This is a genomic window from Butyrivibrio sp. AE2015, from assembly GCF_000420825.1.
Taxonomy (GTDB): domain Bacteria; phylum Bacillota; class Clostridia; order Lachnospirales; family Lachnospiraceae; genus Butyrivibrio.
Genome location: NZ_ATVR01000015.1, coordinates 1 through 57,671 on the forward strand (window position 1 = coordinate 1; position 57,671 = coordinate 57,671).

The window sequence follows — 57,671 nt, forward strand, 5'->3', positions numbered from 1 at the left end:
GCATCAATGTTTTTTTCTGCCAGTATCCTTTCAAATATACGATCACCCAGCTGTTTTATTTTTGTAACAAGAAATCCACCATTTGTCTTCATAATCAAATACTCCTATATCGTAGTTTTATGCTACGATATAGGAGTATTTTTGTCAAGCACACATATCATAACTTCCAATTTTCCACTCTAAGTCCCTAGAAGGTGGAGCGTTATGCTGAAACATAATGCTTATATTTTATCATCTAATATAAATGTATTTACACTAATACTTTCATTTTCGAGTAGAGATAATAGTCTTGCGGAAGGGCCGTTTGGTACATTCATGCCACTTTCCCATGCTTGTACAGTCTTTTTTGAGACCCCCAGCCATTTAGCCAGGAATCCTTGCGAGGTTCCTGTTTTTTTACGGATATTTTTAATGTCTTCAGCAGTATATTCTTTTACCGGTTTTACCTGGCAATATGAATTATATTTATCTTTCATCACTTGTCTCTTTGCGCATAAATAAAGGACTTTTAGCCCTTATTATTAGTCTGGTTAATATTTATATTCCTTTTAATTATATTTTCTCAAGCGGCTTTTGTATACTTCAGAAATCTATACTATTTAATAGTATAGTTTTCGGTTAAAATGTGGCTATGGGGAATAATAAACTGCTCAAGATTGGGGGAATAATGTCAGAAATAATATCCAAGATGAAGTTTAATGATAGAGAAACTATTGAAATTGGTTTAGCGAGAAAACAGCCATTAGTCAAGATTGCTGCGTTATTAAATCGCCACGTGGCTTCCATTGCAAGAGAAATCAAGAAACATCGTCTATTTGTCAGAGGAAGCTATTATGCAGGAAATGACTGTAACGGAGCTAAGGGATGTACAAAAAGGCATGTGTGCGGTGACGAAGCATGTCCCATGTACTGTTACACCTGTCCGAAAGATTGCCATAAGTACTGTTCTGATTACTGCAGCACTAAGTGTACTGCTTTTAAGAAGCCGCCTTATGTATGCAATGGATGTGATAAGAGGCGTTACTGCAACGATGACAGATATTTCTATGATGCCAAAGTTGCTGATAAAAAGTCTGTTGAAGTCAGAAAGAAATCCAGAGAAGGGATTCATCTTACTGATGAAGAACTCGAAAGCGTTAATCGCATTCTTTCTGAAGGCATTAAGAAAGGCCAGCCTCTTGCACATATCTTTGCCGTTCATGAACAGGAAATACCGATTACAAGTCGTACTGCGTATATTTATATCAATGATGGCCTCCTAGATGTAAGAAATATAGATCTGCGCAGGCAGACCAGATACAGAAAAAGGCGTAAAAAGAAATCTGAATCAGGGATTCTAAATCAAAAGTTCAGACAGGGACGAACGTATCTTGAATTTTTGGCACTCATGGAAAACAGGTCCGAAATGGACGTCTTTGAGATGGACACAGTCAAGGGCAAGAGGAATCAGAAAAAGGTTCTGTTAACCATGATATTTAGAAGAAATAACGTCATGATCGTATTCCTTATGCCGGATTGTACGGCGGATTCAGTAATTGACAGACTTGACTATCTTGAGAAAGGACTAGGCAAAGAGTGTTTTGCAAGACTCTTTGGAATATGCCTTACCGATAATGGAAGCGAATTCAAGGCGGTTGATAAACTTGAGCATTCCATAGAGATTGAAGGTGCTCTCAGAACAAATGTCTATTATTGTGATCCTATGCAGTCTGGGCAAAAAGGTAAGCTTGAAAAGAATCATGAATATATCCGTTATGTGATTCCTAAAGGAACATCTCTTGTTCCCTATACACAAGAAGATATCACCCTTTTGGTTAATCATATCAACAGCACTAAACGTCCTGGGCTCAACAACCTCTCACCTTATGAAATGATTTCTGATGACGATGAAGATATGCATAAGCTGATGAAGTTTTTAGATCTTAAGCCGATACCGGCAAATGAAGTTAATCTTACGAAAGAACTTTTAAAAAAGTAATTTCTTCAAAAAAGAATTTTTGAGCAGAATATTTCCCGGCTAAGCGCATAATTCGTGATGCAAATGGGTTGCGATAACTTTTTCAAACTTATCGTGAGTCGTCTTCTTAGATTGCGAACTTAAACGGGATAAATTTTTAAGTTGCCCATTTTTCTGCACTTTTAAGCATAAAAAATGACCTGATTTTAACATTTTTCAGGTCATTTCGTAATATACAGGTTATTTGGTTGCGTTAACTTTTTCATTTAAGCCTTCTTTTTAGAATAAAAGCTTTCAAGCTCTGCTTTTGTTTCCTCAAGAGCCTTTTTAGTAGTATCATTATTAGTCGGGAAGTCAAACATTTGATACAGATATCCCTGTTCTTTGGCCAGTTCCCAGCTCTTTGGATATACAAGTTCAAAAGAAAGTGCTATGTGACCAATTAGGTGTTCCGCGGGTGAAACCATAATATCCCGAAAAATGGCATGATGTTCTCTGACCTGGTCCATGACTTTTTGTGAGACTCCCGATGAAAAAAGCACATCTCTTGTCACATTATAGATTTCTTCCATAGGTGTCTCTACATTTACTCTTAAAATATCAACCTTGTCAGCATCCCTTAGAATATTGCAAAAGACAAGTGTTTTCCCCGATACCAGGCTGTCAATCCTATATTTATTGTGCTGTCTGATCACTATCTCAAGATCCTTATCCCATGACCTGAAATCCATATAATCTTTGATCAGATTTTCCTCTCCAAAAAGTAGGTCTGCCCCAAATTCAGCATGGTCAACAGATTCAGAATCAATGAAAGTATTATATCTTTTGACCTGTTCAAATCTTCCTACATCATGTAGCATTCCTGAAAGCCATGCAAAATCAATATCCTCATCTTTAAGATCAAGGCTTTTTGCTATTTCTTCGCAGTTATCTGCTACTCTGTATGTATGAGCTATTTTGAGTGCTATTTTGGGATTTGATGGATCATAATTCCTTGTATATGCTGCAAACTGCTCTTTTACTCTTTGTCTGTCTATTTTCATTTTTCTTAATTATCCTCGATTACATTTATTGTACGTCCCAATGATACCATTTTCTAAGTCATTGCGTAAAAAAAGTTTATTTTTAATTTATAAAAATCTAACACCAAAATCATCGCTTAGTCGTATAAATAAATATATGATAGATATAGGATTACGCAAATAGGAGGGATTATCATGAAAATAGAAGAAGCTGAAAAGATCATCAACAGCTCCAGTAATATGGATGAAGCCTTGAAGAAACTTAATATCTCTAAAGTAAAATTAACTGATGATCAGTTAGAAATGATTGCCGGAGGTGTTGACTGGACTAAAGTTGTACTAAAAATATTCAAAGAGGTTGTTAAAAATGCTCCTACTAAATAAATGAAAAAAAGGGATTCTCAATTACGGGAATCCCTTTTTGTATACTAATTATCGGCTTGACTTACTGACAATTTTTTATAGGTGATTACTTTCTGGCTTCATCCATGAAATACATTCTTGTACCGGGGTCAAAATGATTTTTGGGCCTGTTATTTTCAAAAATAGCATAATTTTTTAGCATATTCTTTATACTATTTCTTGTTATAGCGCTTTCAGTCTGACTAAGTTCATTTGCAACATTTGAAAGCTCAGCAATCTCCTGCTGCATCATAAGCATGTTATTTGCCATATTTGTCATGATCTGAATAACATTACCCGGATTATCTCTCATGAAATCATTAAGCAGTTCCTCAGTTATTCTAAGCAGCTTAATCTTGGAAAAAGAAATGATCGTATATATTGCAGGCTTTTTTGTAAGAATTCCAAATTCACCAAAACAGCTGCCGGGGCAAAGTATTCCCAGGAGTACTTCATTTTCAGTACCATACCCTGTGTACATTTCAACATGACCACTTAAGATTTTATACATATCAAGATTTCTTTCGCCTTCCCGAAGTATAATTGTTCCCTCGGGAATCTCATATATCTGATTTCTCAGTGTCACGCTTTTTTCATCAAATACTTTGCCCATAAAAGACAGCCCTCTTTTTTCTCAAACATGGTTACTAATATCCCATAAAGGTCTGATACTTATTCCTGGTTTTCATTAGAATCTTCATCATTGTTATTATCCTGCTGATCATCACCTTCATCAGAGCCGCCGTCATGATCTTCAGCTGTGTCCTCATTTACTATTGCGTCTTCTGACTGCTTTATCGCATCTTCAGTATCTATCGATACATTTTTGTCAGAATCTTCAGTATTACTCTGAGCATCTGGATTTGAAGCTTCTACATTAGATGTTTCTTCAACGTTATTAGCGTCATCTGATGTTTCTTCAATTTCTGCACTATCTGCATCATCAGCTTCTTTTGCTTCTTCCAAATTTTCTGATTCTTCTGTTTCCTTTGTTGCCTCTAAAATCTCTGATTCTTCGGTGTTATCTGCTACTACACCTTCCTCAACTATATGATCATCAGCAGTTTCTTCAGCACTTTCCTCTTCTGCTGCAGCATCTTCTGTAACTTCTACGGCATCAGTTGTTTCTGATTTAGCCTCACTGATTATAGGTTCAGCCGGTTCATCGGTTCCAACAGCTCTTAAACTCTTGTCTGAATCTGTTTCATCAGCACTCTGATCATTTTCAGAATTTTGGGCCATGGCTTCAGCATCTTTTGCTGCCTGCTGACGTACTTCTTCAGCTAATTTCTGACTATTTTCAAATGATGTATCATAAACATGAACCTCAGTAACATAAGTTTCCAGGACATCTGAACCATATTCATCTTTGCTTAGCTCATACTGATTACCATAACTGTCACTTAATGTATATATAGGCATCAAATCAGTAATAGTCTGAAGTTTTAAGGAATTTTCCTTGTCAAAAAATACAGTGCCAATCGAATGGATCATGACATCTGTTGCGCCATCAACAATATATGAAGCTCCACTTAAAAGCTCAAGATAGCAACCCTCAAGAGATTCGATATCGTTGTAAGGTCCAACCTCTCCATTACTTATATCCTGATATGAATCAAATGAAAACTTATCATTTTCAGAGGATACATTCAAAAAGATAGTTCTTAACTTGCCATCACTAGCAGCTTCTTTAAAATACTTCTCTCTTTTCTCATAGCCATCAGGTGTAGCTACATCACCTACGTTATTCCATATGGTCAATGGAATATATCCGTAATAAGTATTTGTTTCACTGTCAAAATAAGTCATGTAAAAACTTGTTATCTGGTCGTTTAACGTATACCATTTCTGATCAAATGGAGTAACTTTAATACTTACACTACTATTTTCTGTAGATTTTTCTGATGCATATGTGAAAAGAGATGTTTGTCCTATATCCTGATATGTGTCATCAATTTTTAATGCAACCCCTACGTTTACAGTATTATCAATAACAACTGGATCAACATTGACAATTTCTATAGTAGCAGTTTGCTCTACGTCATCTTTGGTTATCGTAATATTATCTTTTTTCACGCGATTATCAACAAAGTAACTAATGATTTCTTTTAAATCTTCCGCCTCTTCAAAATCTATACCAGCTTTTTCAATAAGGACACTTGTTTTATAATCTTCGCCTTTATCTTCAAGGATCTTGATTATATCATCTACATTATAATTCTTAGTATCTTTCCAAAGGTCACCAACTACAAATGCTGAAACAGTGGTTAACGCCAATTGTGCATAAGCCTTCATATAGACATCATTGGCATTTATATTACCGTAAATTTCTTCCACATCTGATGCTTTGGCATTTATGTAGTTCAGATCGCCCTTTTCATCTTTGCCTGCATATACCCTTGTAAAAGGCTGTATTGGAAAATTGATACTAAGACCACAGTTTACATATTCTTTATCTTTTCCACATGCATATATGATTGCATTATTATTAATTGAATTTTTAAGATTTATGCTTGCATTTTGTAATGCAGAGCTTATTCCTTGTTCATTACTTAGCTTATTACAAAGCTTAACAATATCTAAGAGGCAATTATTGTCGTAACCATTTTTAGTGCCATAATCGCCTTCTTTTCCAATTGTTGTTATTACCAATTCATAGCCTGTAATATCTTTAATATCACCAAGTAGAGCAATTGCAAAGTCGGACAAAGCTTCATCTAAATCATCCATCTTTGAACAATCAAATAGTGCAAGTGTTATATTACCTGAATTGTCCTTATACTGATCCATATATGAATCTATAATATTAGTTGCAAGTTCAGTTGTTTCCATATCGGGATTTTCACTGTAAGCAGTCATAAATTCATAGTAATCCCAGCCTGCACCCGGTTCGTTTTCTTCAGAAAAAATAAGGTAGTCAGAATATCCATGTAGAGCGTCTGCAACTTCAATTGTAGCCATCTGGCAGGCATCAAAGCCTATGAAATCAAATTTCTTGCCATCTTGTATAAAATCTGAATTTTCAATTGAAGCCATCAGCTTGTCTAATGTAAAACCTACATCATTCCTTTTATCGGTCTTTTTTTCTTTTACATCATCATCATAGATTTCATCAAAACCATATCCTTTTATTCCATTGCCATGATCCCATAAAATAAGATCATAATACTCAGAACTGGTTGAAGAAGTAACGTAATCAATAAAAGCGGTAAGATATGTGTTGTCCAGGAAGTAAAGATCTGTATATGTCTCACGTAAAGAAAGATAATTTATATTATTATCGTCTTTAAGCACTTCATATATCTGCACATCCCGAGAAATATCCGTAGCATACAGATCATAAAGCTCATCAGCATATTTATTAACTTCTTTTTTCTCATTTTCATCCAGATCAGCTATCTGCTTGTCTGGATAAAGTAAATTACAGGCGTAATCTGCGTAGTAATCTCCATCATTCATGTGCCATTTATTTGTGCCGCCTGTAGTGATGTATATCTTTGTATTATCAGGTATATTAGCTCTTAAAAGATCCAGCATATTTTTGGTACCGAAACAAGAATTTGACTCAAGGTCTGTACCATTTAAAAAGATCATAATAGTTCTGGTATAAAGATCAATAATTTCCTGATCTTCAGAATCACTAGTATCTTCTCCCGGATCCTGTGTGTTTTTTCTTTCAAGCTCAGCCTGTTCTTTAACAGCTTCTGCTATGGCAGCGTCAAAAGCCTCAAACTCCCTTGTATCTGCAATTGCAGTTAATACGCTCATAGGAATCTCAGTTCCATTTTCAAGCGCATCTATAAGAGTTTTATTTCCGGTTTTTTGTAATAAAGATTTATATCCTTCTTTTGAAATACCCGTAAAAACAGCAGAAAAACTTAAGTTTTTACCTTTTTTTAATTCAAGCTTGTTAAGGCCAAAGAAGAATTTAAGTGAAGGCAAACTTGTCTTTGCAAGTTTTTCGTCTAAAACAGTTATATTCAGCGCTACTTTATTGGAACCGTCTTTTACCTCATATGTGTCTTTTCCATCATATGAGATCAGTAGTCCGGGAAAAGAGTCTGATTTAAGAACTGTCCCTGTAGAATACAGCTTTTGTAACTGATCATATACAGATACACTCGCTGCGTAAGAAGTAAATGAATTGACGCCAATAAGCAATGGCGATGTCAAAATCATCACTGAAGATAATAAAACTACAATTATACTTTTTAGTTTTTTACCCATATACACCTCCATGTAAAAACAACACACTTCTTAGATATATATATCGGGTAAAAAGCTTTCCGTGCTAATAATAAAACGATAAAAAAAGTATTAAATTCATGATCCTGCCGGCCCATTATACTTAAGGCAAAGCATAGTTATATCATCAAATTGATCTGCATCTTTAACAAAGCCTTCAATATGACTCTTTACATTGGTAAGAACCTGCTGTGGAGTAGCCTCTTTATCTGAATTAAGGGCTTCAACAAGCCTTTCCTCTCCAAAAAGTTCATTGTTTATATTTGTAGCTTCTGTAACACCGTCGGTATAAACAAAAAGCGTATCTCCTGGCTTTAGTTCAAATTCATGTTCCTTGTATCTTATGCCTTCTATTGTTGCAACTGCCGGGGAATGCCTGTATATCACAAGCTCGTAATCTCCGTCTTTCTTCTTAAATGCAGGGTGCTCGTGACCTGCATTAACCGCTGTTCCTTTTCCTGTTGTAAGGTCAAAAATAGCAAGCCATACTGTTACAAAAAGCTCAGCAGTATTACCCTCGCAAAGCTGTTCATTCACATTCATTAAAGCCTGTGAGGGGCTGTCCCCCGCAAGGACTCTGTTCTTTATCAGTGTCTTTGCAACCATCATAAACAGCGCTGCAGGTATTCCTTTTCCTGAAACATCAGCCATTACAAGGGCAATATGGTTATCGTCAACCATAAAAAAGTCATAGAAATCACCGCCAACCTCTTTTGCAGGATTCATTGATGCATAAAGGTCAAACTCTTCTCTGTCAGGCCTGAAAGGAAAAATCTTTGGAAGGACATTCTCCTGAATTGACGAGGCAAGAGCAAGATCTCTGTCAGCAACAGCTTTCGCGCGGCCCTGAGAAACATTTAATATGCAGTACATAAGTAGAATTGTCAGCATAACTGTAGCTGCTGTCGGAGAAAGCCCATATACTCCAAGAGTAAAAATACCCATGGAAACAGGGGCAAATACATATACAAAAAAAGTATAGATCTGATATTTTTCCAGCTGTTTTCTTTCAATAACAACTGCAGCAAGAGCTGAAAATGCTGTAAAAAAGGCATAAATCATCGATAATGGATAATATGGACTTCTATGATATATTCCCATCTCATCCACAGTGAAATAAACGCCGGTAAAGAGATTGACTATCCTCATGCCAACAGCAATATATAAGCCTACTTTGGCAATAATACCAAGGTTCTTTACGACACCCTTGTTGACCTTAAGATAGGTCATAGTATAGAGCCAGAAAAAGTAAGCCTCCACAGGAGCACAGAAATAATAGAAAGTATTATCAATAATATTCAAAACCCTCAAGCTTGGAACACCATCCAAAAGCCATGCGCAGGCATCTGTGAAAAGTCCCAGATATGCAACGTTTATAAGAGAAAGCAAGTGTTTTAGATTTGCACCTGTTTTTTGAACATCCACAAGACAGCAGATATATAATACATAACCGATCATCATACCCACAGCGTCAATACCTATATTGATCAGATATATATCTACAAGATCATTGATTCCTCTTAAATGAACGAGATAACCTACAACAATTACGAGTAAAATATATATTGCTGAAATAATAAATGCTTCCCTTTGCTTATGGTTAGATAATCCCTGCATGATTGCCCTCTGTTTAAAAGAAATATAGATAGTGTCTATACTTATAATACGTTATTTTATATACACAAAATTATTAAAAAATTATAAAAAATGGACATAGGAAAAGATCCTATGCCCTTTTGTACTTTACTAATTTTTCTTATCACTGATTTGTCTTATCAGTTACAAGTGATTTAATGACCTCATCTAAAGAATTATTGCTGTAAGAGTTTCCATTTATATCGGCAAAGAAATTTAATTTTCCATCTTTTCCAATACTGATACCAAAATTGGAAATCTCATCCTTTTCATCAGTATTCTCACTTATCTTCTGGCTCATATCACTGATCTTGGTCATTGCATCATCAATTTTTCCCAGAAGCTTATCTTTTGCCTCTTTATCTTTTTCATCGTCAGAAGCAAGAAGCTTCATCTCATCTTCGGAAAGAATAATGCTATATTCAAGATCTCCGCCTATCTGCGACAGATCATCATCAGGCCCGGCCACAAATACATCGGCGTTTTCGTATTTCTTTTGAAGCAGGTCAACAACCTTGCCATACATTTCAACTTCCGGAGAAAAAGAAACTGTGGCGCTGTTTCCAAGTCCTGTTCCAAATACTGAGGCTTTATTACTAACATCTTTGGATTTATCAGCAGATCTTGCGTTTGACTTTCCCGCTGCTTTTGCAGTTTTAGTGGCATTAGCAACATTGCGGTACATTTGGCTGACATTATTACTTATACTGGCTGCCATAATTTTTCCTCCTTGAAAAATCAGAGCATAGAATCCTTTCTATGCAAAAGAATGTGAAAATATAAAATCACATTCGTTGTTCTTTGGGTTCAGATTATCACCTACTTTATAGCTAACCAATTAAATTTGTATTAAATTTTGTACATTCTGCAATATTGTTTCAAGTAATATCAAAAAACATGAAAGTCTCATTCAATCCATTCAGCATAAGCTTTTTCATATTCTTCCAGATTCATAGATTTTTCGTGCTTCTTATAGTATTTATAGCGCTGTCTTGCCATTCCATAGGAAGAATACTCGCCTTCAAACTCATTTAGCTTTGACATGATATATCCATCACCATTCATAATAGAGAACGGAACCACAATAGCATTACTGATGATGATATTTTCAGCCTCTGCAAACTCAGTAAATCTCCTGTCATTATCGTCAGTAATAGAAGAAGCAAGATCAATCTGCTCCCGCCATTTTTTATGTATCTTTTTTATCTCTGAATTATCGGAAAGCTGCCAGAATGTGTAGTCTCCATCATCTTCAAAGGGCTCTGTCCAGGTTTGAGGGTCCTCATAATCCGCGCCCCAGCGGCATTTCATAAAGGCATATTTACCTGACATGCGAACTGAGAGTAAAAACCCCATATCGCTCCCGGCGGTTACTATAACATCGATAAAATCCTTACCCAAAGTCGATTCTATCTGTTCCTCCATCATATATGCTTCCTGCTTCCACCCTTCTGTTGAAGGATTATATGGCATAAGCATTTTTATTGGAAAAGTCACCCCCTTTGGAGTAAGTTCAAGCCTCGCAAGATCTCTGTAGATCCTTGCTTTTTTAGGGTCAAAAGAGTCATTTCCTGCGTGATACGCAAGTTTCCCATAAGATGTATAATCTTTTCCGTTAAAAGAATTAGAGCCTTTAGGAGTGATCGTGTTATTTATAAGAATTTCCGGATCGTATGGTTCATAGAGCTTTAAAATACTTACCCTGTCTATGGAAGACATGACAGCTTTTCTAAAGCTCAAGTTTTCTACAGCTTTTTTCCAGTTATCAGGTTCATATCTTTTATCAAATAATGGTTCATAATTAAAGGAATAAAAATATGAAAAAGAGCTATCCGGTCTTGACCTGTGAATATTCTCTGCATATTCAGGGTTACTCATATACTCATCAAGATGATCAGGACTTATGATTGCCTTATCAACAGAGCCATTCATATATTGCTCTGGCCCAATTAACAGAGCATCAGCATCATAATAATTTTCAATCCTGTCAAGATAGACGTTTTTCTTATCCCAATAGGTGGGATTTTTTACAAATATCTGCTTTTCAAGTGGTTTAAAATAATGCAGTATGTAAGCTCCGTTATATAACAGAAACTCATTGTCTGTAGCAAAAACACTTCCAATCTCATTAAGGTACTTTCGGCAGATCGGGAGATACGTTGTATAGGATAAAACGCTGGTAAAAAAGGGACATGGTTTTTCCAGGATGTATTTCAAAGTCTTATCATCTTCTGCCACAACGCCAATATCAGAAGGGATTATCTTTTCCGGTATTTCCTCAAAATCATCGGGTTTTAAAACATACGATGTAAATTCATAGTATTTCTGGGCATTTAAGACCACAGCCCCTGTCGAATACATGTACTGACAATCTGTATCATTGGCAGCATTATTAACATATTCTGCAGCACATACAAAGTCATCAGCTACTACATCTGCATAATAATTGCCGTTGTAGTCGACCCATTTTATTCCGTCCCTTAAATGAAAAGTCCACTCAGTAAAATCCTCATTTGACTCCCAGCTCTCAGCAAGTCCGGGGATAATATTGCCCTTTGTGTCATAGTCAACAAGAGCATCTATAACATTGGCACAAACTGCTGTATCAACAGCAGAACTTGTCACCAGGTAGTTTAGATCAATAACCTCCGAAGAATATACAGTCTTAAAAACAACTGCATCATTGTCGTAAGCATCTTCAAGCGTATGATTTTCAAGATCAGGAAGCTTACCATAGCAACCGGTCAAAAAAGTCATCACAAAACACAGGAATAGAAGTATGCACTTTTGAGAAAAACGGCTCATCCTCGCATCTCCTTTCCTATTGATTTGTAATAGAGTTCTTTATCGCGATACATCTCCTCCTCAGCAAGCTTGATTACTGTTAAAAGCTTCTTATCAGGTGTTGCCATGGCAAGGCCACTTGCAACATGGTAGTTTTCTTTTTCAATATGATCAAGAACCCTTCTAAGGTCCTTTCTTACGGCCTGTTCATCCCTTTCATATCTGAATGCTACAAATTCATCACCGCCGATCCTATAGGTGTTATTTTCGCCAAATTCGGCGCTTATAATTGATGCTATGGTTTTTAGCATATTATCACCGGCCACATGTCCCTGGGTATTATTGAGCTCATGAAGACCATTTACGTCAAAATAAATACATGCCATACCATCTGTCCCCTGCTGTAGATGCTGGCAAAAGTATTCATACCTGTTCCTGTTTTGAAGTCCTGTAAGAGCGTCCATATTAGCTCTTCTTTCCATACCTTTAAGGGAACCGGTTGTAATATGAATAATGTAAAAGAAATAAATAATAAGTGAAATTGCCTCTGCAGCAATAAGTAGGTATATGCCTATATGCATTGGCCTAACTGCTTCATATACATATTTTTCCGGAACACTAAGAACCATCTCCCAATTGGCTATTGTCATCGGCAGGTAACAGTAATACATTATTTCATTTGTCGCATTGTCCCGAACAATAGCATAGCCACTTTTTCCGCTCTTTATATTCTCATCCAGAGTTTCTCCTGTACTTATGGCAAGGAGCTTTAAAGTCGACTCATCAAAATAGGTATTAATTCGGTTTTGGCCATCTATAAGGTACTTTCCTGTATCTCTTTCAATGATAGAAATAATGCCATGGCCGTTATATACTTCAGGAGACCATGCATCAATAATACCTGCAGGCGTTGTGGTGCCATATATAAAAGCTATTGTTCTGTCATCCTTCCTTATAGGAACAAAGCTTCTAATATCCAAAACTGAGGGAATTTCAAGATCTCTTTGAAGGGTTGAAATATGTTCTCCCTTCTCAAGCACAGAATTAAAATCCAAAATCCCGGTTGCATCAATATCTTTTCCCGAAATTCTAATGACTTCATTTCTGGGCGTAAGAATAGCAGCCTCTGAAATATTGGAATTTACATAATAAATATTCAAATATCTGGTAACACCTAGGGAATGTAAAGATTCTCCGGACTCGGAGATAATTTTAGAAATAAGCCGTAACATATTACGGTCCGCACGAAACTCACCCTCGATGGAGCTTATGGCTTCATCGGTGGATTTTTTGAGTTCTAAATAACTTTGGTCTCTAGTATAGTTTTTTACATAGAGAACGTAAACAGTAGAATATAAGAACACGATCAGCATAAGAATGAGTGTAGCAATCAGGCTTCGCGTTCTAAATCTTTCCTGCGCACGCTTCCACATAGCTCATCCTCCATGAAAGGCCTGACAATTAAGTCAGGCCCTCTATAGGTGAATCAAAGTTTCTTGGAAAGCTCATAGTCTTCAATATACTGAGTAATAAATTTTACGGTACCATCTATACCGAGAATGCTTGAATTGATGCAAAGGTCATAGCTGTCAGCTCTGCCCCATTTCTTGGATGAATAATAGTTATAATAGCTCTGACGCTGTTTATCCTTTTTATTCATCATCTCTCTTGCCTTGTCATCTGTAGTGATATCTTCAAAACGCTCTTTAATGCGTTTTATCTTGCACTCTTCATCAGCCGTGATAAAGAGATTAAGAACATTTGGAAAATCAGATAATGCATAATCTGCACATCTTCCAACGATAACGCAAGGGCCTTCCTGAGCAATATTTTTGATAGTATCAAACTGTGCCAAAAAAACTTTGTGGCTGATAGGCATGTCAACAAAACTAGAAGAATTATATCCAAATGAATATGTGTCCATTACAAGGTTGTAAAGAAAAGAATTTGTAGGACGCTCATCATGATTCTGAATCATCTCCTCGCAAAAGCCACTCTCTTTTGCTGCTCTAGAAAGAAGCTCCTTGTCATAACACTTAATCCCGAAATGATCGGCGACCATTTCTCCTATTTCTCTTCCGCCTGATCCAAATTGTCTTCCAATAGTGATTATAGTATTCATATACATCACCCCTTTTCCCTTTTTCTTATTTTACCTTATTTAAGAACATTGAGCAAATGTGAAAAATACTCAGGTAGCGGCGCATCCGTTTCTATATACTCTTTTGTTGTAGGATGTATAAAGCCAAGCGTTTTGGCGTGAAGACACTGGCCATTTAGTTTGAATCTGCTCTTCCTGTTTCCGGCATACACCTCATCTCCTAAAAGAGGATGTCCAATATGAGCCATATGAACACGAATCTGATGGGTTCTGCCTGTTTCAAGTCTGCACTCTATATAAGTCATATTATCTTCCTCAAATCGCTTTAGAACGCGAAAATGAGTAACCGCTTCTTTACCGCCACTTGTAACTACAGCCATTTTCTTTCTGTCATTAGTGCTTCTGCCAATAAGGGTTTCAATCGTGCCCTCATCCTCTTTAATTACGCCGTAGCAAATTGCATGATATACACGATTTATAGAATGCTCTTTGAGCTGTTCAGCTATTTTTTGATGTGCATTATCATTTTTACAGATAATAACTGATCCCGTAGTATCTTTATCAATCCTGTGAACAATTCCTGGCCTCATAACACCGTTAATACCTGATAGATTATCATGGCAATGATACATAACAGCATTTACCAGAGTATCCTTATAATGACCGGCAGCAGGATGGACCACCATATCTTTTGGCTTATTTACAACAAGAACATCATTGTCCTCATAGATTATGTCCAGCGGAATATCCTGAGGCAATATCTCAGGAATCTCAGCGGGCGGAATCTCCATTTTAATATAATCATTTTCAGAGATGCAAAAGCTTGCCTTTACATTTTTTCCATTGCAAAAGACCTTTTTGTCATCTATAAGTTTCTTTATGTAAGTGCGAGAAAAAGAAGGGCTAAGCTCAGATAAAAGCTTATCTATCCTTAGTCCTTCATATTCATCACTTACAACATATTCAAATAATTTGTTTTCACTATCCATTATTTTTCCCTAAATTTCTTTTGCTGGTTAAAGCTAAGGAAATTGAAATCATTCTCTTTATAGTAAAAAAGAAAAAGGATCACAAACAAAAATGTTGAAACAGTAACATATATATCTGCTACGTTAAATATCGGAAAATTGATGATAACAAAATAGATGAAATCAACAACATAATCGTTGCGAACTCTGTCTATCATGTTCCCGGCTGCGCCACTTGCAATCATAACAAGTAAAACATGCATGATATTGTACTTTTTGTCATCAGGCATTCTAAAGAGAACATAAGCTATAATGCAAAGTATCATTACAGCAACAAGTATAAAAAAGACCTTTTGATTTTGCAAAAGCCCAAAGGCAGCGCCACTGTTTTTTAAGAAATTAAGCTCTAATACGCCGTCAATTATCTTTATAGCAGGCTTATCTTCCAAATGGATAACTGCAAGGTACTTTGTAAACTGGTCTAAAAAAACTAAAAATATAATCATCAAAAAATCAACCAGCAAAAAGATTTTTTTCTTTTTAGACAAATTTGTATTCATAAAAACTTATCAGTCTCCATTCTCAACGTAGATAATTTCATTTAAAGCAGCATTCATCTCATCTTCAGTGACACTAGTGTCAATAAATGCTTTTCCGATCTTTTTAAGGAGAATAAACTTGATCTTATCTCCATCAGCTTTTTTATCTGACCTTGTAAGCTTTATTACCTCAGAAGGCTCAAGATCTTCTACAGATATTGGAAGGTTAAAAGGAACAAACATATCTCTGATCTCGTAATATTCTTCCATAGCGATCAGCTCTTTTTTCCATGAGATAAAAGCTGCAGCAACGCAGCCCAAAGCTACGCACTCACCATGAGTAAGTGAAAATCCTTTTGCCTTTTCAATAGCATGTCCAAGAGTATGTCCAAAGTTAAGAAGTGCTCTGTCTCCCTTTTCTGTAGGATCTTTTTCTACAACTGCCTTCTTGATCTCGCAGCTTCTTCTTACCATCTCAAGAACTACGTCTGTATCCTTGTCTTCAATCTCATACATGTTCTCAATAAGCCATGAATAGAAAGAAGCGTCTTTAATAAGACCATGTTTCATTACTTCAGCAAAGCCTGAAGCATACTGTCTGTCACTTAAAGAATTAAGTGTAGAAATATTCATATAAACAAGGCGAGGCATGTGGAATGCACCTACCATGTTTTTATACTCGTCAAAATCTACCCCTGTCTTACCGCCAATGCTACTGTCTGTCTGAGCCAAAAGAGTTGTAGGGATCTGAATAAAATCAATTCCCCTAAGATATGTTGCAGAAGCAAAACCAGCCATATCACCGACTACACCGCCACCAAGTGCAACAATAAGGTCATGTCTGTCAAAATGATTTTCGATCAAAACCTTATATATTTTCTCAATCTCTTTAAGATTTTTATTCTCTTCACCTGCAGGGATTGCATAAGTTATAACTGTCTTTGATACCTTATCAAGTTCCTTCTGAACATCCTTTGCATATAACTTCTCAACATTACTGTCAGTAATTATTGCAATCTTTCTACCCTCAAAGCCAAGCTCTTTAACTTTTCCGCTTAAGCTCTCAAAATCCTTTTCAAACATGATCTCATAACATGGCTTCCCACCATAGTTAATAACTAAACTTTCCATACCTCGTATCCTTCATTCTTTAACGTATATTTCAATACACACTGGTAACTGAGCAAAACATAAAAAATTAAGCTGCCGCGAATGCAGCAGCTTGTAATATTAATCGATTTGATGAGGTCCCTCTGGTATTCCGCTACCAAAGCCACTCAAAATATTCTGGAAATCGCCTGAAATATCAACTGATGCCGGTGTAATAATGAAGATGTATCTTGATATCTTCTGAAGATTACCTGAAATTGCAAAAGTTGAACCTGATGTAAAATCTATGATCCTCTGTGCGATATCTACGTCAAGACCTTCTAAATTAAGCACAACTGTGCGATTTGCTAAAAGTGTTTCTGTTATCTCCCTTGCATCCTCAACAGAAGTAGGTTTGATCACGCAAACTTCCATACCGGCAGCTGATAAAGCTTTCTTTGACCTGGATGGAACAACCTTTGGTGCAGGCTTTTTTGCTTTTTCCTCGGAAACATCAATAGTGGGATCATCCTTACCAATTGGAGCCTGATTATTTATTGACTCGATCTTGGATCCACCATCATAATAAGTGTCATCCTCGTCATAATAACCATCTTCATCCCCATTAAGCTGAATTGCTTTTAAGAATTTATCCATTACACTCATTTTATCTAATGCTCCTCACATTTATTTTTCCCAACAAAATCTCATATAATATTATCGTAGTTTTACGTATTATGTCAAATTTATATGGTATTTTTAAACAAATTTAAATTTTTTATACTTGAGAAGATACCGCTCCTGATGAATCATCAGATGCGTCTTCCGTAGACTCTTCAGTAGATTCCTCACTTACTTCATCAGATGACTCGCTTGAAGAAGCAGCAGAATCTTCATATGCGGCTGTATCAGATGAGTCCTGAGCGCTATTATCATCCGAGCTACTCTCATACGAACTCTCATCTATGCCTTCACTTTCATCTCCTGAACTGTCAGATGCCTCATCTGCATTACCGGAATTCTCATCAACTGTAGATGAATCAAGAACAATGTAGTCATACACATTAAGTCCATACATAGTATTGGAACGAACTATGGCGTATTCATCGTTCTGATAAAGTATCTTTACCTGTCTGAAATCTGCATAGCCTTTGTTTATATTATAAACCCCAATAAGAGTATCTGTCTTACTAACTGTATATCTTTCGTTGGAATCAGGCTTAATAAGCGTATCGCCAGCCCTTAATGTATCAGTATCAATATAATACTCGGTATCTGTCTCATTATATACATTAAGAGAAACAAACTCAGTAGTAGCATTTCCCTGTTCATCGTACTTTTCTCTAAGAACTCCGGAGGTATTATCATTATTACTTATAAGATAAGCCTTAGGAATCAGGAAAAAACTCTTATTTACAATTGATGAATTAGGAATCTTAAGTCCTGTCTCATCCTCTGTTATAAGCTCGACATTTAAAAATCTGTCCCTGCAGAATGTGATCATGGAATTGGTAAATGTGAGCTGAACAAAGCTTTGGCCATCAACATTGGTATAGGTAGTGACCTTACCCCAGGATTCATCCTGGTTTTTAATGAATCTTACCTTGATATATTCAAGCTCCTCAAATTCCTGCAGTCTTTCAGGATCTTGCTCATTTATGATGATAGACCACTCTTCACTTGTGCAGAGCTTATATACAGGATCTCCTGCCTTAACAAGTGTATTATTGATAAGCTGAGTCTTTTCATAGTTCTTTTGATCGAGCTTATCCAAAGTCATGGTCTCAAGCGTCAGATCCTCGTATCCATCGATAGAATAAACAACAATTCCTGTATCAGGAGCATTTTTATATCCAATGGATGAAAGTGTTCCACTACTTGAATTAAGTGACTGGATATTCTGTAAGATACTGCTGTTTGATAGCTTCTGAACAGTACCATCTATGCTGACCTTAAAATCATATACGGTATAGAAATTCTGAGGATCAAAAGATGAATCAAAATTTACTATCTGGCTTCGAAGCTCAGATAAGTCTTCATCCCCAAGTGCAACTTCTTCAGAACCCTGTGATTTAAGATACTCAAGAAGTTGACCTGACTCATCAACTGTATAAACCAGATTGCCTACTGCAACTCTTCCGCCTTCTGTTGCGAAATAATTGACATAGCCTGCATTGTCACTGGTTATGATCTTCTCTGTACGAACAGCCACAGCATCATAAATATTATTTGTTGAAAGAGCTCCCTCTTTAACCTGATATCCGACTATATGATCCCTGCGCATATAAGTAATTACACTGATAACGATATATATAGCCATTACAGAAAAGAATATCATTCCAATGTTTATATTATTTATATTGCCCGGATATTTTGTTACACGGCTGTTTTTCTTAGCCATTTTCCCAACCTTTTATACTTTTTTTACAATATATAAGCCGCGGAAAGCCCGCGGCTTATATACATTATACTTTAAAATTAAAGTGAAATTACAACCTTGGATTTAACATTTTCAGGAAGCTCTGATTCATCCATTGAGACACTTAAGATGAAATCAATATTGAACTTCTCAGAAAGCTTTTCGAGTTTGTCAATAGTTTCTGTTATGTCCTTGCCCTCGAGACAAGAGATATTTAAAAATCCATCAAAATACATCTGTTGGAGATCGTGGTCCTGAGAAATAATACCACTTACGAATCCGATAAACTCATCAGAATTTGAAATCATAAACTCTGGAACTACAATAAGTCTGATCTTATTGTTTAATTCATACATGTGCTTGGTGTTCTTATCAAGAAATACTACGCTTCCGAGTACATTCTTAACCTCGGTATTAACCTTGTCCAATAAACATTTTGTCTTTCCTTTACCCTTTTTCCCAACAATTAACTGAACCATCGGCATACCCTCCTGCTAGTTAGAATTTAAATTCTTGTAATAATTATAGAATATTACATGTTAAAAAACAACTCTATTTGGTTATTTCTCCAAGCAAAGATGACATGTCTGAGTAAAGTGTACCGCTGTCTGTATCACGCATGATAACTGCGATGTAAGGACTTCCGTTTGTATCTCTTGCAAGCAGGATAAGGCAATGACCGGCAGCAGATGTTGTACCGGTTTTACCTCCAATTACAGTAACACCCATAGGCGCTGACTGACTGCCTGAAAGATATGCATTTGTGCTGGATACAGAAACATCTTTTGAGTTTCCTGAAGAATCAAGATAGTTTGTACTGTATTCAGTCATATTTATAATTTCACTGAATGTTTCATACTGCATTGCAGCATTGAATATCATATACATATCATAAGCTGTAACATAGTGGTCATCATCAGTTAAACCGTGAGGATTTGTAAAATGAGAATTTGTAGCTCCGATAGCAAGTGCTTCCTTATTCATCAATTCTGCAAAACCTTCGATGGATCCGCCAATATTGGTGGCAATAAGATTAGCTACATCATTAGCTGAATATATGAGAAGTATCCTAAGGGCCTGATCAAGAGTTAATCTGTCACCCTCTTTAAGATTCACCTTTTGTGCTCCGCTTTCATTTACATAGACATTACTGTCCGCAACAAGAACCTGATCAAGTTTGCCGTATTTTAAAGCAACAAGAGCAGTCATTACTTTTGTCAGACTTGCAGGATGAACCTGAAGATTAACATTTTTGGCATATAAAGTTTCTCTGTTATTGAGATCAAAAAGACCGGCACTGACATCAGAAGAAATTACATCCTCATCTCCTGTTATGTCACCGCCTGCAACACAAAGATCTGAAGCGAAAGTTGGATAAAAGTAAGTATTTCTGACATCTTCGCTTGATGAAGATACAGCGTACTTTGCAGAATATGAAAAGTAAGAACAGCCGGTAAGTCCAGTTGTTCCTACTAAAAGACACAATAATAAAGCTATCTTACTTGTACATCTCACGCCACTCAAAATCTCCCCTATCCAATGACTTAAGTAAAAGCTCTGCTGATGCCAGATTGGTGGCAACAGGAATATTATGCATATCACAAAGTGACATAATATTGCTGATATCAGGTTCATGAGATTTTACTGTTAATGGATCTCTTAAAAAGATCACAAGATCGATTTCGTTGTGCTCAATTGCTGCTCCAAGTTGCTGAGCACCTCCAAGATGTCCTGCAAGATACTTGTGAATTGAAAGATTTGTTACTTCTTCTACAAGTCTTCCTGTAGTTCCTGTGGCATAAAGATCATTTCTACTAAGAATTCCTCTATAAGCTATGCAGAAATTCTGCATAAGTTTCTTTTTCGCATCATGTGCAATTAAAGCTATATTCATATACTTTAACCTCTCCCCAAAATATATTTATTTCCTTGAAGTCTGACATTTAGCACGAAGCCAATGCCTACATAAACACTTAAAAGCGAAGTTAGACCGGCACTTACGAAAGGAAGTGGAAGTCCTGTATTAGGCAAGACTCCGGTTGCAACTCCTATGTTTATAATTCCCTGGAAGCCAATCCAGCCTCCAACGCCGGCAGCAATTACTTCACCCGCTTTATCCTTGGCCCTCATTGAGATCATGAAGCATTCAATGGCAATACCAAGAATCAAAACCACAACAATACATGCCCCAATGAAACCAAACTCTTCACCGATAACAGTGAAAATGAAGTCTGTCTGGGACTCTGATATAAATCCGCCATTAAGAACAGAGCTTATCTCATTGGTGTTATAACCCTTGCCGTAAAGCTGACCTGAACCAATAGCCATCATAGAATTAAGTGTCTGATAAGCCTCAGAATTAGCATACTCTTCAGGATGTAGCCATGCAAGAATTCTACGCTGCTGATAGTCCTTAAGAATACTGCTGTCTTCCTGAACAGCATTATAAATTATAAATAATACTGAAGGAATAGAAACAGATAAAACAAAGACGACTAACTTCCAATTCACCCCGGCAACAAAGATCATTGATGAAAAAATCATCATTACCATTATGCATGTTGAAAGGTCGGGCTGCTTAAAGATAAGCCCCAAGGGAAGCGCAAGCAGTGCCAAGCAAATCAGAACAAAGCTTATGTTCTTAACTTTGTCCTTATATTTCATGATAAACTGAGCATAAAATAAAATCAATAAAATTTTGGCCGCCTCAGATGGCTGGAATGTTATTCCAAATAGATTTATCCATCTTTGAGCTCCGTTTGTGCTGCTTCCCAAAGGAGATAAAACAAGGCCCAAAAGAGCTACATTCAATATATAAAACGGAATATAAAGTTTTATCAAAAACGAATAATCAAGTAGTGAAATAAAAACCATTAAAACCACGCCAAAGACCATACCTGCTGTCTGTTTGGAGACATAGGACGGGTTAGCTGAGCTGATAGCCATTATTCCAAATATTGTAAGACCAATTACCATTATGACCAAAGGAAAGTCATAATCCATTATCTTGTATTTCTTTAACATTTTTCCCCCATTAATCGGCGTTTGTAGCACCATCCTGAAGTTCTCTTGCTGTACCTGAAAGAATATCATCCTCATCTCTAAGTTCAAAGTAATAAGAAAGAGCTTCTTTTGTGATCTGTGCAGCATAGCTTGAGGTATAACCATAAGCAATTCGTGTTGCTATTGCAATTTCAGGCTTTTCATAAGGTGCATAACAAATAAAGAGTGAGTGGTTTGGTCTGCTCTTTGATTCCTGCGCTGTACCTGTCTTACCGGCTACGTTAACTCCAAGATTTGCATAATAGGATTTGTCCTGTACAACCTGTCTCATACCTAAATGAATAGCATTCCAGTAAGACTGTGGCATATCGATAGTATTTCTGACAGATGCACTGTACTCTTCAAGCAGATTGCCGCTTGAATCAGTAGTTTTATCTATAAGAGAAAGATTATAACATGTACCACTGTTTGCAATAGTTGTTACATATCTTGCAAGTCCTATAGTTGTATATGAATGACTACCCTGTCCAATAGCAGAACGTACAGCGTCCTGATCTGATACAGAAGGCTCTGATTCTGCAATTTCTATACCTGATTTTTCTGTGAGGCCATACATATCGGCATACTGGGCAAGTTTTTCAAGACCGGTTTCTGAGGAATAAGAACTGCCCAAAAGGCCAAGTCTGTAACCAACTTCATAGAAAAATACGTTACATGAATTACGAATACCTCCTGTAACATTTAAGTTACCGTGCCCACTTGGATAAATCCAACACCTTGGCGGGTGATCAAGCTTATCAAAAATACCTCCGCAGAAAATTGTGGAATCAGTTGTAATAACTCCTTCCGTAAGACCTGCTGTAGCAGAAACAATCTTAAATGTTGAACCTGGAGCTGTCTTCTGCTGTGTGGCATAATTGTACAGAGGATTTGATTTGTCACTTCTAAGCTTGGCATAGTATTCAGCATCAACGCCGTTTGCCATTTTGTTGTTATCATATCCTGGATACGAAACTATAGCCAGTACATCACCTGAATTAACATCTGTAACAACCATTGATCCTGTGCAGGGATCAAGAGCAAGCTGAGCAGGTGTAATATCCAGGTTGGATATCCTGTTAGTCATAAAGGTATAGGCTGTCTCTCCGCCTCTATCCCATATTCCCTGCTCTTCATCTGACAATGTAACTTTTCCCTGTTCAAGAAGAAGGTTACAAACCTGAGTGCCACTTATGTTTCCATCCAGTAGAAGATATTTATAGAGTCTTGTCTGGAAATCGTAATCAGATGACATCTTATCAATGATATAATCTACTATCTGAGCAAAGATTTCTTCAGAATCGGCATACTGATTGTCGATGCTGAGTTTAGAAACATCGATCCAGTTCATGGCGATAGCATATTTTAAATACTCAGTCAGAGAAATTGTCTCATCTGTTGTCCAGGCAACATATACATCATCTTCTTTATCTACAAGAGTAGAATTGATAACCCCATCGGAATAAAGCATTGATGCAATATGGCTCATGTACCACTGATATTCACTGCTAAGGGCATTATAAGGAGTTTTTACAGTTTCAAATTCTTCCCTGAGTCTTGAAAGAACTGTAGCATTCTTACTTGTGAATGCTTCATATACTGCTTTCTCTGTTTCTTTTGCGTCATCCTCAGCAAAATGAGGTATGTCCACAACATCGTTATCAAAAATTGCATAATAAACGTCGTAAATCGGGATAACAATGCTGCTTGAACTACTTGTCTCTGTATATGTGTATGTCTTTACATTCTGGATCTTGGAAACAAGGATACCTGCAAGTGACTGCTCAATAATATCGTAGCAGGCTTCAGTCAGATCCTTATCAATAGTAAGATAAACATCGTTACCGGCAATAGAATCCACATAATTGCTGGTCTCGATAACCTGACCTGTATTATCTACGTAAACGGTCTCAGATCCCTTTGTACCCTGAAGTACAGACTCCATAGCCTGCTCAATTCCAGACTTACCAACAGTATCATTAAGTCCATAGCTTGAATTTATCTGCTGAAGCTCAGCAAGTTCATCCTCTGAAACCTTACCGGTATAACCAAGAAGATGTGAAAAATACTGCGCATCAACATACTTTCTGGCTGTGTTCTCCTCAATAGAAACACCTTCAAGCATGCCCAGATTCTCCATAACATCAGCAACTGTCTGATCGCTTACATCAGAAGCAACTGTAGTATCAATGTACTTCTGATAACTGTTAGAATCCATATTGTAACGAACTGTCAGAATCTTAAGTGCTCTGTCATTGTTATAGCCTCTTCTTGCTACAAAAGAAGAAGAAACTCCTGGAGTTTCATACTCTCCTACACCAAACTTTTTGCATAGGTCATCAATAACATTCTCAGGAGTTTTTGTCTTTTCCTCGTACTTAAGGTCATTAATAGATGTATGTCCATAAACATCTGCCAGGAATCTTAGAAGTGAATTTCCTGTGACCTTAAACTCAAATTCATTGCTCTCATTGAGGATAATATTGAAATCCTGATCTACTGTATCACCATTTTCTTCGATGATATCTATAAGAGCATTTAATGTCTGGTTGATAGCTGTATTTTTGCCGGATCCAGACTTATAAACGTCCTCTATAGTTACAGAATTGGCAAGTTCATTGTAAGCTAAAAGATTGCCGTTTCTGTCATAGATATTTCCTCTTGTAGCAGCTATAGTCTTTTCTTTTTTTATTCTTAACTTAAAGGTATCAAGATAATACTCGCCATTTATTACCTGCAGCGAAAAAAGCCTGTATATCATTACACAGGCTAAAGTAAACAGAACAAAAGAAACTATTACTGCTCTGGAAGTTATAAATTTAATAATGTTTTCTTTTACTTCATCAAACAAATTTCTTGGCGCTCCTTTGTTCCTTTTCGTCAATTATATTATTGACCTTAAGGATGATCGGATAAATAAATATAGCTACGATAGCTGTATACACAACTTCAGGTATTATTACTGTCTGCATGTAATAGCCTATATTAAATTTGGTCCTGAACAAGAACATCAGGATATAACAGACAAAGCCAAAAACAAAGTCTGATATTGTTATTACCATGATTGGGATAGCAACATTTTGTGAAAAAAAGATAATGTGAAGCTTTCCTACAATAAATCCAATATACATGTAGATAAGTGCAAAAAAGCCCAGATATGTTCCAAAGAAAATATCGACTAAAAGGCCGCAAAAAAAGCCTGTTAAAAGTCCCGCTTTATCTCCCTTGATAAAAGCTGTCGAAGAAGTCATTATCATAAGGACATTGGGCGCTATTCCACCAAAGTCCAGTGCCCTGAAAAGCGTAGTCTGTAAAATAAATGAAACTATGATAAATATGAAGTTTACAAGTATACGCCTAATATTCATAAAAAATCTTAATTTCCACCATTATTCTTAACTTGTAATATCACCAGTACTTCATTCATATGTTCAAAGTCCACTGCAGGAGAAAGAGTTCCTGACTTAGTAAGATTATTTGAATCATCTTCCAAAGTAGAAATATATCCTATCAGAATTCCGGGAAGATACTTATCACTGATATTTGAAGTTACTATCTTGTCACCGATGCTGACCTTATCTGCATCATCAACAAGTTTAGAAAAGCTTATATATCCACTTCTGTAGAGCTCTAGGTCTCCTGTAACGATAAGGTTATCAGAAGAAGAAAGAACCATTCCGCTCACAGCAGAATTATCAGCTATTATAGACTGAACCTTTGCCCAGTCTGGTCCAACGTCAATTACTCTTCCAACAAGACCTGCACCTGCAATGACATTCATATCGATTGCAATACCATCATCAGAGCCCTTATCTATAACAAAAGAATAATACCAGTTGCCCGCATCCTTGGCGATGATCCTGGCTCCGGTCTTAGGGTAATCACTATATTTTGAATCAAGTTCATATAATTCACGAAGCTCAGTGAGCTCATATTTTTCCTGTTCCAGGTTTGTATTGGCAATAGTGAGCTCATCTATCTGACTCTTTAGTCTCTCGTTTTCATCAAGAAGCTGTGTGATGGAGGCAAGTTTATCTGTAGTCTCTTTTATATAGCTTGAACAGATTGTGATTCCCTTTTGAAATGGCACAACAAAAACACCTGCAAACGAGTTCAAAGGACCCGTAAACAGATTAGTGTTAAATGTAATAACAATTAACGCCGTACATAGAATTGTTAAAATAAAGAGGAGATATTTACTTGGAAGGGTAAATTCTTCTCCTCTTTGCCTTATGATGGGACTCATTTATCTATCCTCTTCGATTCCATATGCAAGAGGTTTATACTGATCATCTTTAATAATCTTGGCAAGACCAAGCGCGCCTGAACCAATAGGGTTCTCAGCGATATTTACGTTAAGTCCAACACCATTACTAAGTCTCTGTGCAAGGTGACAAACCTGTGAAGCACCACCTGTGAGATATAATCCATGTTTAAAGATATCAGCAGCAAGTTCAGGTGGAGTCTTCTCAAGAGTAGCTTTAACATTATCAAGAATAACATCAAAGTTCTCAACAAGTGCCTGGTTAAGAAGATCTGTAGGGATCTTTCTCTCAACAGGAAGTCCTGTAACAATGTCTCTTCCGTATACAACAGCTTCTTTACCCTCTTTTTCGAGTTCCTTAAGAGAAATCTTAACGTTTTCAGATGTCTTTTCACCAATAAGAAGTCCGAATTCCTTACGGATTACGTTTCTGATAGATTCATCAAACTTCTTGCCGCCCACCTTAATAAGCTTACTTACAACGATACCGCGAAGTGAAAGGATTGAGATCTCTGTTGTGTCATAGCCAACATTTACAACTAAAACGCCCTGAGAATTCATAACATCTACGTTCATTCCAAGTCCGTCAGCAAGAGGCTTTTTAACCATCATGATCTTTTTTGCCTTGATCCCGGCGTCATTGATAAGATCATGGAAAGCTCTTCTCTCAACTTCTGTAACATCCTTAGGTACTGCAATATAAACATCACAAGGCTTAACGCTGCCCTTCATCTGATCTGTTATAAAGAGTTTAACAAGTGTCTCCATATGCTCAATATCAGCAATAACACCGCTGTTAAGAGGATATGATATCTTGATCTTGTCAGGAGCTTTTTCATACATCTCGTATGCAGAGTTTCCATAAGCGAAGATATTAGTCTTATTCTCAATAGCGATCATGTTCTTTTCTACTGTAAGACTGTCCTCATCCCTGTTGAAGATTTTGATATTGCTTGTTCCAAGATCAATTCCAAAAATATTAGCCATTTCTTCTCCTTATTGCCATAAAAGCCCTTTTTCTCCAAAGCTGTAATATGACTGATTTCCTATTATAATATGATCTATAAGCCTGATATCAAGCATATTGCCTGATTCGCTGATCTTACTAGTAAGTTCCGCATCTGCCCTCGACGGAGTCGGATCTCCGCTTGGATGATTATGCAAAAGAACTATACAAGATGCACTACTTTTAAGCGCATGCGTGAATATGTCTCTGGGAGACACCAAAGCTGAATTAACCGTACCTATTGATAATACAGATTCATTTATAAGCTTATGCTTATTATTGAGGCAAAGAAGCACTGCCTTTTCCCTTTCTTCATGCCGCATTTTTTCCATATATATAGATGCGATCTGACTTGAAGACTCAAAGAAAGTTCCGCTAAAAGAACTTTGGACAGCCATTCTCTTAGCAAGCTCCGTAAGGCATTTTAGCTTAACAGCCTTAACTTCTCCAATGCCATGCACACTTTTCAGTTCATCAAGTGTCAGAGAAAAAAGCCCGTTTAGTCCTCTCTCTTTACCATTGGACAAGCTTAATATCTCATGGGCAATTTCTATTGGTGAGGAATTGCCACTGCCTGTGCGAATGATGATTGCAAGCAGTTCAGCATCTGTAAGGCACTCCGGTCCTGCACTTATAAAGCGCTCATAAGGAAGCATTTCCTTATAGGCACTGCTTCCAAACATCTTATTATTTATTGTATTCATCTTTACCTTTCTGATATAACGCAATGCGCCGCTTCTCCAGGCAATCAGAAAAGTACAAAATGGTACAGCTAATAGTTTATCACAAAGATACCATTTTTACATCATAAAGCTTTTGCAAAGTCTTTAAAATACCATATTTTGCGTGTGGCCAGGTAAGTCCACCCTGGAAAAATACTGAATATGGCTCTTTTATAGGTCCATCGGCTGAAAGCTCAATGGAGGAGCCTGATACAAATGCTCCTGCAGCCATGATAACCTGTGCATCATAGCCAGGCATATCCCAAGGCTCTGGTGTAACAAAAGAATCAACCGGCGCTGCAGCCTGAATTCCCTCACAGAAAGCAATAACTCCCTCAGGTTTGCCAAAAGTAACTGCCTGAATAATATCAAATCTGTCTTCGCTTCCGTTAGGACAAACATCAAAGCCAAGTTTTTCATAGATATTTGCTGCAAATATTGCACCCTTTAAGGCTGAAGCCGTTACAGTAGGTGCAAGGAAGAATCCCTGATAAAACTGAGGAAGGATTCCAAGAGAAGCTCCAACTTCCTTACCAAGTCCTGGGGAAGTAAGTCTGAAAGCTGCATTTTCAACACACTCTTTTTTACCTGCAATATATCCACCAATTGGGGCAAGTCCGCCACCAGGGTTCTTTATCAGTGAACCAACAACCATATCTGCGCCCAGATCTGTAGGTTCAATTCTCTCAACAAACTCTCCATAGCAGTTATCAACCATACAGAGAACGTCTTTTTTAATGCCCTTGATAAAGCTTATGAGTTCTCCGATCCTCTCTACAGAAAGTGTAGGTCTTGTCTGATATCCCTTTGATCTCTGGATAGTTACAAGCTTGATATTCTCATTTTCAAGTAATACTTTTTTGATATTCTCATAATCAAAGCTTCCGTCAGGTAAAAGATCTACCTGTGAATATGAAACTCCATACTCAGCAAGTGAACCCTTTGAAGGTCTTATTCCGATTACTTCTTCCAATGTATCGTAAGGCTTTCCAACAGGAGAAAAAAGCATATCTCCCGGGCGAAGGTTACTCATAAGAGCAAGTGCAAGTGCATGTGTTCCGCATGTGATCTGAGGTCTTACAAGAGCATCCTCTGCATGGAAAACTGAGGCATAGACTGCTTCAAGCTTTTCTCTTCCGATATCGTTATATCCGTAGCCTGTAGTTCCAAGAAGGCAGGCTTCACTAACCTTATTATCCTGCATTGCCTTAAGAACCTTAAGCTGATTGTACTCAGCAGTCTCATCTATGGCCTTAAATCTTGGCTCAAGCTCCTTTAAAATCTTTTCTCCAAACTCATAAACTTCCCTTGATATACCAAGGGCTTCATACATATTACTGTTCATTTCCATAAATCCTAAGCATCTCTTTCAATATTAAATCTTCATCATGGCCGAAAGCTTCTTTATCAAGCCATATTACATCTCTTTCACGTCTAAACCAGGTAAGCTGTCTCTTCGCAAAGTGCCTTGTGTTGAGCTTTATCAGATAAATAGCTCTATCAAGGTCGTATTCGCCATTTAAATATCCGATCATTTCCCTGTATCCAAGGCTTTGCATTGACGTTGCCGTCATTGGGATGTCCATCTTAACAAGATCCCTTACCTCCTGTTCAAGCCCATCGGATATCATTTTATCGACGCGAGCGTCTATGCGTGAGTATAACGTTTTTCTATCATCTGTCAATACAAAGTAGGTAAAATCATACGGCGAATCATTGTTACTCTGCTCTTTATTGTGTTCTGATATCTTTTTTCCTGTCTTTTTATAATACTCCAAGGCTCTTATAACACGCTTAGAGTTGTTCTCATGAATTATTTCCGCCGACTGAGGATCCACTTTTTTCAGCTCTTCAAAGAGTTTATGGCCTTCACCGTTTTCCGCTCTTTTCTCAAGCTCTTTTCTATAGGAATCATCCTCATCAGTTTCTGTAAAATCTATGTCACGAAGTACAGCCTGAATATAAAAGCCTGTACCACCAACAAGAATCGGAACTTTTCCTCTTGAAGAAATATCATCTATAGCTTCTTTTACAAGCTTTTGAAACAAAAAGACATTAAAATCTTCCTTGGGATCAAGAAAATCTATAAGGTGGTGCCTTACTCCTCCCATTTTCTCGGGAGATATCTTATCAGTTCCGATATTCATATATTTATAGACCTGCATAGAATCAGCGGAGATTATCTCTCCGCCAATAGCTTTTGCAAGTTCAATTGATAGCTTTGATTTACCAACTGCAGTTGGTCCTGTTAAAACAACAAGCTTTTGTTTACTCATTCCACTACTCGCTTAAATTTCTTATCAATCTCATACTTGGACATCGATATAATTGTAGGTCTTCCATGAGGGCAATTATATGGATTTTCAAGTGTCAGCAGTTCATCTAAAAGAGCTTCAAGCTCAGTCCTGGACATTCTGGTATTTCCCTTTACTGAAGCCTTACAAGCCATACTTGCTATCTTGTAGTTGATGACATCAGGCGTTCTGTCAAGGCTTGTTTCATGTGAGAGTTCATCAAGGATCTCAATAAACATCTCTTTTTCATTCTCACAGCCAAAAAGATCTACAGGAATTGCTCTCATAGCGTATTCATGGCCACCAAAGTTCTCGATATTAAATCCAAGTTTTTCAAAATATTGTCTGTATTTAAGGAAAAGCTCCTCTTCAGCTGCAGAAAGAGAAATGATAACAGGAGGATTAACCATCTGTGAAAGCTGTTCTCCTGATTTATATCTCTTCATCATACGCTCATAATTAACTTTTTCATGAGCGGCATGCTGATCCATAAGGAATATCTTATCCTTAAAGCCTATGATCCAATAAGTTCCAAAGATCTGACCTATTATCTCATATTCCTTTACGTTTTCCTTACTGAGAACCTTTTCATCAAAAAGATTAAGCTGAACAGGCTTTTCTACTATAACAGCCTCATCCTGCTTGATTATAGGTGAAGGTTTCTCGGTTTCTTTTGCCTTTGAGCCATCCGAATCGCCAAAGATTCTGGTCCAGACTGCAGATTTATTGGAATCTTCAATCTTAATTGGTTCTGCCTTGATTCCAGTTGCAAAAACAGGCTCATCTTCCTTTAACCTGTTTTCTTCGAATCTGACTTTTTCAAAGGGCTGAGGAGCAATGTATTTCTGGGGTTTTTCCTCTTTCTTTGCCGCAACTTTATCATCATCTTCAAAATCACTGAGAATTTCCGGTTTTTTATTATCAGGTGCCTCGGCCACAGTGCCTGCATTTAATGCATTTTCATCATTACCGGTATTTTTCTTTACAGGTTCATCCTCCCCAAGGAGTGCATCAGGGATCATTTCATGACTTCGCAGAGTGTTTTCTACATTTGTCCTTATGAAATCATAAAGAGCAGGCTGGTTTCCAAATCTTACCTCGAGCTTTGCAGGGTGAACATTAACATCAACCATAGCAGGGTCAAGCCTAAGATGCAGAACTGCAAAAGGGAACTTATGCATCATAAGATACTGCTTGTAGCCTTCTTCAAGGGCTTTGGACATGACCTTATCTTTTACATATCTTCCATTTACAAAAAAGATCTCAAAATTCCTGTTCGATCTGTTTATGGAAGGTTCTCCCAAATACCCCTCAAGGGTATAGCCGTTACCTGAAACATTTATCGGAACAAGGCTTACAGAAATATCTCTTCCGTAAATCCTGTAGATTATCTCCTTAAGATCGCCGTTTCCTGTTGTAGAGAATTTATCCTCTTTATTGTTTATGTAGTGAAAAGAAACTGTTGGGTTATCAAGAGCAAGATGCTCCATTACATCCCCAATATAGCTTCCTTCTGTCTGAGGAGTCTTAAGGAACTTCTTTCTGGCAGGAGTATTGTAAAAAAGATTCCTCACTATAAGTGAAGTTCCATCTGGCGCTCCAATCTCTTCAAAAGAAATCTCTTCGCCGCCATTTATGGTATATCTTGTGCCTGTAAGGTCATCAGAAGTCTTAGTTATCATATCAACCTGAGCAACTGATGAGATACTTGAAAGAGCCTCACCTCTAAATCCAAGGGAATGAATGGTATAAAGGTCATCGATGCAGGTAAGCTTACTGGTAGCATGACGTTTAAAGGCCTTGCGGATCTGACTTTTTTCGATTCCGCTGCCATTATCGGTTACGCGGATCATGTCGATACCGCCGCCCTTTATCTCAACTGTAACTGCCGTTGCACCTGAATCGATGGCATTTTCAACAAGCTCTTTTACAACACTTGCAGGCCTTTCTACAACTTCACCTGCAGCAATCTGATCTATGGTATTTTTGTCCAGTTCATTAATAAAAGCCATTTAGTTTTTCCACCTGTTTTTCAAATCACTTTGAAGCTTATAAAGCGTATTAAGTGCATCCATTGGAGTAAGTGTTGTTATATCTATTTCCTGTAATCTTTTTAATACATCTTCATCTGTGACTGTATCAAAAAGAGTCATCTGATCTATATCCACATCATCGTAGTGCTGGACTTTGACTTTTTTATCGTTTTTGGATTCTTTGGCAATGCTCTGAACCTTTTCAGTAATGTCGTTATCTGTAAGCTCAGTCACAATCTCTTTTGCCCTGTCAATTACCATATCAGGCACGCCTGCAAGCTTGGCAACCTGAATACCGTAGCTCTTATCAGCACCGCCTTTGATGATCTTACGCAAAAATACGATATCATCGCCATTTTCCTTAACTGCAATGCAATAGTTATTTACATTGTCCATTTTGCCCTCAAGCTCAGTAAGCTCATGATAATGAGTGGCAAACAAAGTCTTGGCTCCAAGTATCTTTCTGTTGCTGATATGTTCTGTTACAGCCCAGGCTATCGCAAGTCCGTCATATGTAGAAGTACCACGTCCTATCTCATCAAGAATAAGAAGGGAGTTGGGAGTTGCATTTCTGAGGATATTGGCAACCTCATTCATCTCAACCATAAAAGTGGACTGACCGCTTCCAAGGTCATCTGATGCACCAACTCTTGTAAATATCCTGTCAACAACGCAGATGTCAGCTTTATCAGCAGGTACAAAAGAGCCTATCTGCGCCATTAAAACTATAAGCGCCGACTGTCTCATATAGGTTGACTTACCGGCCATATTAGGACCTGTAATAATTGATATGCAGTGCTTTTTATTATCAAGGTATGTATCATTTGAAATGAACATATCTGAAGAATCCAGCATTCTCTCAACTACCGGATGTCTTCCGTTTTTGATATTGATAATACCCTTTTCATTAAGAGAAGGCTTAACATATCTGTTCTTTTCAGCCACATAGGCAAGTGATGCATACACATCCAAAAGAGCTATGGATTTAGCTGTACTCTGTATTCTATTTATCTCAAGAGCTATAGAATCCCTGATCTTGCAGAACATGTCGTACTCAAGGTTATTTAACTTATCCTGTGCATTAAGAATAGTATCCTCAAGTTCTTTTAACTTAGGTGTTGTATATCTCTCGCAATTAGTAAGAGTCTGCTTTCTGATGAAGTAATCAGGCACCTTGTCCTTAAATGAGTTTGTAACTTCAAAGGAATATCCAAACACATTGCTGTATTTGATCCTAAGGTTTTTTATACCTGTATTTTCTTTTTCTTCCTCTTCAAGCTGTGAAAGCCAGACTTTACCATTAGTTCCAGCTTCTCTGAAATGATCTATATCTTTGTCAAAACCGTCTTTAATGATTCCGCTCTCTTTTATGGCAAGTGGTGGTTCCTCCACTATGGCACTGTCAATAAGATCATGGATATCAGTTAAAGGATCAAGATTTTCAGTAAGCTTTTTTATTTCAGGATCATCCTGAATATCCAAAAGAGCTGTGATAATTGCAGGAATCATCTTGATTGAATTCCTGAATGCCAAAAGGTCTCTTGGATTAGCAGTCTTAAAGACAATTTTTGACATCAGCCTTTCAAGATCATATACAGGATTTAAGTATTCCCTGATTTCTTCTCTTGTAACGACGTTCTTCAAAAGAGTATCAACTGCACCCTGTCTTAAAAGGATCTCATCCTTTTCAATAAGGGGCTGCTCAATGAAGCTTCTAAGAGTTCTGGCTCCCATGGCAGTCTTGGTCTTATCAAGAACCCACAGAAGGGTTCCTCTTTTCTGCTTATCTCTCATTGTCTCAACAAGCTCAAGATTTCGCCTTGTTGAGCTGTCAAGCAGCATGTACTTACTTGTAAGATAAGGATAAATATGAGTGATATTTGAAATATCCGACTTCTGCATATCTGTCAGATACTGCAGTAAAGATCCGGCAGCCACTATTCCGTTTGGAAAATCATCTATTCCAAGTCCTATGAGAGAAGAAACCTTAAAATGCCTTAAAAGGAGCCTTTTGCAGGAATCCTCATCATAGTACCTTGAATCTAACGGATTTACAAAAATCTGAAGTCTGTTCTTTAGATCATTTATATCGATCCCGGAAAAAGTAAAGGCCTCATTACAGATGATCTCAGATGGCATATACTTTACAATTTCATCGTTGCAGGCTCTTAAAGAGTCAACTTCAGTAAGATAATAATCTCCGGTGGTCACATCAGCTATAGAGATTCCTATGCTGTCAGGTGAATAAAGAACACTCATGATATAGTTGTTCTTTGTTTCCTCAAGGGACTGCATATTAAGATTGGTTCCGGGTGTTACGATCCTTGTTACGTCTCTTTTGACTATTCCCTTAGCAAGCTTAGGATCTTCAGTCTGTTCACAGATTGCTACCTTATAGCCCCTTGAAACAAGCTTTGTAAGGTAAGAATCAACTGCATGGAATGGAACTCCGCACATTGGAGCTCTTTCCTCAAGGCCACATGCCTTTCCAGTAAGTGTAAGCTCCAACTCCTTTGATGCTACCTGTGCATCATCAAAAAAGAGTTCATAAAAGTCACCAAGTCTGTAAAAGAGAATGCAGTCCTTGTATTCAGCCTTCGTTTGAAGATAGTGCTGCATCATCGGTGAAACTTTTTCAATATCTATACTTTCAAACATGGTAGTGTTCTCCACGTTTATATCCCCATTTCATTAGATTTTAGAATTAAACCGCATGGCCCATGAAGTAGAAGCCTTTGCACTCATCAAGATGAACATTTACAAGCTCGCCTATAAGTGATTCATCTCCAGGAAAATGAACAAGTGTGTTATTGGACATTCTTCCTGTAACAAGGCTGTTATCCTGCTCGTTTACTCCCTCTACAAGAACTTCTGCAGTGATACCTGTCATCTTTTCTGACTGCTTACGGGCTGTTTCCTGAACAACTTTAAGAAGCTTATCGAAATTCTTTTTTACCTCTTCTTCAGGAACCTGATTCTCGAAAGTGGCAGCAGGTGTACCTGTTCTCTTTGAATAGATAAAGGTAAATGCATTGTCAAATCCAGCCTTCTTTACTACATCAATTGTGTCGTCTACATCGCTTTCTGTCTCCCCCGGAAAACCAACGATAATGTCTGTAGTGATTGCAACATCAGGGAGCTTCTCATGTATCTTATCTACAAGTGCAAGATAACTCTCTTTCGTGTACTTTCTGTTCATACGCCTTAAGATCTCAGTATTTCCTGACTGCAAAGGAAGATGGATATGTCTTGCAATCTTGGGATTACGGGCAATTACATCCAAAAGCTCATCTGAAAAATCCTTGGGATGAGGAGTCATGAATCTTACTCTCTCTATTCCTTTAACTTTAGATACTTCCTCCAAAAGCTCAGGGAAAGATATGCGATTTGGGTCTTCCTCTTTAAAATCAAGGCCATAAGAGTTTACATTCTGACCAAGGAGCATTACTTCCTTTACTCCATCATTTGCAAGCTTTTCACACTCTCTTATGATATCCTTAGGATTTCTTGAGCGCTCTCTTCCGCGCACATAAGGAACAATACAATATGTGCAGAAATTGTTGCATCCAAACATGATATTTACGCCTGACTTAAATGGATACTTTCTAAATACAGGAAGATCCTCGACAATCTTGTCTGTCTCCTTCCAGATATCTATGATCATTCTGTCAGAGGCAAGTGCTGTACACAAAAGCTCAGCAAACTTATAGATGTTGTGTGTTCCAAAGATAAGGTCAACAAAGCGATAGCTCTTTTTGATCTTCTCAACTGCGCTCTGCTCCTGCATAAGACAGCCACAGATAGCTATCTTCATATGAGGATTCTTTTTCTTGTGGCTTCCGCATGCGCCAAGTCGTCCATATACTCTCTGATCCGCATTATCTCTGACTGTACAGGTATTATACAGAACAAAATCTGCCTCTTCTGAATCAGTCTCTTCATATCCAACAAGCTTCAAGATAGCCAGAAGCTTTTCAGAATCTCTTGCATTCATCTGGCATCCAAAAGTCACAACACAGGCCTTTGGTGTTCTTCCAAGCTCTTTTTTCAGCTCTTCAACGTAGCCTTTTGCCTCTTCAATAAAGCCAAGCTGCTTTAAGCTCTCGGCGTCTGTTACTTCTTCTTTGTTTGCGTTTAAAATATTTATATCTTTCTTAAATTCCATTATTTATAACTCTTTCCGTACTCATTAACAATTCCAAGCAGAATATCTACTGTTTTTTCCATTTCCTGTACTGAAGCATATTCATACTTGCCGTGATAGTTGTAGCCACCTGTGCAAAGGTTTGGACATGGAAGTCCCTTATATGAAAGGCTTGCTCCGTCTGTGCCGCCTCTGATTGGGAATTCCAAAGGTGTAACACCGATATCTGTCATGGCTTTTTTAGCATTCTCAATAAGATGCATGTGAGGTCTTATCTTTTCAATCATGTTCTTGTACTGATCTCTTACTTTTACCTCTACAGTGCCCTCGCCATATTTCTTGTTCAAATATTCAGCAGCATCAATAAAGAGCTGTTTCTTTTTCTCAAACAAAGCTTCATCATGGTCACGAATAATATAGCTTGCACTTGCCTTTTCTGTTGATCCGCTTACTTCTGTCAAATGAAAGAATCCTTCTCTTCCCTGTGTATACATAGGATTCATCTGAACAGGTAAAAGAGAATGGAACTCATAGCAGATAAGTGAAGCATTTACCATTTTGTCTTTTGCATCTCCGGGATGAACGCTTCTTCCGTTTACTACGATCTTGCCCTCGGCAGCATTGAAGTTCTCATACTCAAGGTCTCCAAGCTTTCCGCCGTCAACAGTATATGCAAACTTTGCTCCAAATTTTTCGATATCAAAGTGAGCAGTTCCCTCGCCGATCTCCTCATCAGGAGTAAATGCGATCTTTATATCGCCGTGAGGAATATCAGGATTAGTCAAAAGAACTTCCGCCATAGTCATAATCTCGGCAATACCGGCCTTATCATCGGCACCAAGAAGTGTTGTTCCATCTGTAACAATAAGTGTTTCGCCCACATGATTTGAAAGCTCAGGGAAATCTTCAGGTGATAATACAACGCCAAGTTCCTTATTAAGAACAATATCTTTACCGTCATAATTCTCAACTTTTCTAGGCTTAACATCCTTGCCGCTAACTTCATCAGATGTGTCCATATGAGAAATAAAGCCGATTGCAGGTCTGTCAACATTGTCGTTTATATTTGATGGTATTGAAGCATAAACGTAGCAATGGTCCTCATCATAATAAACATCAGATGCACCTATCTCATTTAATTCTTTTACAAGGAAACGGGCAAGTTCATGCTGTTTCATTGTAGAAGGAGAAGTTCCTGTTGTGTCATCAGACTGTGTATCAAATTTTACATAGTTTAAAAATTTTGAAATTACATCGGGTCTATTCATTTTCTTTTCAACTTCCTTTTACTTTTATTATCAGGGTCAGGCTCGCTTATATAGATCCTAACTGACCTTTCGCTCATTTTTTCAACTGAATTGTTCTTTTTATCAGTATTATCTATCTTAGAAACGCTCTCCGTATCCGATATCATCTTCCAGCGAAGACCATCAGGGAGTTTGGGGAGGGCAATCTCTTCAGCCATCCAGTGCATATTGTAGCAGACATAGATAAAAGGACTGTTTTTGTCGCTCTTATCATACTGCCCGCAATAAAGCATCCCCAAAATGTGGCTGTGTCCTGTAAAATCAGGTCTCCAGGCATCTCGCCCATGACAGGAAAGATCCGGATAGCCACAGGAAATATAATCCATTAGTTTAAATGTTGATGTGTTATGAAGTACTCTATGATCAAAACGCAGCTTCAAAAGGAACTTAAAGTACTCAAATATCTCAGCATTTTTCTCAAGAGCCTTCCAATCAACCCAGCCAGTTTCATTGTCCTGGCAATATGGATTGTTATTGCCTGCCTGAGAAGAACAGAACTCATCACCGCTAAAGATCATCGGTGTTCCCTGAGCCAAAAGAAGCATTGTCAAAATGTTCTTTACCTGCTTCTTTCTAAGTTCCAGAATACTCTGCTTTCTGGTCCTTCCCTCAATTCCGCAGTTCCAGCTAAGGTTATTGTCAGTGCCATCCTTGTTGTTTTCACCGTTTTCTTCATTGTGCTTATGCTCGTAGGCAACAAGGTCAGAGAGTCTAAAGCCCTCGTAATCACAGATATAATTGATAACTCCGTGAGTATTGCCATTTGCGATCATAGCATGGAAAAAGTCACTTGCAGAGTTGTCATCACTCTTTAAAAATCTCCTGCTTGCATATAAAAATGAATTGTTATATACGGCAAGATATCTTTTGGCAGGATCAGAACTATCCTCAAACCAGTCATACCATATCTTTGCATCAGCAAAAAGCGGTTCTCTGGTTATAAGAGAAATGGGTATCCTTGCGCCCTTCAAATGAAAACCATCAACATGATAAGAGCATCTCCAGTATCTGAGTGCGTCTATCATAAGGCTCTCATTCTCATTTTCTTCGAAAAAGAACTGCATGATAACTTCAAGACCATTTTCATGCATTGTCTTTATAAAATGCTTAAATTCGTTCTCAGCATCATCAGGGTTTGAACAATAAGCTGTCCTTGGAGCAAAGTAAAAGCCCTTTTTATACCCCCAGAAATTGAGACGAGGCTTAATACTGTTAGTATTTGATATGCTGCCATCTTTGGAATACAAAAGCTCTTTTGATAAAATACCACCATGAGTCTCCAGAGTCTCAACCTCATTCATCTCAATAGCCGGCATAAGCTCAACAGTAGTAACACCTATGGATTTAAGATAAGGAATCTTATCAAGTATTCCCATAAAAGTCCCTCTGTGCTGTGAAGGAACTCCGCTTCCTGAAGACTTCGTAAATCCTCTTACATGAAGCAGGTATACAAAACTGTCTTCATAGGGAATATCGGGAAAAGAGTCATTCCCCCAGTCAAAAGAGTACTCAGAAGCCTTTAAAGTTGACCTGTTATCAAGCTTAGCCCTTATATCGCAGTCAGGAACATCAAGTCCAAAAGTCTCAAGTCCCAGAAGGTGCTTGGCATAAGAATCGCAAAAATAAGTAGAATCGACAAAATAGTTATAAGATGAGTATTCATCTATGTTTTCAATTCCTTTTATCCTTGCAGCATATATAGAACCGCGCTTCAAATACTTAGGGAATTTAATCTTAAGAGCTGTCTCTCCATCATTAGAAGTCCCTTTATAAAGCGCGATACCACAGGTCTTGTCTCCGTCAAAAACAGTTCGTACCACAAGAGACTTGTCATAATCAATATAGCAACCTAGTGGATATGGTTTTTCCTTGAGTATTTCTAGCTTTTCTGACATTTTTACTCCATCCTGTACTTGTAAATCTACATAAGCCATAATATTTTACCACAAAACTTCTCATACTGCATCGTGTCGTGCTATAATCTTGATAGATAAATCGAAAAGTTTTTTCAGGAGGATTATTAATGGAATTTTCTAAAATTGCCACAGACATGAATACAAAGATTGAAAACGATGAGCAGATGACTGTAGATGTAGAGCTTGACGGAGGTGAAGTAGTTACTTGTGCTATTATCATCGTCCTCACTGTTAATTCAAAAGACTACATTGTACTTCTCCCTCTCGATAAAAACGGACAGAACAACGATGGCAATGTTTGGTTTTATGAATTTATTTACAAGGGCGAGGAAGAAGATCCTGAACTTGGATATATAAGTGATGATGCTGAATATGAAGCTGTTGCTGAAGCTTTCAACCTCTATCTTGATGATGTAGAGTTTGATGAGCTTGTAGAACTTCCGGAAGAAGGACTTGATGGCTGATCACCATATTTTAAAGTCCACTTTGACCTTATTGGTCGTAGGAACCTTGAGGGAAGCATAGCATTTTCCTTAGTTCCTGTAACAAAGCTTACCATGAGCGCCTGTTTTGCCCTGGTCATTGCGACATAAAGCATTCGGCGCTCTTCTTCTATCTGACTGTCTGTCGCTGCCCCTCTGCTTGGAATGATCCCTTCGTTAAGATCCGGGATCCAGACCATATCAAATTCAAGCCCCTTTGAGCCATGCATAGTAAGCAGTTTTACAAAGTTTCCGTTATTTCTTTTTATCACAGCCTTTTCATCAGCTTTTTCGCCTATTATCTTATCCATTTCATTCAAAAGACTCTTTGTATCTTCAAAATTTCTCGCAAGCTTTTCAAATTCATCAAGCTGCTCTTTTTCTTTTGGAAATGCCCTGTCTATCCCGATTTCTTTTCTTATATATCTGACCGATAAGGATGGCCTCATGTGTGAGATCATATTTATCTGTGAAAAGAGCTTATTTACCTCTTCAAGCATCCTTTTATTTGACTTATAGAATCTTTTAACTCCCATTTCATTTACTATCTCTGTAGGAACCGCTTCCCTTGAAATATACCTTAAGGGTTTATTCATGATCTTGTAAAAGAACTCTCTTTTTTTCTCTACACTCGAAAACTTAAGATAATTTATTAAGACCACTACGCTTTCTGCCTCTAAAAAGCTCTTTGAGCACTCATCAAGATTAGTAGGGATTTTCTCTTCTTTTAGCATTGCTGCTATAGACATGCACTCAGAATTGGTTCTACAGATTATAGAGATATTTGAAAGATTATCTTTTTGCCTGTGAAGAAAAGATTTTATGGAATTATACTGATTTTCTTTAGTTGTAAACTTTAGTGGAACAAGGCACCCTGTGCCATTTGAACCATCTGCCTTCAGATCTTTTAAAAGTCTTTCTTTATTTTCGCCAATAACCAGAAGTGCGCTATTTAAGATATCACTGCCGCATCTGTAATTGATGTTAAGATTATAGGTTTTAGGGTCATCATCTTTAAAAGAATCAGCAAATTCAAGCATGAACCTTGGCTCGGATCCCCTAAAGCCGTAAATTGACTGGTCATCATCGCCAACAATAAAAAGATTTTTCTCTTTTCCTATCAGAAGTTCAATAACTTTATACTGCATGAGATTGATATCCTGATACTCATCTATAAGGATAAACCGAAACTTCTTTCTGCACAGATCAAGCAGCGTCTCATCATTGCACAGAAGCTCATAGCACAAAAGTATCATGTCATCAAAGTCTATTTTTTCAAATTCCATTAATGCCCTTTTATACTTCTCAAATATCTCATTAAAATACTTTGAAAAGGCAAAACAGCTGTTGCAGTCATCACTCTTTAAAGAGCTGTTCTTAATTCTTGATATTTCAGAGAGCACATTCTTACATATGTCAGTGTCTGAGTCCATTTCCTCTTTTAGAAGTGGATCTTTTTCTGCAATAGAAAAAAGAATATTATAAATGATCTTTTGCTTAAAGCTTTCATTTGCAATTTCTAAGTGTTTGAAATTTAAGTGACCAGAATTTTTGATTATCTGATAAAAGATAGAATGAAATGTTCCAAAAGTCACTTCCGGATAAGAACTATCCGTGTTCTTCATGAATCGCTGCTGCATCTCGAAAGCAGCCGCTTTGGTAAAAGTAATTACCAGAATACTGGATGGTACAACGCCTCTTACTTCAATGAGATAGCGTATCCTCGAAACTATAACAAAGGTCTTTCCGCTACCGGGCCCTGCAAGTACCATTGCAGGGCCTTTGTAATGACTGATAGCCATCATCTGAGCGGAATTACCTTGAAAATTATTATTTTTCAAGTAATGCTATTCCTTCTTTAATTCTCTTAATTGATTCTTCTTTGCCAATAACTTCCATGAGCTCTGTAGCTCCGCAAGGAGTCATCTCTTTTCCTGAAAGAGCGATTCTTACTGGCCAGAGAACATAGCCGTTCTTGTACTCATGAGACTTAACAAAATCTGAAAGACATGCATAAAGTGCATCATTTGTATAATCATCATGTGCTTCAAGAACAGGAAGAACTTCCTTAAGAACCTTTAAGCTGCTCTCAGTATCAGTCTTCATCTTCTTGTGGCAATAAATTGCTGTGTCGTATTCAGGAACTTCGTTAAAGAAGTCAACCATTGGTGCAATATCAGGCCAGATCTCAATTCTTGTCTTAACCATATTTGCGATTTTCTTAAGATCAAGGTTCTTTGTAATAGCTTTTTCAAGATAAGGCTTTGCAAGCTCAAAGAATCTGTCATCATCCATTCTCTTTAAGTACTCGCCGTTCATCCATTTAAGCTTTGTATAATCAAATACTGCAGGAGATTTATTTATTCTCTTGTAGTCAAACTTTTTAATGAGATCCTCAAGGCTCATGATCTCTTCATTATCCTCAGGAGACCAGCCAAGAAGTGCTACAAAGTTAACAACTGCCTCTGGTAAAAAGCCCTGCTCGATAAGGTCTTCGAAAGAAGAATGTCCTGATCTCTTTGAAAGCTTGTGATGCTCTTCATCTGTAATAAGTGGGCAGTGAATGTACTTTGGTACTTCCCAGCCAAATGCATCATAAAGTCTGTTGTACTTAGGTGATGATGAAATGTACTCATTACCACGAACAACATGTGTGATTCCCATAAGATGGTCATCTACAACGTTAGCAAAGTTGTATGTTGGATATCCATCAGACTTAATGAGGATCATATCATCAAGTTCTTTATTCTCAACGGATACATCTCCGTAAAGTTCATCATGGAAAGTAGTTGTTCCCTCTGTTGGGTTATTCTGTCTGATAACAAAAGGCTTCCCCTCAGCAAGGTTCTTTTCAACTTCTTCTTTTGATAAGTGAAGACAATGCTTGTCATAAACACTGATCTCTTTTGTCTCACCATCAACTTCAATTTTCTGAACGAGGCTCTTAAGTCTCTCTTCATCACAGAAGCAATAATATGCCTCGCCCTTATCGATGAGCTCCTTGGCATACTGCATGTAAATGCCTGCCTTCTGTCTCTCGCTCTGAACATATGGTCCAACAGGTCCACCGATATCCGGACCTTCATCATGAATAAGACCAGTCTCCTTAAGTGTTCTGTAGATGATTTCTGTAGCGCCCTCTACAAAACGTTCCTGATCTGTATCCTCGATTCTTAATATATAGTCACCACCTTCATGCTTAGAAATAAGATAAGCATAAAGAGCTGTTCTTAAATTTCCTACATGCATACGTCCTGTTGGGCTCGGTGCATATCTTGTACGAATCTTAACCATATCTGCTCCTATCTTTTTTATTAGATGTGCTTAAAACGACTATCTTTAAGCGCCTCTATATAGTAATATCACGTTTTTTATAACAAAACAACAAATGACATTCTATCATATCAAATATATTTTTCAATACTTACTCTTCTACCCAAATCATCATAAGACGTTGTATAATGGTTCAATAAAATCTATTAACTATAACGTTGGGAGAGAAAATGGAAAAAGAAATCAAGATCAAATACTTAAATGACAAAATTGAAAAGCTTACATATATTGATGGAAAATCAGACTGGATCGATTTAAGAAGTGCTGAAGATGTGGACCTTAAAAGAGGTGAATTCCATCTTATTCCCCTGGGCGTTGCCATGGAAATACCTGAAGGCTATGAAGCGCACATTGTACCAAGAAGTTCAACATATAAGAACTTTGGTATTATCCAGTCAAATCATATGGGAGTAGTTGACCACTCATACTGCGGTGACAATGACCAGTGGTTCATGGCAGCAATTGCAATGCGTGATACTCATATCTCTTTTAACGACAGAATCTGCCAGTTCCGCATTATGGAAAACCAGCCAAAGATAATCTTTGACGAGTGTGAACACCTCGGAAACACAGACCGCGGCGGTTTCGGCACAACAGGAAAACAGTAACTAACACAGTTCTATGAACGCTTGTTCATAGAACTTATTTTTTTAGTGCTGTTTCATCCTAAAAACCAATCCGTATATATCCAATAGCACCTTTGTTTCTTCTTCGGGTGATATTTTGCATCCATCTTCAACCCAATCCAGTATAACCTTTGCTGAACCATATTGAATAAAACTTGCTAATGACTTTTTTTGAATCTCATTCATTGAATCCGGTAAACGTGACAATATCATTTCATCAAACTGCGGTATTGCCTCTATAAAATTTTTTAATAAGTATTCATTACCTTGTCTTTTTAATAATTCAATAAATTCTCTTTCTTTTTTTAGTACATGTAAAACATTTGTAAGCGATGTAGTAAAGTCTGCCTTTTCACCCATTTCACGAATTATTTTATAAGAAGTTTCCTGTAAAAAATCATGTATTATTTCATTGTACACATCGTGTTGACTTCCGTAATGATTATAAAAGGTTGTTCGATTTATAGCAGCCTTCTCGCAAAGTTCACATATTGATATCTTTGATAGTTTTTCTTCTTCCAACATGCCTAAGAAAGCTTTATGGATTTTTTCTTTAGTATTAGTTTTTCTCACAATAAGTCCTCATAAATCAACAAATCATAAATATTTGTCGGTTGTTATTTCATCATTTGTTGATTATATTATACGAAAAAAGGAGGGACGAATGAAGTCATTAAATAAAACCTTTAAAAGAATAATAACTACAATCCTTATCATTCTTTTACTACTGATACTTATTATTTTGGGAATAAAGGCAAAAGAAATTTATAACACAAACAAAATTCTAAAAAAGCATATCGTAAATTCAGCTGAATCAGCCATTGAATCTAAATCATTATCTGTCACAACCGGTGTTCAGCAAATAATGATTGGCTCTTTATGTAACAATTATGATGATACGCTTCAAGTTCTTCTCACCATGAAAGAGGCTGGATATAACGGAATAGAACTAAATGATTTTATGATACAAGATACTTCTCTCATGGTTAAGCTTATGTGTAAGTTCTCGGGTATGCCAATAGGTAATGGTGGTAAGTTAGACTGGAACTTACTCATTGAAGAAAGCGGATTAGAAGTAATCAGTCTCCATACTGATTTAAGTGCAATTGAAAAATCTCCTTCACAAGTGGCTCAAAAAGCCAAGAGCTTTGGTACAGACAAAGTAGTAATTACCGGAATGTATCGCTTTGACTATTCAGATATTAATGAAGTCGAAAACCTTGCGAAGAGGCTTAATGCAGCCGGCAAGGCACTTTCCGAAGAAGGAATCCAGCTACTCTATCACAACCATAATTGCGAACTTCAAAAAGTAAGCGAAACCAAAACTGCATATGACATAATCATTGAACAAACTGACTCCAGATACGTTAATTTTGAATTTGATTCATACTGGATGGCTGATGGCGGTGCAAATGTAACTGCTTTAATGGAAAAACTTGGTTCGAGAATGATATTATGGCACATTAATGATAGAGGATGTACAGCATCAGGTCCGTATATGACTCCAATCTTAAAGGAAAATGCTACCGAGCTTGGTAATGGTAATATGGACCTTGACACACTTGTTGAAATAGCTAAAGAAAATGGTGTTGAAGCTGTTATTGTTGAAACACACCAAAACTGGGTTGATAATGATCCAATACAAAGCTTTATTAATAGCTACAGCTATTTAGAGAATAATTTTTAATAATATCCAATATATACAAATAAGGTACCCTGCTGTTTATATTTAAACTACGGGGTACCTTGTTATATGTTTTGGGAAATGCCCAGTATTATGACAAATTCCGCAACTTATATTTAAAAAACCTGTTCTATACAATTACGCAATAGATGTTACCTTATAGTCTTTATCCTCTACTGCTTTTTTAAGTACATCATTTGCTACTTCAGCAGTAAAAGTAACTTCTGCTGTTCCTTTCTCATGACTTACAACTGCGCTTTCTACTCCGCTAACTTCTTCAAGAGCCTTCTTTACTGTAGCCTCGCAGTGGCCACACATCATTCCTTCAATCTTAAGTGTCTTAGTCATTTTATCTTTCCTTTCTTCTATAACTATATTTTTAATTTTATGCCTAATAGCCTTATCTTTTGATGAATCATTTATATTGAAAAGATTAAGTCTTAGAGCATTTGTAACTACAAAAAAGCTTGATAAACTCATGGCTGCAGCTCCGAACATAGGACTCAGTGACCAGCCAAACAGCTTAATATAACAGCCTGCGGCTAGCGGGATTCCTATTACATTGTAAAAGAATGCCCAAAACAGGTTCTCGTGGATATTCTTAAGTGTCTGTCTTGAAAGTCGTATTGCTTTTGAAACATCAAGAAGGCTGCTCTTCATCAAAACGACATCTGCAGCATCGATTGCAACATCTGTTCCTGCCCCTATGGCAATACCTGTATCAGCACGCGTAAGAGCTGGAGCATCATTGATGCCATCACCGACCATGGCTGTAATTCCCTGCTTTGAAAGATCTCCTACCACCTTCGCTTTTTCTTCAGGAAGGACTTCCGCAACAATGTTGTCAACTCCGGCCTTTTTACCAATAGCAATGGAAGTTTTCTCATTGTCACCTGTAAGCATGACCACTTTAATTCCCATGTTCTTAAGCTGGGAGATTGCTTCTTCTGAATCATCCTTGATAGTGTCTGCAACAGCGATTATGCCCACAAGTTTATTGTCCTGTGAAAAATAAAGAGGTGTCTTTCCTTCGCCGGCAAGCCCATCAGCCTTTTCAAGTATTTCTCCCTGAATTCTTGCGTATTTTTCTATGAAATGTCTTTTGCCACCTCGAATCATGTGGCCATCTAAATTAGCCTCAAGTCCGTTACCAAAAACCGCCTTGAAATCAGTTATTTCTTCATCAAGTTCAACACCAAGGTCATTTACATGCTTCATCACAGCCTTTGCCAAAGGATGCTCACTCTTAGACTCCAGGAGCCCCGCTATCTTGATGAGTTTGTCATCGAAGCTCTCATACTTACTGGGGGTATATCCGCTTTTATCAATTGAGTCTGCAGAAAACACATCGGTAACAATGGGCTCGCCCTTTGTTATGGTCCCTGTTTTATCAAGTGCAACAATCTGAGTCTTTCCAAGCATTTCAAGTGATGCTGCTGTCTTGAACATGATGCCGTTTTTGGCGCCAATACCATTACCAACCATTATGGCAACAGGAGTTGCAAGACCCAGGGCACATGGGCAGCTGATAACCAAAACTGCAATTCCTCTGGCAAGTGCATTTCCAAAATCTGCTCCCAGTAAGAGCCATACAATAATTGTCAAAAGAGCTATTCCCATTACTACAGGAACAAATACTCCTGAAACTCTATCTGCCACCTTTGCGATAGGTGCCTTTGTAGATGCAGCATCGCTGACCATCTGAATTATCTGTGAAAGCGTTGTATCTCTTCCAACTCTTGTAGCTCTGCACTTGATAAACCCTGACTGATTTATGGTTGCTGCAGATACTTCCATTCCAACAGTTTTGTCAACAGGAATACTTTCGCCTGTAAGGGCTGCCTCATCTACTGAACTGTTTCCTTCAATGACTACACCGTCTACAGGAATGCTCTCTCCTGGTCTTACAACAAATACTGTTCCAATCTGAACATTTTCAATCGATACTTCTTTTTCTTCACCTGAATCATCGATTATATTTGCTGTCTTTGGTGCAAGCTTCATAAGACTCTTTATGGCATCTGTTGTTCTGCCCTTGCTCATAGCTTCAAGCATCTTACCAACAGTGATAAGCGTAAGGATCATTGCAGCAGATTCAAAATAGAACTCATGCATGAAGTGCATTACTGCCTCAGTATCACCTTTTACCTGTGCATCTGTCATAAGGAAAAGAGCTACAAGGCTATAAACAAATGCAGCTGAGCTTCCAAGTGCAACCAGCGTATCCATATTGGCGCCGCCGTGGAAAAGCCCTTTAAAGCCGCTAATAAAAAACTTACGATTTATAAACATGATTATGATCGTAAGGATCATCTGTACCATGCCCATAGCAACATGGTTTCCATCAAAAAATGAAGGCAGTGGCCAGCCAAACATCATGTGACCCATTGAAAAATACATCAAAACCACAAGAAATCCGATTGACGTAATAAGTCTTTTCTTAAGAACAGGAGTTTCCTTATCTCTAAGAGCCTCTTCTTCCATGGCAAAGTCATTTGATGTTACATTTTCTAAAGCCTCACCGCTTTGAGAATTTATCTTTTTTGACATGGGTTGTGCGCCATAACCGGCATTTTCTACTGCTTTGATAATATCTGCTTCGCTTGCAGAACCCTCAACACCCATGGAATTGGTAAGCAGATTAACATTACAGCTCTTAACACCTTCTACACTGCTTACAGCCTTTTCAACTCTTGCCTGACAAGCTGCACAGCTCATGCCTGTAACAATGTATTTATCCATACTTTTTATCACCTCATCATTTTCTGTAAAACATCCAGAAGTTCATCTACAGTCTCATCCTTGCCGGCCCTGATATCATCAGTAACGCAGGTTTTTATATGGTTAGATAAAAGAACTTTTGCAAAACTGTTAAGAGCCTTATTTGCAGCAGCAACCTGAGTAAGAATATCAGTACAGTAAGAATCATTTTCTACCATTCCTTCTATACCTCTTATCTGGCCTTCAATTCTTTTAAGCCTGTTGATAAGGTCCTTATATTCTTTTTCTTCCCTGACCTTTGTTTTTCCTGATGTTTCAGAGCAACATTTTGGACAAGCCATAGCAATCTCCCATTTACGATAATATTTTACAAAATCTATTTGTTGAAAACATAATATACCCCCGAGGGGTATATTGCAAGAATTTTTTTACAATATATTTTAAGATGATAAACAGCAAATAAAAGCAAAAAAGGATAGGCTTATTTTAAGCATGCCTATCCTTTATATGTCTTTATTCTATTAAGTTAAATTACATTATCCTCTGATTCTTCTGTAAAGCTCAGCATCAGCATTCTGCTTATAAGGATTAAGATAGAAAATACCCACAAGTCCTATAGTACACACTGATAAAATATACCATCCAATATATGAAAGATCATATACAAAGCATGCCCACTTCTGTCCTTTCATCATAGCTCTTGATTTTTTCAGAGCATCAATAGCAGAAATTGTTGGATCCTCAGCAAGAATATATGGCACCATCCTGTATGAATACATAAGGATAAATCCCGGGATCAGGAAGCAGATACATCCAAGTCCGATCACAATATCTCTGATAAAAAGACTTAAAACAGCATTGATGTAATTGTTTTTGAATGCATGCAACAATTCAGGGAAATCAGCATCAGTTTCCTGATTAACGAGGAAAAATCTGTTGCATCCAACTTCCAATGGATTGAAAACAAAAAGGTCAACCAGTTTCAAAATGATCAATATTGTACCAACAATGCCAAGAGCAACAAGAAGTATTACCATAAATGATGGGTCACTTGCAGCTTCTCCGGAGAAAGAATTTGAAATCTCCTCCTTATGGTTATTGGCTGTAGCTGAAGTTGATGTAAAAAATAGTGTATAAATAAATGCAACTATTACAGACTTCCAATAATTCCTCTTAAAACTAGCTTTACCATTTTCCTTAACTTCACTTCTGTTCCACATAATAACTCCTCCATAAAAAAATGTTGTTTGATAGTAATGATTATAAATTTCTTTAATATGCATAAAAAGATAAACAATTGCAAATTAAAGTGCTCTATTACTTTATTATACGAATATTTTGAAATTAAATTACACCAAATAATAAATTTTATACATTTTTTAGATTATTTAAATAGTTAAAAAGATATTAAATTATACTTAAAATCAGTTTTTGCATCAAAAAACCTTTATAATTGATTGTAAAGATATTTACATAATATCAATTATATTATTAAGGAGGTAATGATGAGCAGAGTATCAGAAGTAAAAGCATTGCAGGATCAGAGAATCAAAGAGATGAAGGAACGCTTCAAAAAAGAAGAAGTATCAGATTCTAAAAGAGTGGAGCTAATGATACAGAATATGACTCAGACTCTTAATGATATCTCTTTTACCCTTGCGATGATTGCCGATAAAAAATAAAAAATTCTAAAAAAAGGGAAGCGCCAAAAAGGCTCTTCCCTTTTCTACTTATTTAGTCATTTAGATATGTAATATTCATCCCTGATTTTGCTTTTCTACAAGATGATCGCCGCAGTACTTCTGTCTTAATTTTGGCTTATCAATCTTACCTGTAGCATTTCTGATAACTTTATCAAAAATGATCTTTCTTGGCCTTTTATATCTTGGGAGGTCAACACAGAAAGCATCTACATCTTCCTCAGTAAGAGTCATTCCCTCTTTTACCTGTATTATTGCAGCAGCAATTTCACCAAGACGCGGATCAGGAAGACCTATTACAGCAGCATCATGAATCTTGTCATTTTTCATGAGGAAGCTCTCAATCTGTACAGGATACAGATTCTCACCGCCTGAAATAATAACATCTTTTTTACGGTCAACGAGGAATATAAAGCCGTCCTCATCCTGACGTGCCATATCACCTGTAAAGAGCCATCCATTTTTAAGAATCTCAGCAGTTGCTTCAGGATTCTTATAATAGCAGACCATAACGCCGGGGCCTTTGACACAAAGCTCTCCGATCTCGCCCTGCTTAACAGGATTTCCTTCTTCATCTACTATCTTGGTCTTCCAGCCATAACCGGGAACACCTATGGCGCCTACCTTATGTACATTTTCCATTCCAAGATGAACGCAGCCTGGGCCTGTTGATTCAGAAAGGCCATAGTTGGTGTCATACTTATGATGAGGAAAATACTGAAGCCAATGACGGACAAGGCTAGGTGGAATCGGCTGAGCACCTATGTGCATCAGACGCCACTGACTTAATTTGTAATCTTCCATCTTAAGCTTTCCGCTATCGAGTGCAGCAAGAATATCCTGCGCCCACGGAACAAGGAGCCATACAATTGTGCAGTGTTCTTCAGATACTGCTCTAAATATCGCCTCCGGTGAATTTCCTTTCAAAAGAACTGCTCTGCTTCCTGTATATAGTGAGCCAAACCAATGCATTTTTGCACCTGTATGGTAAAGAGGTGGAATGCAGAGGAAATTGTCCTCGTGTGTTGTTTCGTGATGGATTGCTTCCATTTTTGCAGACTGCATAAGTGCAGTGTGGATATGCAAAATAGCCTTAGGAAATCCTGTCGTTCCTGATGAAAAATAGATTGCTGCATCATCCTTATCTTCGATCAGAACTCTTGGTGCTGTTGAAGATGAATTTGAAACCTGCTTGTAATAGTCCTCAGCATAGGATGGACACTGGTCTCCAACATAGTAAAGAAGCATCTCCTTCTTTAATTTCTCAGCAATATCCTCGATTCTTCCGATGAACTCAGGTCCATAGAATAGAACATCTGAATCGGAAGCCTTAAGGCAATAATCAATTTCTTCAGAAGTAAATCTGAAATTAAGCGGAACAGCTACAGCTCCGCATTTTAATATTCCAAAATAGATAGGCAGCCATTCGAGACAGTTCATAAGCAATATAGCGCACTTCTGTCCTTTTTTGATGCCCCTTTCCATGAGCATATTGGCTACTCTGTTAGCTTTTTCATCAAATACAGACCATGTGATCTGTCTTCTGTAATAGGAAGTGCTTGTGGGCTGAATAAGTTCATATTCCTTCCATGTTACTCGTTGCTCTTCCTTTATCTCAGGATTTATCTCCACAAGAGCAACCTCTTCCCCATAAAGTTTGCTGTTTCTTTCTAGTAAATCTGTAATCGGCATATTGTAATCCCCTTCTTGTACGCTTTAAAGCGCTAAAGTACATTATAAAGACATTTAATAAAAAGGTCAATACAGGTAATGCCCTATTATTTAGTAATTTAAAGCATATTTAATTCTTGATTTTATATTTTATTTTTATTATCCTAGTGTATATGCACTTTATCACTTTAAATCAAAACAATGTCTGTTTTATATAATTGTGCGTAATAATTTAAGAAGGTAGGAGGATTATAAATGAGCAAAGACAATGGCAAACAGCTCATGCTTGGCAACAAGGCTGTTGCCCGGGGATTATATGAAGCCGGAGTATGCTTCATTTCAAGTTATCCTGGTACTCCAAGTACAGAGGTAACTGAAGAAGCTGCTAAATATGATGATATATACTGTGAATGGGCCCCTAACGAAAAGGTGGCTATGGAATCTGCTTTTGGCGCATCACTTGCAGGAAAAAGAGCTTTCTGCGCTCAGAAACACGTTGGCCTTAATGTAGCAGCAGATCCACTTTACACAATGTCCTATACAGGAGTTAATGCAGGTCTTGTGATCGTAGTTGCTGATGATGCAGGAATGCACTCATCACAGAATGAGCAGGATTCAAGACACCACGCTATCGCTGCCAAGGTTCCTATGATCGAACCGTCTGATTCAGGTGAAGCTCTCGAATATACAAAGCTTGCCTATGAAATATCTGAGAAATTTGACACTCCTGTTCTTTTAAAAATGTGCACAAGAGTTGCACACTCTCAGTCTCTCGTAAGTACAGGTGAAAGAACTGTTCCCGATAAGCCATACGAAAAAAATATCGCAAAATACGTAATGATGCCAGGCAATGCCAAAAAGCGTCATCCTATCGTTGAGCAGAGAACAAAAGACCTTATTTCCTATGCTGAAGAGTGTCCTCTCAACAGAGTTGAGATGGGTGGTACAAAGATAGGTATCATTACCTGCTCAACATCTTACCAGTATGTAAAAGAGGTTTTTGGTGACTCCGTAAGCGTACTTAAGCTTGGTATGACCAATCCTCTTCCTGAAAAGCTTATCAGGGACTTTGCTTCAAAGGTTGAAAAGCTCTTTGTTGTAGAGGAACTTGATCCAATCATTGAAAATCATGTAAAAGCTCTTGGAATTGAAGTCACAGGAAAAGACCTTCTTCCAATCGTTGATGAGTTTTCACAAAATCTAATTGCTCAGAAATTCGGAAAAGATGTCGAGAGCTCTTTTGCCCTTGATGCAGAGATTCCTAATCGTCCACCTGTTATGTGTGCAGGCTGCCCACACAGAGGACTCTTCTATACTCTTAAAAAGAATAACTGCACTGTTTTAGGTGATATTGGATGTTATACACTGGGCGCAGTTCCACCACTTGGCGCTATCGAAATGACTCTCTGTATGGGAGCTTCAATAGGAGCACTCCATGGTTTTAACAAAGTAAGAGGTGCCGAAAGTGAGCACAAAACTGTTGCCGTTATCGGTGATTCAACATTTATGCATTCAGGAATGACAGGTCTTGCCAACGTTGCATATAACCAGTCAAACTCAACTATCATAATTGTTGACAATTCAATCACCGGAATGACAGGTCACCAGCAGAATCCAACAACCGGCTACAACATAAAGGGTGACCCGGCAGGAAAGATCGATCTTGAAGCCCTTTGCAGAGCTATGGGCTTTGAAAGAGTCCGCGTAGTTGATCCTTATAATCTTGAAGAATGCGATAAAGTCCTCAAGGAAGAACTCTCCGCAGACGCTCCTTCCGTAATCATATCAAGACGCCCTTGCGCTTTATTAAAATACGTAAAACACAATCCTCCTCTTAACGTGGATAAAAATAAATGTGTAGGCTGCAAATCCTGTATGAGAATCGGATGCCCTGCAATTTCCATGAAAGATGGACAGGCCAGAATTGATACAACACTGTGCGTAGGCTGTAACGTATGCAGCCAGCTCTGTCCGGTTGGAGCCTTTAACGCTCCGGAAAAGGAGGCTTGAAACAATGGAAACTAAAAATATTATGATCGTTGGTGTAGGCGGACAGGGTTCACTACTTGCCAGCAAACTTTTAGGACATCTTTTAATGGCTCAGGGATTTGATGTTAAAGTTTCTGAAGTACATGGTATGAGCCAGCGAGGAGGAAGCGTTGTAACCTATGTAAGATACGGCGAAAAAGTCTTCTCTCCTGTCATCGATAAAGGTCAGGCTGATTACATTGTTTCCTTTGAAGCTTTAGAGGCTGCAAGATGGCTTCCATACCTTAAAAAGGATGGACAGATCGTCACAAACACTCAGCAGATAGATCCTATGCCGGTAATTACAGGAGCAGCTGAATATCCTGAAAATATTATCGATCAGATTAAGGCTACTGGTGCAAAGGTTGATGCTTTGGACTGCCTTACTCTTGCAGAACAGGCCGGTTCATCAAAAGCTGTAAATATAGTATTACTTGGAAGACTCTCTCACTACTTTGATCTTCCTGAAGATGAATGGATGAAGAGCCTTGAAGCCAATGTACCTGCCAAATTCCTCGACATGAATAAAAAAGCCTTCGAGCTTGGCAAAAACTTCGCATAAAAAGAATTGTTTTTGGGGAGAAAAAGATATGGAGCAATATTTTCAGAAAGAAATTGAAACAACACCTTATGAAGAAATAAAAAAGATTCAGAGCGAAAAGCTTGTTCAGCAGGTAAAAAGAGTTTGGGATAATGTCCCTTACTACAGGAAAAAGATGGAGGAAAAAGGCGTTACTCCTGATGATATAAAGTCAGTTGACGACCTTCATAAGCTTCCATTTTTATCAAAGAAAGATCTAAGAGATGCTTACCCAACCGGTCTTCTTGGGGCTCCAATGAAGGACTGCGTAAGGATACACTCAACTTCAGGAACAACAGGAAAAAGAGTTGTCGCTTTCTATACACAGCATGACATTGATCTTTGGGAAGACTGCTGCGCAAGAGCTATCATGGCTGCCGGTGGAACTAATGAGGATATTTGCCAGATTGCATATGGTTTTGGTCTCTTTACAGGCGGTGCCGGTCTTAACGGTGGTTCTCATAAAGTTGGTTGCCTTACAGTTCCTATAAGCTCCGGCAACACCGACAGACAAATGATGTTCATAAATGACCTTAAAGCCACTATTCTTTGCTGTACACCAAGTTATGCTGCATATATTTCCGAACGTTTCAAAGAAGAAGGCTACAAGCCTGAAGACATCCCTCTTAAGGCAGGAATCTTTGGTGCAGAAGCCTGGAGTGAAGAAATGCGTCAGGAAATAGAATCCACTTTAGGAATCAAAGCCTACGATATTTATGGTCTTACAGAGCTTTCCGGTCCCGGAGTTGCTTTTGAATGCTGTGAGCAAAATGGTATGCACATAAATGAGGATCACTTCATAGCAGAGATCATCGATCCTGATACTGAAGAAGTACTTCCTGAAGGCTCACAGGGCGAGCTGGTATTTACAGCTGTAGATAAAGAAGCCTTCCCAATGCTCCGCTATCGCACAAGAGATATCTGCAAACTCACACGAGGCAAGTGTTCCTGCGGAAGAACTTTCATCAAAATGGCTAAGCCAATGGGCCGCTCAGACGACATGCTTATAGTAAGAGGCGTAAATGTATTCCCTAGCCAGATAGAAACAGTTCTTTTGAACAATGGATATGCTGCAAACTACCAGATAGTCGTTGACAGAGCCAACAACACTGACTCTCTTGATGTTCAGGTTGAAATGACACCTGAGATGTTCACAGATAATGTCGGCGAGATCGAGGAACGTCAGAAAAAACTTGCTACAGATATGTACTCAATGCTTGGAATCAAGGTAAAGATCTCTCTCCTTGCGCCAAAGTCAATCGCAAGAAGCGAAGGAAAAGCTGTAAGAGTTATCGATAAGAGAAAAATCTAAGTTTTATCGATATTTTTGCAGTAATTATTCAAAAATTATTCTATACTAGAAATATAGGAGGATTCTATCATGAGTATAAAACAGATATCAGTTTTCCTTGAAAATAAACCCGGCACATTAAAAAAACTCACAAGTGTTATGGCCAAAAACAAAATAGACATGCGCGCCACTTCCCTTGCTGAGACCAAGGATTTTGGAATTGCCCGCATCATCGTCGATGACGCTTTAGAAGCTGTAAATACCTTAAAAGAAAATGACTTCGTAGCAAGTCTTACATCAGTTCTGGCAGTAGAGATTCCTGATGAGGCAGGCGGACTTGATAAGCTTTTGGAAGTTTTCGCTGATGCAGAAGTTAACATCGAGTACATGTACGCTTTTCCCGGAAGAGGCTCTTCCAACCACGCTTACATGATCTTCAGAGTTGCTGATACAAAAGCTGCTGAGGCCAAGCTCACAGGAAAAGGATTAAAACTTCTTTCACAAGAAGATATTGCAAACATCTAAAAAATTAAAACCTCTGGCTAATTAGTCAGAGGTTTATTTTTGTCATTTTGCAAATACTACTTTATTTCTTCCGGTTTCTTTTGCATTGTATAAAGCCTCGTCAGCTCTTTTTACAAAGGTTTCTATTGTATCTTCAGGCCTTATCATTGTCACTCCTATGCTCACAGTAAGATGCTGAACTGTGACAAAGCAGGTATCGTCAATTGTCTGCCTTATCCTTTCAGCAAACTCTAAAGCCTTTTCAACATCTGAATTTGGGAAAAGATATAAAAACTCCTCTCCGCCCCATCTGCCAAATACATGGTTATCTTCAATAAAGTCTTTGACAATATTTACGATACTCTTAAGGACAACATCACCTACATCGTGACCATAGGTGTCATTGACGTGTTTAAAATGATCAATATCAAAGAATAGTAATGAATATGAACTTCCATTTTGTGCAAGAGTTATGGCCTCATTTATATTTCTTTCAAGCTCCCACCTATTATAGATCTTTGTGAGTTGGTCTGTATAGGCAACCTTTCCAAGCTGTTTATTGAGCTCATCAAGATCCTTTGAGGTACTTTCAAGGAAGGTAAGAATCCTTTCAAAAAACGGAACTTCACGCTTTTCATCTTCATCCTGCTCATTTAAGAACCCGCAGCTACCATGAACAAAAAGATCTTTTGAATACTTGTTTTCCGTCAATCCAACAATAACCAATGCGCTGTTTAGATCGCACATACCACATTCCGGCAAAGCAAAAAGCTCAGAATAGCCGGTAGTGCTTGAGCATTCCGGAAAGAATGAATGAAAGACTTCTCTCTCTTCACTATAGTATTCCCTAAGAAACCTTTGCCTGTTACCACATTCAAAAAAGTAAAGGGCCTGTGGCTGCAGCCATGAAAGTGCATTTATTCCGACCTTCGTCTTATTCAAGGCCTGTTGCGGGAATGAATAAGAGAGCCTGAAATGCTCGCCCTGAAATACATCAGAATTAAAAATAATAGCTCCGTCCTCGTTATAACCACTCGGAACCCTTGCCACGAAGTTATTATTTCTTTTTAGGACAAAAGGAAATTCACATACATTCTGGACAAAAAACTCATTTGGGGTAATCTTTAAATATTTTTTATAAACCTCAATAGCAGGAGCACCA

The 57,671-nt window shown here is 37.7% G+C and carries 48 protein-coding genes and 1 pseudogene (1 of these 49 running past the window's edge); 10 read left to right on the forward strand and 39 right to left on the reverse strand.

What is annotated here, in order from left to right; all coding sequences use genetic code 11:
- A pseudogene (locus tag G585_RS17660) lies at window positions 1-92 on the reverse strand (MarR family transcriptional regulator); the annotation flags it as partial.
- A 129-nt stretch (window positions 93-221) separates the two neighbouring features.
- On the reverse strand, window positions 222-476 hold the full coding sequence (locus G585_RS17665; RefSeq protein ID WP_022774442.1) for a helix-turn-helix domain-containing protein: 255 nt from the start codon (window positions 474-476) through the stop codon (window positions 222-224).
- A gap of 191 nt (window positions 477-667) precedes the next feature.
- Between G585_RS17665 and G585_RS0108895 the strand changes: the two genes are divergently transcribed.
- Window positions 668-1,978 (forward strand): IS30 family transposase, encoded by a 1,311-nt coding sequence (locus tag G585_RS0108895; RefSeq protein ID WP_022774443.1) that lies wholly within the window; start codon window positions 668-670, stop codon window positions 1,976-1,978.
- Window positions 1,979-2,223: 245 nt separating this feature from the next.
- Here G585_RS0108895 and G585_RS0108900 read toward each other — a convergent pair whose 3' ends face one another.
- Entirely contained in the window at window positions 2,224-3,000 is a 777-nt protein-coding gene (locus tag G585_RS0108900; protein WP_022774444.1) for an HD domain-containing protein, read from the reverse strand.
- Window positions 3,001-3,174: 174 nt separating this feature from the next.
- Here G585_RS0108900 and G585_RS0108905 point away from each other — a divergent pair, with 174 nt between their 5' ends.
- On the forward strand, window positions 3,175-3,363 hold the full coding sequence (locus G585_RS0108905; protein ID WP_022774446.1) for a hypothetical protein: 189 nt from the start codon (window positions 3,175-3,177) through the stop codon (window positions 3,361-3,363).
- A gap of 85 nt (window positions 3,364-3,448) precedes the next feature.
- On the opposite strand, the gene G585_RS0108910 is transcribed toward G585_RS0108905, so the two are convergent.
- From G585_RS0108910 to G585_RS17690, 28 genes are all read right to left on the reverse strand, one after another.
- Window positions 3,449-3,994, reverse strand: coding sequence for a Crp/Fnr family transcriptional regulator (locus G585_RS0108910; RefSeq protein ID WP_022774447.1), 546 nt, complete (start codon window positions 3,992-3,994; stop codon window positions 3,449-3,451).
- Between the two features lie 59 nt (window positions 3,995-4,053).
- Window positions 4,054-7,608: a clostripain-related cysteine peptidase gene (locus tag G585_RS0108915; protein WP_022774449.1), complete on the reverse strand. Its 3,555-nt coding sequence runs from the start codon at window positions 7,606-7,608 to the stop codon at window positions 4,054-4,056.
- A 96-nt stretch (window positions 7,609-7,704) separates the two neighbouring features.
- The gene (locus G585_RS18925) at window positions 7,705-9,243 is read right to left on the reverse strand and encodes a PP2C family protein-serine/threonine phosphatase (protein WP_022774450.1); all 1,539 of its coding nucleotides are present in this window, start codon (window positions 9,241-9,243) and stop codon (window positions 7,705-7,707) included.
- A gap of 142 nt (window positions 9,244-9,385) precedes the next feature.
- Window positions 9,386-9,979, reverse strand: a complete 594-nt coding sequence (locus G585_RS0108925) for a DUF6033 family protein (protein ID WP_022774452.1) — start codon at window positions 9,977-9,979, stop codon at window positions 9,386-9,388.
- A gap of 188 nt (window positions 9,980-10,167) precedes the next feature.
- Window positions 10,168-12,066 carry an ABC transporter substrate-binding protein gene (locus G585_RS17675; RefSeq protein WP_022774453.1) on the reverse strand — a complete coding sequence of 633 codons (1,899 nt, stop codon included), beginning with the start codon at window positions 12,064-12,066 and terminating at the stop codon, window positions 10,168-10,170.
- Window positions 12,063-13,205: a sensor domain-containing diguanylate cyclase gene (locus G585_RS18930; protein WP_196802903.1), complete on the reverse strand. Its 1,143-nt coding sequence runs from the start codon at window positions 13,203-13,205 to the stop codon at window positions 12,063-12,065. Before G585_RS18930 ends, G585_RS17675 begins: the two co-directional genes overlap by 4 nt.
- A gap of 326 nt (window positions 13,206-13,531) precedes the next feature.
- Window positions 13,532-14,167, reverse strand: a complete 636-nt coding sequence (locus G585_RS0108940) for an AAA family ATPase (RefSeq protein WP_022774456.1) — start codon at window positions 14,165-14,167, stop codon at window positions 13,532-13,534.
- Between the two features lie 35 nt (window positions 14,168-14,202).
- Window positions 14,203-15,135: an RluA family pseudouridine synthase gene (locus G585_RS0108945; RefSeq protein WP_022774457.1), complete on the reverse strand. Its 933-nt coding sequence runs from the start codon at window positions 15,133-15,135 to the stop codon at window positions 14,203-14,205.
- Entirely contained in the window at window positions 15,135-15,674 is a 540-nt protein-coding gene (gene lspA, locus G585_RS0108950; RefSeq protein WP_022774459.1) for a signal peptidase II, read from the reverse strand. The genes G585_RS0108945 and lspA overlap by 1 nt, the downstream gene beginning before the upstream one ends.
- A 9-nt stretch (window positions 15,675-15,683) precedes the next feature.
- Window positions 15,684-16,784 (reverse strand): 3-dehydroquinate synthase, encoded by a 1,101-nt coding sequence (aroB, locus tag G585_RS0108955; protein ID WP_022774460.1) that lies wholly within the window; start codon window positions 16,782-16,784, stop codon window positions 15,684-15,686.
- A gap of 99 nt (window positions 16,785-16,883) precedes the next feature.
- Window positions 16,884-17,408: a cell division protein SepF gene (locus tag G585_RS0108960; protein ID WP_022774462.1), complete on the reverse strand. Its 525-nt coding sequence runs from the start codon at window positions 17,406-17,408 to the stop codon at window positions 16,884-16,886.
- A gap of 112 nt (window positions 17,409-17,520) precedes the next feature.
- Complete coding sequence (locus G585_RS17685; protein WP_022774463.1) at window positions 17,521-19,143, reverse strand: HlyD family efflux transporter periplasmic adaptor subunit; 1,623 nt, start codon at window positions 19,141-19,143, stop codon at window positions 17,521-17,523.
- 77 nt (window positions 19,144-19,220) lie between these two features.
- Window positions 19,221-19,640, reverse strand: a complete 420-nt coding sequence (locus tag G585_RS0108970) for a hypothetical protein (RefSeq protein WP_022774465.1) — start codon at window positions 19,638-19,640, stop codon at window positions 19,221-19,223.
- Between the two features lie 73 nt (window positions 19,641-19,713).
- Window positions 19,714-20,676, reverse strand: coding sequence for a D-alanyl-D-alanine carboxypeptidase family protein (locus tag G585_RS0108975; protein ID WP_022774466.1), 963 nt, complete (start codon window positions 20,674-20,676; stop codon window positions 19,714-19,716).
- Window positions 20,660-21,055, reverse strand: coding sequence for a methylglyoxal synthase (mgsA, locus tag G585_RS0108980; protein ID WP_022774468.1), 396 nt, complete (start codon window positions 21,053-21,055; stop codon window positions 20,660-20,662). The genes G585_RS0108975 and mgsA overlap by 17 nt, the downstream gene beginning before the upstream one ends.
- A 5-nt stretch (window positions 21,056-21,060) precedes the next feature.
- Window positions 21,061-22,185, reverse strand: a complete 1,125-nt coding sequence (locus G585_RS0108985; protein ID WP_022774469.1) for an FtsW/RodA/SpoVE family cell cycle protein — start codon at window positions 22,183-22,185, stop codon at window positions 21,061-21,063.
- A gap of 10 nt (window positions 22,186-22,195) precedes the next feature.
- Complete coding sequence (locus G585_RS0108990) at window positions 22,196-25,054, reverse strand: penicillin-binding transpeptidase domain-containing protein (RefSeq protein ID WP_022774471.1); 2,859 nt, start codon at window positions 25,052-25,054, stop codon at window positions 22,196-22,198.
- Entirely contained in the window at window positions 25,047-25,571 is a 525-nt protein-coding gene (gene mreD, locus G585_RS0108995; protein ID WP_022774472.1) for a rod shape-determining protein MreD, read from the reverse strand. The genes G585_RS0108990 and mreD overlap by 8 nt, the downstream gene beginning before the upstream one ends.
- 8 nt (window positions 25,572-25,579) lie before the next feature.
- Window positions 25,580-26,449, reverse strand: a complete 870-nt coding sequence (gene mreC, locus G585_RS0109000; protein ID WP_022774473.1) for a rod shape-determining protein MreC — start codon at window positions 26,447-26,449, stop codon at window positions 25,580-25,582.
- The gene (gene mreB, locus G585_RS0109005; RefSeq protein ID WP_022774475.1) at window positions 26,450-27,454 is read right to left on the reverse strand and encodes a rod shape-determining protein; all 1,005 of its coding nucleotides are present in this window, start codon (window positions 27,452-27,454) and stop codon (window positions 26,450-26,452) included.
- Between the two features lie 9 nt (window positions 27,455-27,463).
- Window positions 27,464-28,177 (reverse strand): RadC family protein, encoded by a 714-nt coding sequence (gene radC / locus G585_RS0109010; protein WP_051142982.1) that lies wholly within the window; start codon window positions 28,175-28,177, stop codon window positions 27,464-27,466.
- 79 nt (window positions 28,178-28,256) lie between these two features.
- Window positions 28,257-29,540 (reverse strand): methionine gamma-lyase family protein, encoded by a 1,284-nt coding sequence (locus tag G585_RS0109015; RefSeq protein WP_026663895.1) that lies wholly within the window; start codon window positions 29,538-29,540, stop codon window positions 28,257-28,259.
- Window positions 29,530-30,471: a tRNA (adenosine(37)-N6)-dimethylallyltransferase MiaA gene (miaA, locus tag G585_RS0109020; protein ID WP_022774479.1), complete on the reverse strand. Its 942-nt coding sequence runs from the start codon at window positions 30,469-30,471 to the stop codon at window positions 29,530-29,532. The genes G585_RS0109015 and miaA overlap by 11 nt, the downstream gene beginning before the upstream one ends.
- The gene (gene mutL, locus G585_RS0109025; RefSeq protein ID WP_022774481.1) at window positions 30,468-32,501 is read right to left on the reverse strand and encodes a DNA mismatch repair endonuclease MutL; all 2,034 of its coding nucleotides are present in this window, start codon (window positions 32,499-32,501) and stop codon (window positions 30,468-30,470) included. Before mutL ends, miaA begins: the two co-directional genes overlap by 4 nt.
- Window positions 32,502-35,180: a DNA mismatch repair protein MutS gene (gene mutS / locus G585_RS0109030; RefSeq protein ID WP_022774482.1), complete on the reverse strand. Its 2,679-nt coding sequence runs from the start codon at window positions 35,178-35,180 to the stop codon at window positions 32,502-32,504.
- 46 nt (window positions 35,181-35,226) lie between these two features.
- Window positions 35,227-36,687 carry a tRNA (N6-isopentenyl adenosine(37)-C2)-methylthiotransferase MiaB gene (miaB, locus tag G585_RS0109035; protein ID WP_022774484.1) on the reverse strand — a complete coding sequence of 487 codons (1,461 nt, stop codon included), beginning with the start codon at window positions 36,685-36,687 and terminating at the stop codon, window positions 35,227-35,229.
- Window positions 36,687-37,934 (reverse strand): peptidase T, encoded by a 1,248-nt coding sequence (pepT, locus tag G585_RS0109040; protein ID WP_022774485.1) that lies wholly within the window; start codon window positions 37,932-37,934, stop codon window positions 36,687-36,689. Before pepT ends, miaB begins: the two co-directional genes overlap by 1 nt.
- Window positions 37,931-39,868: an alpha-amylase gene (locus G585_RS17690; protein ID WP_022774486.1), complete on the reverse strand. Its 1,938-nt coding sequence runs from the start codon at window positions 39,866-39,868 to the stop codon at window positions 37,931-37,933. Before G585_RS17690 ends, pepT begins: the two co-directional genes overlap by 4 nt.
- A 128-nt stretch (window positions 39,869-39,996) precedes the next feature.
- Between G585_RS17690 and G585_RS0109050 the strand changes: the two genes are divergently transcribed.
- A complete protein-coding gene (locus G585_RS0109050) occupies window positions 39,997-40,353 on the forward strand; it encodes a DUF1292 domain-containing protein (RefSeq protein ID WP_022774488.1) in 357 nt (118 codons plus the stop codon).
- Here G585_RS0109050 and G585_RS0109055 read toward each other — a convergent pair.
- Window positions 40,290-42,212 (reverse strand): ATP-dependent helicase, encoded by a 1,923-nt coding sequence (locus tag G585_RS0109055; RefSeq protein WP_022774489.1) that lies wholly within the window; start codon window positions 42,210-42,212, stop codon window positions 40,290-40,292. The genes G585_RS0109050 and G585_RS0109055 overlap by 64 nt on opposite strands.
- Window positions 42,202-43,665, reverse strand: coding sequence for a glutamate--tRNA ligase (gltX, locus tag G585_RS0109060; protein ID WP_022774490.1), 1,464 nt, complete (start codon window positions 43,663-43,665; stop codon window positions 42,202-42,204). Before gltX ends, G585_RS0109055 begins: the two co-directional genes overlap by 11 nt.
- A 209-nt stretch (window positions 43,666-43,874) precedes the next feature.
- Between gltX and G585_RS0109065 the strand changes: the two genes are divergently transcribed.
- Window positions 43,875-44,312, forward strand: coding sequence for a dUTP diphosphatase (locus G585_RS0109065; protein WP_022774492.1), 438 nt, complete (start codon window positions 43,875-43,877; stop codon window positions 44,310-44,312).
- Between the two features lie 42 nt (window positions 44,313-44,354).
- On the opposite strand, the gene G585_RS0109070 is transcribed toward G585_RS0109065, so the two are convergent.
- A complete protein-coding gene (locus G585_RS0109070; RefSeq protein WP_022774493.1) occupies window positions 44,355-44,903 on the reverse strand; it encodes a TetR/AcrR family transcriptional regulator in 549 nt (182 codons plus the stop codon).
- 91 nt (window positions 44,904-44,994) lie between these two features.
- Between G585_RS0109070 and G585_RS0109075 the strand changes: the two genes are divergently transcribed.
- Window positions 44,995-46,017: a sugar phosphate isomerase/epimerase family protein gene (locus G585_RS0109075; protein WP_022774494.1), complete on the forward strand. Its 1,023-nt coding sequence runs from the start codon at window positions 44,995-44,997 to the stop codon at window positions 46,015-46,017.
- Between the two features lie 135 nt (window positions 46,018-46,152).
- Here G585_RS0109075 and G585_RS0109080 read toward each other — a convergent pair whose 3' ends face one another.
- From G585_RS0109080 to G585_RS0109090, 3 genes are all read right to left on the reverse strand, one after another.
- Window positions 46,153-48,756 carry a heavy metal translocating P-type ATPase gene (locus G585_RS0109080; RefSeq protein ID WP_022774496.1) on the reverse strand — a complete coding sequence of 868 codons (2,604 nt, stop codon included), beginning with the start codon at window positions 48,754-48,756 and terminating at the stop codon, window positions 46,153-46,155.
- Between the two features lie 8 nt (window positions 48,757-48,764).
- Window positions 48,765-49,076, reverse strand: coding sequence for a metal-sensing transcriptional repressor (locus tag G585_RS0109085; protein ID WP_022774497.1), 312 nt, complete (start codon window positions 49,074-49,076; stop codon window positions 48,765-48,767).
- A 195-nt stretch (window positions 49,077-49,271) separates the two neighbouring features.
- Entirely contained in the window at window positions 49,272-49,955 is a 684-nt protein-coding gene (locus tag G585_RS0109090) for a DUF975 family protein (RefSeq protein ID WP_026663900.1), read from the reverse strand.
- A 285-nt stretch (window positions 49,956-50,240) separates the two neighbouring features.
- On the opposite strand from G585_RS0109090, the gene G585_RS19515 reads away from it, so the two are divergent.
- Window positions 50,241-50,417 (forward strand): hypothetical protein, encoded by a 177-nt coding sequence (locus G585_RS19515; RefSeq protein WP_022774500.1) that lies wholly within the window; start codon window positions 50,241-50,243, stop codon window positions 50,415-50,417.
- 75 nt (window positions 50,418-50,492) lie between these two features.
- Here G585_RS19515 and G585_RS0109100 read toward each other — a convergent pair whose 3' ends face one another.
- Entirely contained in the window at window positions 50,493-52,127 is a 1,635-nt protein-coding gene (locus G585_RS0109100; RefSeq protein ID WP_022774502.1) for a class I adenylate-forming enzyme family protein, read from the reverse strand.
- A gap of 234 nt (window positions 52,128-52,361) precedes the next feature.
- On the opposite strand from G585_RS0109100, the gene iorA reads away from it, so the two are divergent.
- The 4 genes from iorA to G585_RS0109120 all read left to right on the forward strand — a co-directional run bounded on the left by iorA (window position 52,362) and on the right by G585_RS0109120 (window position 56,530).
- On the forward strand, window positions 52,362-54,116 hold the full coding sequence (gene iorA, locus G585_RS0109105) for an indolepyruvate ferredoxin oxidoreductase subunit alpha (RefSeq protein WP_022774503.1): 1,755 nt from the start codon (window positions 52,362-52,364) through the stop codon (window positions 54,114-54,116).
- A gap of 4 nt (window positions 54,117-54,120) precedes the next feature.
- Window positions 54,121-54,696: an indolepyruvate oxidoreductase subunit beta gene (locus tag G585_RS0109110; RefSeq protein ID WP_022774505.1), complete on the forward strand. Its 576-nt coding sequence runs from the start codon at window positions 54,121-54,123 to the stop codon at window positions 54,694-54,696.
- A gap of 28 nt (window positions 54,697-54,724) precedes the next feature.
- On the forward strand, window positions 54,725-56,026 hold the full coding sequence (locus G585_RS0109115; RefSeq protein WP_022774506.1) for a phenylacetate--CoA ligase family protein: 1,302 nt from the start codon (window positions 54,725-54,727) through the stop codon (window positions 56,024-56,026).
- A gap of 69 nt (window positions 56,027-56,095) precedes the next feature.
- On the forward strand, window positions 56,096-56,530 hold the full coding sequence (locus tag G585_RS0109120) for an acetolactate synthase (RefSeq protein WP_022774507.1): 435 nt from the start codon (window positions 56,096-56,098) through the stop codon (window positions 56,528-56,530).
- A gap of 42 nt (window positions 56,531-56,572) precedes the next feature.
- Here the strand turns inward: G585_RS0109120 and G585_RS0109125 are convergent, their stop codons facing one another.
- Window positions 56,573-57,671 carry the 3' portion of a diguanylate cyclase gene (locus G585_RS0109125; RefSeq protein ID WP_081644807.1) on the reverse strand. It continues 659 nt past the right edge of the window, so 1,099 of the gene's 1,758 nt are visible here — the last part of the coding sequence; its start codon lies beyond the right edge, outside the window; its stop codon occupies window positions 56,573-56,575.

What these genes read in the sequence shown, in the direction of transcription:
- G585_RS0109080 (WP_022774496.1), bottom strand. Translation starts at nt 48,756, where the DNA reads ATGGATAAATACATTGTTACAGGCATGAGCTGTGCAGCTTGTCAGGCA.
- G585_RS17690 (WP_022774486.1), bottom strand. Translation starts at nt 39,868, where the DNA reads ATGTCAGAAAAGCTAGAAATACTCAAGGAAAAACCATATCCACTAGGT.
- aroB (WP_022774460.1), bottom strand. Translation starts at nt 16,784, where the DNA reads ATGGAAAGTTTAGTTATTAACTATGGTGGGAAGCCATGTTATGAGATC.
- G585_RS0109075 (WP_022774494.1), top strand. Translation starts at nt 44,995, where the DNA reads ATGAAGTCATTAAATAAAACCTTTAAAAGAATAATAACTACAATCCTT.
- gltX (WP_022774490.1), bottom strand. Translation starts at nt 43,665, where the DNA reads ATGGTTAAGATTCGTACAAGATATGCACCGAGCCCAACAGGACGTATG.
- G585_RS17675 (WP_022774453.1), bottom strand. Translation starts at nt 12,066, where the DNA reads ATGAGCCGTTTTTCTCAAAAGTGCATACTTCTATTCCTGTGTTTTGTG.
- G585_RS0109090 (WP_026663900.1), bottom strand. Translation starts at nt 49,955, where the DNA reads ATGTGGAACAGAAGTGAAGTTAAGGAAAATGGTAAAGCTAGTTTTAAG.
- G585_RS0108895 (WP_022774443.1), top strand. Translation starts at nt 668, where the DNA reads ATGTCAGAAATAATATCCAAGATGAAGTTTAATGATAGAGAAACTATT.
- pepT (WP_022774485.1), bottom strand. Translation starts at nt 37,934, where the DNA reads ATGAATAGACCCGATGTAATTTCAAAATTTTTAAACTATGTAAAATTT.
- G585_RS0109085 (WP_022774497.1), bottom strand. Translation starts at nt 49,076, where the DNA reads ATGGCTTGTCCAAAATGTTGCTCTGAAACATCAGGAAAAACAAAGGTC.
- G585_RS0108940 (WP_022774456.1), bottom strand. Translation starts at nt 14,167, where the DNA reads ATGAATACTATAATCACTATTGGAAGACAATTTGGATCAGGCGGAAGA.
- G585_RS0108985 (WP_022774469.1), bottom strand. Translation starts at nt 22,185, where the DNA reads ATGTTAAAGAAATACAAGATAATGGATTATGACTTTCCTTTGGTCATA.
- G585_RS0108960 (WP_022774462.1), bottom strand. Translation starts at nt 17,408, where the DNA reads ATGAGTGTAATGGATAAATTCTTAAAAGCAATTCAGCTTAATGGGGAT.
- G585_RS0109100 (WP_022774502.1), bottom strand. Translation starts at nt 52,127, where the DNA reads ATGCCGATTACAGATTTACTAGAAAGAAACAGCAAACTTTATGGGGAA.
- G585_RS0108925 (WP_022774452.1), bottom strand. Translation starts at nt 9,979, where the DNA reads ATGGCAGCCAGTATAAGTAATAATGTCAGCCAAATGTACCGCAATGTT.
- miaB (WP_022774484.1), bottom strand. Translation starts at nt 36,687, where the DNA reads ATGGAATTTAAGAAAGATATAAATATTTTAAACGCAAACAAAGAAGAA.
- G585_RS0109110 (WP_022774505.1), top strand. Translation starts at nt 54,121, where the DNA reads ATGGAAACTAAAAATATTATGATCGTTGGTGTAGGCGGACAGGGTTCA.
- G585_RS0108900 (WP_022774444.1), bottom strand. Translation starts at nt 3,000, where the DNA reads ATGAAAATAGACAGACAAAGAGTAAAAGAGCAGTTTGCAGCATATACA.
- lspA (WP_022774459.1), bottom strand. Translation starts at nt 15,674, where the DNA reads ATGAATACAAATTTGTCTAAAAAGAAAAAAATCTTTTTGCTGGTTGAT.
- iorA (WP_022774503.1), top strand. Translation starts at nt 52,362, where the DNA reads ATGAGCAAAGACAATGGCAAACAGCTCATGCTTGGCAACAAGGCTGTT.
- G585_RS0108910 (WP_022774447.1), bottom strand. Translation starts at nt 3,994, where the DNA reads ATGGGCAAAGTATTTGATGAAAAAAGCGTGACACTGAGAAATCAGATA.
- G585_RS0109120 (WP_022774507.1), top strand. Translation starts at nt 56,096, where the DNA reads ATGAGTATAAAACAGATATCAGTTTTCCTTGAAAATAAACCCGGCACA.
- G585_RS0108970 (WP_022774465.1), bottom strand. Translation starts at nt 19,640, where the DNA reads ATGGTTCAGTTAATTGTTGGGAAAAAGGGTAAAGGAAAGACAAAATGT.
- mutL (WP_022774481.1), bottom strand. Translation starts at nt 32,501, where the DNA reads ATGGCTTTTATTAATGAACTGGACAAAAATACCATAGATCAGATTGCT.
- mreB (WP_022774475.1), bottom strand. Translation starts at nt 27,454, where the DNA reads ATGGCTAATATTTTTGGAATTGATCTTGGAACAAGCAATATCAAAATC.
- mutS (WP_022774482.1), bottom strand. Translation starts at nt 35,180, where the DNA reads ATGTTTGAAAGTATAGATATTGAAAAAGTTTCACCGATGATGCAGCAC.
- G585_RS19515 (WP_022774500.1), top strand. Translation starts at nt 50,241, where the DNA reads ATGAGCAGAGTATCAGAAGTAAAAGCATTGCAGGATCAGAGAATCAAA.
- mreD (WP_022774472.1), bottom strand. Translation starts at nt 25,571, where the DNA reads ATGAATATTAGGCGTATACTTGTAAACTTCATATTTATCATAGTTTCA.
- G585_RS0109065 (WP_022774492.1), top strand. Translation starts at nt 43,875, where the DNA reads ATGGAAAAAGAAATCAAGATCAAATACTTAAATGACAAAATTGAAAAG.
- G585_RS0108905 (WP_022774446.1), top strand. Translation starts at nt 3,175, where the DNA reads ATGAAAATAGAAGAAGCTGAAAAGATCATCAACAGCTCCAGTAATATG.
- G585_RS17685 (WP_022774463.1), bottom strand. Translation starts at nt 19,143, where the DNA reads ATGGCTAAGAAAAACAGCCGTGTAACAAAATATCCGGGCAATATAAAT.
- mreC (WP_022774473.1), bottom strand. Translation starts at nt 26,449, where the DNA reads ATGAGTCCCATCATAAGGCAAAGAGGAGAAGAATTTACCCTTCCAAGT.
- G585_RS0109015 (WP_026663895.1), bottom strand. Translation starts at nt 29,540, where the DNA reads ATGAACAGTAATATGTATGAAGCCCTTGGTATATCAAGGGAAGTTTAT.
- radC (WP_051142982.1), bottom strand. Translation starts at nt 28,177, where the DNA reads ATGAATACAATAAATAATAAGATGTTTGGAAGCAGTGCCTATAAGGAA.
- G585_RS0109115 (WP_022774506.1), top strand. Translation starts at nt 54,725, where the DNA reads ATGGAGCAATATTTTCAGAAAGAAATTGAAACAACACCTTATGAAGAA.
- miaA (WP_022774479.1), bottom strand. Translation starts at nt 30,471, where the DNA reads ATGAGTAAACAAAAGCTTGTTGTTTTAACAGGACCAACTGCAGTTGGT.
- G585_RS17665 (WP_022774442.1), bottom strand. Translation starts at nt 476, where the DNA reads ATGAAAGATAAATATAATTCATATTGCCAGGTAAAACCGGTAAAAGAA.
- G585_RS0108915 (WP_022774449.1), bottom strand. Translation starts at nt 7,608, where the DNA reads ATGGGTAAAAAACTAAAAAGTATAATTGTAGTTTTATTATCTTCAGTG.
- G585_RS0108945 (WP_022774457.1), bottom strand. Translation starts at nt 15,135, where the DNA reads ATGGATAGTGAAAACAAATTATTTGAATATGTTGTAAGTGATGAATAT.
- G585_RS0109050 (WP_022774488.1), top strand. Translation starts at nt 39,997, where the DNA reads ATGGAATTTTCTAAAATTGCCACAGACATGAATACAAAGATTGAAAAC.
- mgsA (WP_022774468.1), bottom strand. Translation starts at nt 21,055, where the DNA reads ATGAATATAGCTTTAATTGCACATGATGCGAAAAAGAAACTTATGCAG.
- G585_RS18925 (WP_022774450.1), bottom strand. Translation starts at nt 9,243, where the DNA reads ATGCAGGGATTATCTAACCATAAGCAAAGGGAAGCATTTATTATTTCA.